The sequence below is a fragment of the Polyangiaceae bacterium genome (assembly GCA_015075635.1).
In the GTDB taxonomy this organism is placed as follows: Bacteria; Myxococcota_A; Polyangia; order Polyangiales; family Polyangiaceae; genus JADJKB01.
On the sequence record JABTUA010000003.1, the window covers coordinates 570,875 to 626,521 of the forward strand.

Below are 55,647 nucleotides of genomic sequence, written 5' to 3' on the forward strand. Positions count from 1 at the left end.
GCGGCGTGGGTGTAGCGGAGCAGCCACGAGCGCGACTGGGGGCCCGGCGGCAGCACGCGCAGGTGTGGGAGGTCTTGCCCTGGCTCGAGCTCGGGAGGTGGCGGGATCTCGCTGAAGCTCATGGCCCCTCTGCGTGGGGGTCTATCAGTAGCAGACTCGGTTCCGTCCGCCGCGCTTCGCCTCGTAGAGCTTCTCGTCGGCGCGTTGGACCAGGTCCGTGGCCGTCTTGTCGTTGGGGTTCAGCACTGCGGCGCCGATGCTCACGGTGACCGGAATGCGTTCACCCTGGAACACGAAGGTGTGCTCCGCGACCCGAGCGCGCAGGTTCTGCGCCAGCGAGACCCCGCCTTCCAGCGGGGTCTCCGGCAGCGCGATAACGAACTCCTCACCGCCGTAGCGGGCGAAGACCTCGTCCCGGCGGATGCGGCCTTGGACGACCCGGGCGAGCTCGCGCAGCACGTAGTCGCCGGCCAGGTGTCCGTACTGATCGTTGACGCGCTTGAAGAAGTCGATGTCGAACATCAAGATGCTGAGCGGCCGATCGTGGCGGCGGGCGCGCAGCACCTCGCGCTCGAGCGCCTCGTACAAGTAGCGCTTGTTGTGGATCTGCGTCAGACCATCCACGATGGTCATGCGGTAGATCTCTTCGTGGTACTTGGCCTCGGCGTCTGCGCCGGAGAGGAACTTCAGGATGGTGGGGCCGACCTTCAGCCGATCGCTGTTGTTGAGCGGCGCCTCGCGGACGATCTGCTCCTCGTTCAGATACGTGCCGTTCGTGGAGCCGTTGTCCACGATGTACCAGCGGTTGCTGCGACGCTCGATTTGCGCGTGTCGGCGCGACACGGAGTCGCCTTCGAGCACGATGACGTTGTCCGCTCCGCGCCCGATGCCGATCTTGTTCTTGTCGAGGACGAAGCGCTTACCGAGCAGACCCGGCTCCTTGGTGTAGATCACGACGACGCAGTCGTTGCTGGAGCTCTCCTCCGGCATCGGCCGCTGCACGACCTGGGTCACTCTGGTTTTTTCGTCGAACTCGCTCACGGTGAGCTAACTGCTCTAAATCACAGCATACGCTATCCGCTCGGGGGCCGGGAGCAAGGACCGACGAAAATCGGCCGGGCGAACCGCGGTCGGCCCGTCAGCCAGAGCTCTTACGCCCCGCGGCATTCGGGGCTAACAGGTGGGTCGATGAAGCCCCTGACCGGACGCATCGAGGTCCTCACCTTCAAGGACGGGATCCTGTCCAAGGTCGCTCACGACCTCTTGATCGAGCTCGGCCGCTTCGAGCTTCGGACGGACGGGACGCGCGTCGAGGGCCGGTTCGCCCTGACCTCGCTGTCGGTCGAGGGAGTCATGCACAAGGGCGTGCTCGACGCCCACGGCCTGTCCGATGGCGATCGGCACGACATCGAGGGAAACATCCAAGGCAAGATCCTCCACACAAAGGACAACCCGGAGGCGACCTTCGTGGGGCAGGCCGCGCGCGGCGAGGGCAAGCACTCCGTCGCCGGCAGTCTCACCCTCGTCGGCAAGACCCAAGAGGTCGCCTTCGAGGTCCGAGAGGCCGAAGGCCACTGGCGCGGCGAGGTCGAGCTCGTCCCGACGCGCTGGGGCATTCAGCCGTTCAAGGCACTGCTGGGAGCCATCAAGCTCCAGGACCGCGTCCTGGTGCGCTTCGACTTTCCAGTCGTCGAGCTGTGAGGCTCAGAAGGTTCCGGAAACCGAGGCCGGTCCGAGGAAGAGCTCGGGCCCGCGCGACCTGCTGCGCGCGCTCTTGATCGGCTCTGCCTCGAAGTGCGCCCAGTCGGTGAACAGCCAGTACCAGGCGGCCGTGCCCGCCGCGATCGACAAGTAGAGCGCCGAGGCGCCGAAGTAGAAGCTCTTGTCTTCGTCATCCTTGGCCAGACCGATGATCAGCGTGGTCGTGCCGCCGATGGCCGCCGGCAGGCCCAGACCGTAGAAGGTGATGGCGCCCCAGAGCGGCGCGCCGCGCTCTGGGTAGTACTTGGCGCGCGCGTTCGAGCCAGGGACGTTGCCGAGCCGATCGGGGATTTCGACCTCCTTGGCGTCCGATTGGCGGCGGAGCTTGTAGCCGCTGGCGCGCGGCACCCAGCGGGTGCACGGCACCTCGCACAGCACCTTTCCCCCTTCGTCGTAGAGGGCCCAGAGCTCGCCCTCGCGCTCGGGGAAGGTGATGTTCACGGCGTCGGCGCGTTCGACCGGCTCGGCCGTCGAAGCTGCGGTCGCCTGGCCCGCCGGTTCGCGAACCGGGGTCAAGAACACCTGGATGGGGGATGCACACTGCGGGTGCGGCGCGCTGTCGGTGGACTCGGGGCAGCGCGCGGGGTCACCCGCTTCACGCACCGTGGACTCTTCCCGGCGCGACGCTGCACCGCCGCCCACGGGGCCGACGCTGGCGCCGCCGCCGGCGCTCACGGCTCCACCTGCGAGCAGCCTGAACGAGCCCACGCTGATCGCGCGCACGATGTGCGTGACCCTCGCGCAAGACGGCTGCTTGGTGAGATCCAGCGCGGGGCTCTCCAAGAGCTGAAGCTGACCTGCTACCGTGGTCTTCACCGCCAGTCGCCCCGAGCGGGCGAGCTGCCCTTCCAGGCTCGCTGCGCCGAGCGGCAGCTTGGCGAAGAGCTCGTCGCTGTTGGCGATCTCGACCGTGTCGGTCGCGAGCGTGGTCTGCTTGAAGCCGTAGCTGCCAGCCACCTGGCACGAGTCCACGATCTTCATCTCGCAGCCGGAGTACTCGACCGCGACCACCTGTTTGGCCGTCAGCGCCTCGAAGCGCGCCTTCTCCGAGGCAGGCCACTCGGTGACCAGCGGGCTCTCCTGGCTCGCCGCCACCTTGCACTTGGCTTGCTCGGCCGGAGCGCTGGGCGCGAGCGAGCCGCTCTCGGGGAGGGTGGCGCCTCCGCAACCCATCAGGCCGAGCCCGAAGCCGACGGCAGCGACGCTAGCGCTTCGCACGGCAGAGGAGTCTACTCCAGCGGCACGTCGAGCCCCACGATCTTCATCAGGCGCAGCGCATTCCCAGCGGACACCGGACCGGGGCGCAGCTTGTAGTCGAAGGTCATCGCGTCGTCTTTGACGCTCTCCTGGAAGTGGACCTGCTCGACGTGGCTCATCAGGTTGTCGGGCAGCCGGCAGAGCTCCATGTCGTGGGTGGAGACCGCCCCGATTGCGCCCCGCGCGATCAGCTCGCCGAGCACCCAGCGGGCGCCGACCTGGCGCTCTCGCGAGTTCGTGCCGTGCAGCACTTCGTCCAAGAGGAAGAACACTGGGAGCTCCTGGCCGGTTGCGTCGAGGACGACCTTCAGCTTGCGCACCTCGGCGTAGAAGTGGCTGACGCCCTGCTCGAGGGAGTCGCTGATGCGCATGCTCGTGCGCACGGCCAGCCGGCAGAGACGCAGCTTCTTGGCCGCCACGGGCGCGCCGGCCATGGCCATCACCGCGGCGAGGCCCATGGAGCGCAGCATCGTGCTCTTCCCGCTCATGTTCGAGCCGGTCACCAGGAGGGCACGGCCCGCTCCGGGCAGGGACAAGCTGTTCTCGACCCGCACCTCCGGCCCTAGCAGCGGGTGTCCCATCTGCTCCGCTTCGAACAGCACCTCTTCCTGGCTGAGCTCGGGGAAGGTCACTTTGGCGTCGTCGTAGAGCAAGCCGGCGAAGGACGACAGAGCCTCGAGCTCGCCGAGCGCGCGGAACCAGTCGCGCGCGGCTTTCCCCGCGCTCTCCTGCCAGTTCTCGAGCAAGACGGTGCAGTGGATGTCCCAGAGCAAGAGCGCGTTGGCGAACGGATGGATCAGACCGTTGTGACGCAGGTCGTACCAGCTCACCGCGCGCCGGAACTCGGCCATGGCCACGGAAGGAGTCTTCCCGTCTCGCGTGATGCGCGCCTTCATCTCGCGAAGGAGCGAGCTCGGCAGGTCGAGCTTCTCGAGCACCTCCAACATCGCGCCGTAGCGCAGGAACGCGCCCTCCGTGCTCGACACCGCGATGAACACGCGCGCGGTGATGTCCCGCGTCGCCAGGTTCAGCACCAGCGAGACGGCGATGGGTACGCCCCAGGCGAACGAGGGCAATCCGAACGAGACGCTGCCGATGATGCCCGCGATGGACAGCACCGGCAAAAGGCGCGCCGCCCAGACGAGCGCGGGCTTCTTGTTGAGCTTCGGAGCGCTCTCCGCCCAGGCGAGCAGCGGCTCCGGGTCCGGAGCAGGGCGATGCGCGCGCTGCTTGCCGTCGGGCTCGGTCGCCGCCAGCGCCAGCGCCTCCAAGCGCTGGCGAGTCTCCTGCTCCGGCGCGAGCGCCCGCACTGCCTCTTGCCGCGCCAGGATCGCGTCGTAGGCGGCGGGCCCAGACAGGAAGCGGGCCAGCGCCTCCTGCCCGTAGCGAGTGTGCGCCACCGAGAGCCGCTGGAACAGCGAGCCCGGGCCGAACAGGTCGAGATCGCCCGCGTACGGGTGGGCGGGATCCAGGAAACGAGCGCCATTCTCCGGCAGCTCGCGCCACTTGCCGGTCACGCGGCTCTCCGCGTTCCGGTTCACTCGGGCCCAGCGCCTGGCCGTGTCCTCCGCGCCGATGATCCGCGCGTGGACGACCAGGAGCGCGACGAAACAGGCGAGGCCCGCCGCTGCCAGCGAGCCGCTGAGGTCGACGGCGCGGCCTGTCAGCGCGACGATCGCGGACACCACGGCCACCCCGAAGGAGACGCCGCGCAGGTTGGAGATCAGCCTGGACCGCGCGCCATGCTCCTCGGCTTCCTTCTCGAACCGCGCGGCGCGCGTCCGGTACTCTTCGCGTCTGTCGGTCGTCTTCACGAGCTCACGAGTCGGCTCACGCTCCGTCCGATTTGGTCCAGCGGCAAGACCTCGTCGACGACGCCCAGCTCCACGGCGGCTTTGGGCATGCCGTAGACGGTGCAGGTGGCTTTGTCTTGGGCGAAGGTTCGGCCTCCCGCGGCCTTGATGGCGGCGAGCCCCAGCGCGCCGTCACGGCCCATCCCGGTGAGCACCACGCCGACGCTGCGGGCGCCGTAGACCTGCGCGGCGCTCTTGAGCGTGACGTCGGCGGCCGGCCGCACGCCGTGCACCGGCGGCCCTTCGTTCACCGAAACGGTGCCGTCGCGCTCGAGCACGAGGTGCAAACCCCCCGGCGCGACCAGGGCTCGCCCGGCTTCGAGCGCGTCCCCCGACTTGGCCTCGCTGATGCCGAAGCCGGCGCGCTCCGCCAGTTGTTCTGCCAGCGCAGAGGTGAACCCTGCGGACATGTGCTGCACCACGACCACGGCGGCCTTCCCGAGCGAGGCGAGCTCCGGCAGGACGCGAAACAACGCCGCCGGTCCTCCAGTTGAGCTCGCGATCACCACGACCCTGAGCCCCGCGGGCATGGCCTTCTGCGGCGAGCGCGGCGCGCGCCGCGAGACCGGCGCTTCGCTCGGGCCCATTTCCACTTGGGTCATCGAGCCCCGGACGTTGGCGCCCGCCGCGGAGAGCAGCTTCTCGACCAGCTGGTCGCGAATGGCATTCAGGTTCGCGCTCACCTCGCCGTCGGGCTTCTCGACGAAGTCCACGGCCCCAGCGGCCAGGGCCTGCACCGTGGCCGCGGCGCCCTCCCGGGTGTGCGCGCTCAGCATGACGATGGGCGTGGCGTGCTTGGCCAGAATGGCCCGGGTCGCCTCCGCGCCATTCAGGCCTGGCATGTTGAAGTCCATGCTGATGACGTCGGGCCGCAGCTCGGCGGCGAGCTTCACGGCCTCTTCGCCATCCTTGGCCTGACCGGCGATCTCGAAGCGCGGATCGGCGGCGAGCACTCGGCTGATGGCGCCGCGCATGAACGCGGAGTCGTCGACGACCAGGACCCGGAGCCGTTCGTTCACCGGCACACTCTAGAGCATCCGTTGGGCCGGAGGACGTCCTATTTCCGCCGTGAGAATCCCGATACATCGACCAAACCGTTCAACTGCAGCACGGTCAAGGCGACCTTGACTCGCGGGACCGAGAGCCCCGTCGCTGCCACGAGCGAGTCCGGCAACAAACCGTGCCCTGCTTGGATCGCGGCGAGCACGCGGGTGGCATCTTCGCCGTCGCTCGCGCTGACTGCCAGCTCCAATCGTGGAGATTGCTCGCCTGAGCGCTCGCCTGAGCGCTCGCCTGAGCGCTCGGTGGCGGGGGCGCCTGACGCTGGGTGCGAGCCCGCGAGCAACGCATCGTAGGCGTCGATGCCGAGCAGTACGGCGCATATGCGGCCGCGCCGAGACAAGAACAAAGGACGCGCCTCACGCAACACACGGTCCATGGTCGCGCCGGGGCTGACCCTCAGATCGCAGAGGGGGACAATCGTGGGAGCAGTCCTGTCGGCCATGATTGCCCTTCTTCGGCGCCGCCTTCCAATCGGTTGCGCGAGATCTTCGATCTTCGAGGGAACGTCCGCCGCTGAAGTGTGCGGTTGGGCGTGCGGTTGGGCGTGCGGTTGGGCGTGCGGTTGGGCGTGCGGTTGGCGTGCAGGCGGGGTGCACGCGACTCGATGAGGCTCGACAGAGGGAGGGGTGTCCCACGAGAGCGAAGTGTGCGGTTGGGCGTGCGGTTGGGCGTGCGGTTGGGCGTGCGGTTGGGCGTGCGGTTGGGCGTGCGGTTGGGCGTGCGGTTGGGCGTGCGGTTGGGCGTGCAGGCGGGTGCACGCGACTCGATGAGGCTCGACAGAGGGAGGGGTGTCCCACGAGAGCGAAGTGTGCGGTTGGGCGTGCGGTTGGGCGTGCGGTTGGGCGTGCGGTTGGGCGTGCGGTTGGGCGTGCGGTTGGGCGTGCGGTTGGGCGTGCGGTTGGGCGTGCGGTTGGGCGTGCGGTTGGGCGTGCAGGCGGCGTGCACGCGACTCGATGAGGCTCGACAGAGGGAGGGGTGTGCCACGAGAGCGAAGTGTGCGGTTGGGCGTGCGGTTGGGCGTGCAGTTGGGCGTGCGGTTGGGCGTGCGGTTGGGCGTGCGGTTGGGCGTGCGGTTGGGCGTGCGGTTGGGCGTGCGGTTGGGCGTGCGTGGGAGTTGCGCAAGCGCGAGGCGAGGCGCGGTCGGGTACCGGACAGGGTACCGGGTACGACATCGCTGACAGTTGGGGTGAGGGTCGCCGGCGCGGGCGCGCGGAGAGGCGCGAGCCCGGCAGCGCCACTTCCTACTTCTTCAGCCGCGCGAGGCGGATCACCGCGGTGGCGCCCACCATCTGGGACTCGGGCGTGCCGACGATGCGACGATCGACCACGTGGGCGATGCAGTCGGCGGCGGCGGCGCTCATCGCGACGCGCTTCTGCACGGACACGCCCTCGGCGCGGCCGCGCGCGCTGACCAGGAATCGCACGTGGGCTTCGCCTTCGAGCTTCTCCAGGCCGCCGTGCTTGCCCACGCACTCGAGCATCTTGTCCTTGCCCAGGGCGAGCTTCTTCTCCGCCGCAGGCAGCTTGCCTTCGTCGGGCGTCACGCTGATGCCCTTGAGCGCGTAGGTCTTCAGCGGGTCCTCCGCCGGAGCCTCCGCGCTCGCCGAGGCGGAGGGTGCGACGCTCGCGCTGGGGGCCGGCGCGGCGCTCGCCGCCGCCGCTGGCTTGATGGCCTTGGTCCCCGCAGGGAGCGACGCGGACTCCTCCTGCGAGATGCAGCGCACCAGCATGCCCTTGCCGTTCGAGAGGCGTCCCCAGGGGCAGACCGGGTCGTAGGGGTAGCGGCTGGCTTCCTGCGCCACGCCGGGGCGCGCGCCGAGCAACATGCCGACGGCGGCGGCGCCGACGACGCCGAGGAGAGTGGCGGTCCTTCTCATTGCTTGAATCCCTTGAGCACGTACGCGCTCTGCGGCTCGTCGATGCCCTTGAAAGTGAGGCCGGTCATCTCCTCGACCTCCACGTAGTCCTTGATGCGCTCGTACACCGACACGCTCATCAGCACGCCGCCGAGCGGGGCCTTGCCCTCGTGACGCTGGGCGCGGTTCACCACGTCGCCGATGCAGGTATAGTCACGACGGACGTGGCGCGATCCGATGTCTCCGCGCACGATCTTCCCGCAGTTGAGGCCGATGCGCATGGTCAGGCGCTGGTCTTTGCCTTCGTTGAAACGCCCGAGCGCCTGCTGCATTCCCCAGGCGGCGCGGGCGGCGCGCAGGGCGTGCTGCTCGTCGAGCTCGGGACGGTCCTCGAACACTGCCATGATGGCGTCACCGATGAACTTGTCGATGTCGCCGCCTTGCTGCTTGATCACCACGCACAGGGCGTCGAACGACTCGTTCAGGATCGACACGACCTGGGCCGGGGTCATCTTCGAGCTCATGTTGGTGAAGCCGGAGATGTCGCTGAACAGGAGCGTGGCGTCGACCTCCTGCGCCCGGACCTCGCCGAATGTACCGGCCTCGCGGCTCATCTCCTCGGCGGCCTTGACGGCTCCTTCACTGATGTAGAGCCGCGACGCTTCCTTGTAGCGAGACAGGCGCGCCTCGGCCAGCACCCGCTCGACGATGGCGATGCACTTGTCCGTGCCGAAGGGCTTCACCAGGTAGCTGGTCAGGCCGGCGGCGCGCATCTGAGCCTGGTCGCGCTTGGTGTCCCGCGCGGTCAGCATCACGATGGGCACGTCGCGGGTCTTCGCGTCGCGCCGCAGCGCGTGCACCAGCTGGAAGCCCGTCATGCGCGGCATGTCGTAGTCGGTCAGCACCAGGTCGGGCGGGGTGGCCACGGCCTTGTCGCGGCCGTCGGCGCCGTCGACGGCGGTCTCGACGCGGAAACCTTGGCGCCGCAAGCAGTCGGCCACCAGGTGGCGGATGGCCGCCGAGTCGTCCACCACCAGCACGCGCTCCCGCGCGCTGATCATGCGCGTCGCGAGCAGCGAGTGCAGGCGGCTCACCAGCTCCTCCGGGACCACGGGCTTGACCAGGTAGTCGTCCGCCCCGGAGTCGAAGCCGCGCTCGAGATCCGCCGCCTCGCCCAGGCTCGAGCAGATCACCACCGGTAGGTCGGCCAGGGCGTCATCGTTCTTGACGGTGCGGCACAGCGTGTAGCCGTCCATCTTCGGCATCTCGACGTCGGTCAGCAGGAGATCCGGCTTTCGCGCCTTGATCATGGTCAGGGCCTCTTCCCCGTCCCAGGCCTCGCGCACGTCGTAGCCCGCCGCCGTCAGGAGCGGGACAGTGTGCTTGTGGATGAGATCGCTGTCGTCGGCCAGGAGCACCACGAGCTTGCCGCGCGCGCTGTCTTCGATGGTGGCCAGGAGCTCGTGGGTCTGGAACGGGATCGAGAGCGCCCGGAAGAACCCGGCCCGCTGCGCGTCCTCGCAGGCGGAGACGTCGAGCCCCAGGTACACGGCCCGCTCGGGTGCGACCCCCGCGGCCTGGGCTGCCGAGAGTGCGCGCGTCGCCGGCATGCCCGCGACGACTGGCGCGAACAGCACGACGTCCAGGTCGGCGGCCGCCTGTTCGAGCAGCGCCTCCAGATCCGGCGCGACCGTCAGGTCGTGTCCCGCGGGCTCGATGGCCTGCGCCACGAACTGGCCGAGCACACCGGGCGGGGTCACGAGGCCGACGTGCATGGGGTCGGGATACTAGCGCGACTGCCCTACCGAAGGAGCGTCGTGCTAGGGAGCCCTTCCGGATGACCTCCGAACACCCACGACCGGCCGACCTCGGGCTGACCCCGGCGCTTCCGGCCACCGCGGAGGCGGTGCTCACCTTCCTGGAGAGCGTGACCCGCCGCTCCGAGGCGGAGCTGTACCTGGGCCTGTTCCGGCGCCTGCCTCGGGAGAGCTTCGCCATCGTCGCGCCCGGAGCGCCGGTCATCCGTCAGGGGCAGGGTTCCTTCACCGAGCAGATTCGCTTCCTGACCGATCTCGGGCTGGCGGCGCCCATCGTGCTCGGGCTGTTCGACCCCGCGCAGGCGGCGGTCGCGCGCGAGCGCCTGGTGAAGCGGCTGGAGGCGGCCCAGATCGACTTCACGCTGCACTTCCCGCGGGAAGAAGACCTGAGCGAGACGCTCCGGGGCGAGCTCCGCGCGGGCCGCTGGCCCATCGTGCAGCTCGCGGACGACGCGAGCGACCGGCTGGCGTGGCTGGCGCGGCTGGCGGAGCGCCTAGACACCCGCAAGCTCGTGCTCCTGCGCCGGCGCGGCCCGCTGCACCTGACAAGCGAGCGCAGCCTGAGCATCGCGGAGAAGAACCTGCTCTCGGTGGACTCGCGGGGGCTCTCGCTGGTCAATCTCCGCACCGACACGGAGCTGCTCGCGGGGCAGAAGCTGCTGCGCAAGGAGGACGCGACCCTGTTCGGGCACGTTCAGAGCCTGCTGGGCTCGTGCGCGGACGAGAACCTCTTGGTCAGCATCACTTCGCCCCTGGATCTCCTGCGCGAGCTCTTCACGGTGAAGGGGGCCGGCACGCTGATCAAGCGCGGCACCGCCATCAGTCGCTTCGACTCCTACGCGGAGCTCGACCTCGGCCGGCTGGAGCTGTTGATCGAGTCGAGCTTCGGTCACGACCTGCGGGACGACTTCTTCGCCAAGCTGCCGCTCGCCGTGTACGTCGAGCAGAACTACCGCGGAGCCGCCATCGTCCACGACACGCCGGACGCGCCCTACCTCGCGAAGTTCTCGGTGGATCCGGTGGCGCAGGGCGAAGGCATGGGTCGCGATCTCTGGCAGGCCATGAGCAGGGACTTTCCCCGCCTGTTCTGGCGTACGCGCCCCGACAACCCGATCTCGAACTGGTACGCGACGGTCTGCGATGGCCTGGTGCGCCTGCCGCGCTGGCACGTCTTCTGGCGGGGCATCGAGCCGGAGCTGATCCCGAAGCTGATCGAGCACGCGCTCGAGCAGGGCGACGACTTCCAGCGCTGAGGCACCCGCATGATCGTCACCGCCATCGTCGCCTGCTCGATCGCCTCGTGCCTGACCGCGATCTTCGCCTTCCGCTTCCGGGCCTGGAAGGTCCCCCGGAGGCTCGTCGGCTACTTCTCCCTGTTCTTCCTGCTCGAGCTGGGCGCGGAGCATTTCCTGCTGCCGCCCGGGCTCCTGGGGCTGGAGGTCGCCGTCGTGTGCTTCGGCATCGCGGCGTTGTTCGTGGTCGCCATCCTCGCCACCCGGCGCTTCGAGACCGAGGAGAGCGAAGAATTCTGAGGCTCAGGCCTCAGATCTCGTCGGGCTCGAAGGTCTGCTCGTCGTCGGCTCCCGAGCCGTCGCCGCTGCCGTTCGCCGGCTCCTCGCGCTCGGCCTCGCCGGGGTCGCGCCCGTGCGAATCGGCGTAGCGCGGGGCCTGTCCGGGGCCGGAGAAATCCACCCAGTAGGCGCTGGTTTCCCGCACGTCCAGGTGGACGAAGCTCGAGTTCGGGTAGAAGCCGCAGCCCACGTTGGCCAGGGTCCGGCAGTAGTCGCGGAGCACCTTGTTGGAGACCCCCGGAATCGCGAAATCGACCGCGTGGCCGGAGTTGTGGCGGGAGTGGGGGGTGTACTGGGTGGGCGAATACGGGCGATAGCCGCTCACGACCTTGATCGGCCTGCCGCCGAAATGGTCGCTGACCTTCACCAGGATGCGGATCAGCCGGTCGTTGATCGGCTGGTGCTGCCCGGTGCGCCAAGCGGCTAGCACCTTCTCGATGCCGGTGCGGGCCGAGTCGGTGATCTTGCCCTTCTTGTAGACCTGGCCCCGCCACGAGCCGGTGTAGCTCTGGAGCACGAGCAGGCCGCCCTTGTTCTTGCCTTTGCCGAGCTTGGCGCTGACCTTCTCGGCCTTCTCGGCCTTCTCGGCCTTCTCGGCCTTCTCGGCCTTCTCGGCCTTCTCGGCCTTCTCGGCCTTTTCGACGGGCTTCGCCTCTTCGGGCGCGGGCTTGTGCAGGGAAGCTGGAACGACTTCGCCGTCTCGGGTGGGGAGCACCAGGCGCTGCTTGGGGCGAATCGGGCTCCGCCGCGTGATGCCGTTCGCCTTGCACAGGGCGTCGATGCTCACGTTGTAGCGCTTGGCGATCATCGCCAGGGTCTGGCCCGGGTAGACCACGTGCACTCGGGATCCGCCGAGCGTTCGGGGTGCGGGCGCGGCGCTGGCGCTCGCAGAGGCGAGAGCCAAGGCCGAGGCGCACACGAGGGCAGAGACCGTCCGGGTCATGCGGGGCAGCACCCCGATAGCCTTTACCGGGTCGAGGCGAAAGGCGAAAAAAAAACGGGGAGCAGGTCTGACCACACGTGCAGCTAGCCGCGCACTTACGGAAATGCCGCGCTGGGCGCCCGCCGCGGCGTCGCCCGCGACTCCGCGTTTCTTGGCGCTCTTCGTTCAGAGGTGCAACCATTTGCGCCGGGTTTCCTCGGTGAAGCCCTTCTCCTCATTCGAGGCTCCATGGGCGAAGGCAAGAATCTGGTCGGGGTCGACATCGGGACGAGCTCGATCAAGGTGGTTCAAATCAAGGAGAGCCGCCGGGGGCTGGGCCTGCAACGCCTGGGCTACGTGCCTCTGAATCCGCAGACCATAGTGGACGGTCAGGTCATGGACGCCTCCGCGGTGGTCGAGGGCCTGATGCGGGTGTTCCACGACGCGAAGATCAAACAGAAGGAGATCGCGATCAGCGTCTCCGGGCAGAGCGTGATCATCCGCAAGATCACCGTGCCGATGATGACGCGCGAGGAGCTCAACGAGCAGATCCACTGGGAAGCTGAGCAGCACATCCCGTTCGACATCAAGGACGTGCAGGTCGACTACCAGGTGCTGCGAAAGAAGCCCGAAACCAGCCAGATGGAGCTGCTCTTGGTCGCGGCGAAGCGCGACCAGATCAACGACTACGCGCAGCTCGCCCGCGACGCGAGGCTCAAGCCCGTGGTCTGCGACATCGACGCCTTCACGGTTCAGAACATGTTCGAGTACTCGCGCGGCCTGCCGCCGGACCAGACCATCGGGCTGATCAACGTCGGGGCGAGCCTCTGCTCGCTGAACATCATCGCCAACGGCGTCAGCGCGTTCACCCGCGAGATCGCCAACGGTGGCAACGTGGTGACCGACGAGATCCAGAAGGCGCTGGGAGTCCCCTACGAGCAAGCCGAAGCTTACAAGTGCGGCGGCGCCGCGGATCCGACGGACCCGCACCGCCCGGGGATGGTGCCGCAACAGGTGGTGCAGGTGATCGAGGCGGTGACGGACGCGATTGCCGCGGAAATCCAGCGCAGCCTCGACTTTTACCTGGCGACCAGCGGTGAGGGAGAGATCTCTCGCATCTACGTGACCGGCGGCACCTCGGCCATGATCCAGCTGGCGCAGGCCGTCGAGCGGCGCGCTCGCGTGCCCACCGAGGTGTGGTCCGCGGCCGAGCGTCTGCAAGTGGAGGCGAGGGAAGTGGACGGGAATCTCCTGCAGCAGAGGGCGGCTCAACTGTCCGTCGCAGCCGGTCTCGCGCTTCGGCACGAGAAGGAGTCGCGCGCGTGATCAAGATAAACCTGCTCCCGCAGAAGCGACGCGCCGAGCGTAGCGAAGGCAGCCAGCTTTGGCTGATCGGGCTGCTCGTCGCGTTCTTGCTGGAGGTCGTGGCGCTCTTCGTCTTCCACAGCATCAAGAACGAAGAGCTCAAGGACCAGACCCGCAAGAACGCCGAGCTCCAGACCCAGATCACCCGCGCCAAGCAGGCCGTCGCCAACCACAACGAGGTCAAGGAGAAGCTGGAGCAGCTGCGGGCCCGCGAGGACGCCATCTCGAAGCTTCAGAGCGCGCGGACCGGCCCGACCTCCGTCATGCTCGAGCTCGCCCGCCTGCTGACCCCGGGCCGCGGCCCGAGTGTGGACCCCGACCGCTTGCAGCAGATGCGGAAAGACAACCCACTGGCGGTCTACAACCCCGCATGGGACGCGCGCCGCCTGTGGCTCACCAAGTTCGTCGAGCAGCAGCGCAAGGTGCGCCTGGAGGGCATCGCGCGCGACGGTGAGGACGTCAGCGAGCTCGCCCGCCGCATGGGGCTCTCCAGCTTCTTCTACGAGGTGCGCCTGCTGCCGGCGAAGACCGAGAAAGACAAGGACACCGGGATGGAAGTGGTCCGCTTCGAGCTCGAAGCGAAGGTGAGGTACTGATGGCCGCAAAAGAGAGCAGCCTCGCCAAGCTCCCGCTGGTCGCGAAGATGGGCATCGGAGCAGGGCTCCTGGTCCTGGTCGCGGTGGCTTACTTCGTGGTGTTCTACGGCGACCTCGCCAGCTCGATCAAAGCCGCCCAGGGCAAAGAGCGTCAGCTGCGCGAGGAGCTGGCCGAGGCCCGCAAGAACGAGTTCGCCTACCAGAAAGACCTGGCCGAGCTCACCGAGCGCCAGCAGCGCGCCCGCGAGCTGGAGAAGATCCTGCCCAAGAGCACCGAGTACCCCTCGTTCCTGAGCTCGATCCAGGCCGTGGCGAACGTCTCGGGAGTGGCGCTCACGGCCTGGACACCCACCGAGGAGAGCGCGGACAAGTTCTACTCGCGCGTGCCGATGAGGCTCGATCTGTCCGGGAAGTTCCACCAGGTCGCGAAGTTCTTCTACGGGGTCGGGCAGCTGGACCGCATCATCAACATGGAGAACATCTCGGCGACCGAACCCACGACGAAGGACGGCACCGACGTCGTGATCAAGGTCAGCGTGCTCGCGACCGCCTTCCGCATGCTGGAAGAAGGGCAAGCCGGCGGCGGCAGCGACAAACGCGGCGGCGCGGCGACGCCGCAAGCCGGAGGCAAGAAATGACCCGCGCGGTGCTCGCGTTCATCGCCCTCGCGGGGCTCGTGGCGGCCTGCAGCAGCAAGGGGCCGACGCAAGGCGCTCCAGCCGGCTCCAGCGCACCCGTGGTCGTGGCGCTCCCGGACGCTGGGCTCGGGGACGCGCCCAGCGGGCCTCCCAAGATCGACTTCCAGGAGGCTGAGTTCGCCGAGAACGAGAAGAGCCGGGATCCCTTCCGCTCCTTCTCCACCATGTTCGTCGAAGAGGCTCGCGGCAAGGTGAAGTCGCAGCGCGAGGTGCTGCTCGACCAGTACGCCGTGGACGAGCTCAAGCTGGTGGGCATCGTGACGGGCATCGATCCGGCCAAAGCGATGCTGGTGGACCCGACGGGCAAGGGTCACGTGGTCCAGCGCGGTCAGTTCGTCGGCCGGGCGGAGGTCGTCCAGGCGAGCACCACCACGGCCCGCTCCTACGAGATCAACTGGCGCGTCGATCGCATCCGCGACGGGGACGTGGTGCTGATCCGCGAGGACCCGCAGAACCCGGACGTCCCCAGCGCGACCAAGGTGATTCCGCTCCGGCCCGAGGGCTCCGTCGTCTCCGAAAAGTGAGCCTGGCGCTCCCGCGGGAGCGGGGGCATGGTCCGGCCATGTCCAAGCGTTTCAGGGTGCTCACGGCCGTCGGCCCGGATCAGGCCGGACTGGTCAAGGAGATCTCCTCGGCGATCCATCGCGCCGGCGCGAACCTCGAGGACAGCCGGATGGCCGTGCTCGGCGGCGAGTTCGCCATGCTGGTGCTCTTCTCCGGCTCCGACGCCGAGCTGGCGCAGGCCGAAGAGCAGGGACGGGCGGCGGCCGGGCGACTGGGCCTGTTCTGCCATTTTCGCGAGACCGCCGCGCCCGGCTCGACGGGGGACGGCTTGGTCTACGACCTCCGCGTCACCGCGCTCGACCAGCCGGGCATCGTCGAGGCCGTGACCACGGTCCTGGCGGCGTGGGGGGTGAACGTGGCGTCGCTGGAGACCAGCGTCATCCACCAGCCGCTCTCGGGGACGCCGACTTTCCTCCTGGAGGCGCTCTTGCACGTGCCGGCCGGGGTGGCGCTCTCCGAGCTCCGGCACGACCTCACTCGGGTCGCGGACGAGCACAACCTCGATCTGACGCTCGAAGCGCGCGCCTGACGCCGATTCGTGCGGAAAGTGCGCTCGCAGCGCTGCTTCGCCGCAGGTTTGCCCTTCATTAAGCGCAGCAATCTTCCCCCGGAATTTGTTCGTTCGTCGAGCGCATCGCTACGATGACTGGACGGGTGATCGAGCAGGAAAAGTCCCGCTCGCTCGCACCGACCGATCGGAGCCTGATGATGAGGTCGACTTCGTTCCGTCTCGCGATGGTGATTGCAGCGGCTTTCGAGCTTTCCCTGCTCGCGGGACCTCGCGCCGCCATGGCCGCGGAAGGCCAGAGATTTGCCACCGACATCCGGGTAAACCCCGCGGATTCGGGCGGCGCACAGGTGGTGGTGAGCTTCTCGTCGCAACCGACGTACACGGCGCGCCTCGACCAGAAGGGGCGGCGCTTGATCGTGGACGTCCCCGGCGCCGACATCAAGGGCGCCCCGGCCGCCATCACGCGACGCACCGGCGTGGTGGGGGGAGTCATGGCCCAGGCGTTCAAGAACGGCGACGCCAAGACGACCCGCGTGCTGGTCACCTTGCTGGACGAGGCGAAGTACTCGGTCAAGGTGGACGGCAACCGCCTGCTCATCAGCTTCATCCCCGGCAAGTCCGGCGTCATCGACGAGCCGCGGGTCAAGCGCATCCAGAGCGAAGCCGCCCCGCCGGCGGCCGACGAGTCGGCGCGGGTGTCCGACGTGCGCTTCGAGCACACCAAGCTCGAAGACAAGGTCCTGATCGACCTCTCGCACGTCGCGAAGTATCGCCTGAGCACCGGTGAGCGCGGGCGCTCCACGCTAGTCATCGAAGGCGCGCGGCTGCCCGAGGCGTTGGTGCGCAAGCTCGACGTCTCCGCGTTCGGCGGGCTGGTGGGTGCCGTGTCGAGCTATCTGGACCCGAAGACCAAGAACGTGATCGTCGAGGTGGAGAGCGAGTCGGCCGTGGCCACGCAGGTCGCCAAGAACGGCAACACGCTGGTGTGGTCGTTCTTCAAGCCTGGCACGCTGCCGTCCACGCGCACCGGCGTTGCCCGCGACGGCGGCGCCGCGCGCAAGACGCAGACCGTCCACGTCGAGGACTCGTACGGAGACATCCCGGAGGTCCACGCTGGCTATGCCGGCGGTGGCGTCGAGCAGGCCACGGAAGCCGATCAGGCGGCAGCCGTGACGCCGAGCCTCCTCGGTCAGGCGCGTCGGGCCGGCTACACCGGTCGCCGCATCGACCTCGACCTGAAGGACGCCGACGTGCACAACGTGCTGCGCCTCTTGGCGGACGTCGGCCGCGTGAACATCATCACCGCCGACAACGTGAGCGGCAGCGTCAGCATCCGCATGCGCAACGTGCCCTGGGATCAGGCACTGGACGTGGTGCTCCAATCGAAGTCTCTGGGCATGGTGCGACAGGGCAACATGATCCGCGTCGCGCCCCTGGCCGATCTGGAGAAGGAGCGCGAGATGGCCATCGCGCGGCGCAAGCAGGAGATGCAGCTCGCGCCGCTCGAGACCCGGCTCATCCCGGTGAGCTACGCCGAGGCGCAGGAGATCCAGGCGCGCGCCAAGGACCTCTTGAGCGAACGCGGCTCCATCGCCGTCGACGAGCGCACCAACGTGATGATTGTCCGCGACGTCGCCGGCAACCTGAACCAGATCGAGGAGCTGACGCGCTCCCTGGACACGCAGACCCCGCAGGTGCTGGTCGAGGCGCGCATCGTGGAGGCCACGAGCCGCTACCTACGCGACGTCGGCATCCAGTGGGGCGGTGACGCCTCCTTCAGCGGTGCAACCGGCAACCCGACCGGGCTGGCCTTCCCGAACTCGGTGGGCGTCGTCGGTGGCGCCAGCGACGCGAACACCCCGACCGCGGGTCTCTCGCCCTTCAGCAACACCGTCGCGAACCCGAACTTCGCCGTCAACCTCCCGGCCACGGTCGGTACCGGTCAAGGCGGCGCGATCGGGCTCTCGTTCGGCTCCATCGACAACACCATCAACCTGGCGGTGCGCCTCTCGGCGGCGGAGTCGAGCGGCATGCTCAGAATCCTGTCCAGCCCGCGCATCTTGACGCTGGACAACCAGCAGGCGCGCATCTCGCAGGGCACGTTGATCCCGTTCAGCCAGATCAGCGCGCAGGGCGTGCAGACGACCTTCCAGGAGGCCAAGCTCCAGCTGCTCGTCAAGCCGCACGTGACCGCTGACGGCAGCATCAGCATGAAGGTCAAGATCAACCGCGACGAGCCCGACTTCAACCAGACCTCGGCCCGTGGCGATCCGACCATCTTGAAGCGCGAGGCCGAGACCAGCCTCTTGGTCATGGACGGCCACACCGCGGTGATCGGCGGCATCTTCACCCGCAACACCGGCCGCAATCTCGATCAGGTGCCGTTCTTCGGCGACATCCCGCTGCTCGGCCTCTTGTTCCAGCGCCGCCGCGCCAGCGACACGCGTGGCGAGCTGGTGATCTTCCTCACGCCTCGCATCGTGAACCGCGCGGAAGCTCTGGGTCGCTGAGAGCGGGACAATTTCCAGGCCTGTCGAGCGTTCCGGCTCCGGGTGGGCGCATCCGCGCCGGTCTGTTACACTGACCCTCGGAGGTGACATGCGGATCCTGGCAGCTCTGTTCCTGGGCGGGTTGGCGGCGATGGCGGCCTGCGGGTCCGACACCGGCGGCACGGTCGGCAACAACCCCGGGACCGGCGGCGGCGCTGGCGATGCCGCGGTCGGCGGCACGGGCGGCGGCGGCACCGGGGGCACCACGCTCACCTGCATCGTAGGCAGCGGCCAGTGCAACGGGCTCATCCCGCAGACCTGCCAGATTGGCGGGATCTGGGCGAACGACCCCGAGTGCCCCTACGCCTGCTCGTCCGGCGCGTGCTTCGGCTCGTGCAAGCCCGGCACGACCCAGTGCAAGTACGGCAAGGCGCAGACCTGCGGGACCAACGCCGAGTGGGACCCCGCCACCCCGTGCGAGTTCGGCTGCGAGAACGGCGCCTGCCGCACCGGCTGCCTAGCCGGCGAGTTCAACTGCTACGGCAACGAGATCCAGCAGTGCGACCCGGGACCGCCCTCGAAGTGGGTGCCCAAGCCGGGGGCGACGGCCTGCGCGGCGGCGTCGGGCATGAAGTGCGACAAGGCGACCGGCGCGTGCGTCGCCGTGCCCACGGTGGGCACCACCACGCCCACCGGCAAGTACTACCAGTTCGCCACCTTCAAGACCGGGGAGACGGCGTTCCTGGGCGGCTACGACGTCACCAGCCACGGCGACTACGTCTACGTGAACCGCACCTCGCAGAACCTGGATGTGTACAAGATCACGCTCCTGGACAGCGACGGAGATGGCGAGCTCGAGGCGAACCAGCACCCGGACAACCCGGACAACCCGGGGCCGGTGGAGCAGCGCACCATCGAGCTGGTGAAGACCTACACCAAGGCCGCCGATCAGGTCCCGCTCGGCCCGGCCAGCCAGGCGTCGCTCTACGCGATGGACAACGACAAGATCTTCATGCTCGGGCCCACGCACAACGGCATCATCTCGGAGTACGTGTTCGCCTCGAAGGGCGTCAGCGTGCCGGTGCAGCCCGCGGCGACCACGCCGTACATGTCCTTCCTGGGCTATGGAAAGGCCGAGGCGCTGTGGTACTCCGGCAACGAAGGCGCGCGGCGCGTCTACTCGTACCACGAGCCCACCAAGGCCTGGGTCGCGGAGTTCGGCTATCCCAACCTGGCCGGCAGCCACATGGACGGCCTCGACGCGGTCGTGTCGCCCAAGACCGGCGAGCAGTACGTCTACGTCTCCGACATGACCTCGGACTTCATCGGCCAGTACCGGCGCGATGAGGTCCAGGGCTGGGTGCAGGAACACCTGTTCGAGTACAACGACGCGACCTCGTCAGCGATCGAGGGCTTCGGCTTCGGCACGCTGAACCACTTCTGGGGCACTGGCGGGCAGTACCTGTACGAGCTCGGCGGCGGCGACATCCAGAAGGATCTCGAGCCCTGCGCCAACGGCAAGCCCGCCTGCGGGGCGAACCTGCCGGAGTGCCCCGCCGGGCAGTACTGCAAGTCTGGGTGCTGCGCGAAGGGCGTGCGTTAGGCGCTCACGGCAGCTCGGTACAAACGGACACCGAGGAGTAGTCTCGCCCTTGCCGGGCCTCCGCCACGTAGTGGCGCTGGTTCGCCTCGCAGGAGACCTGCGTGTCGAAGCACTCCCAGTGCGGCTCGCGGTGGAGCTCGTAGGTCGTGCAGAACGCGGTCTTCGGCCGCGCGCAGGCGGGCTCCGGAGCGAAGCCCGTGCTGTCGGGTGGGCCGGGCAGGCCTCGGCACGCGCGGTCGCAGCGTCCGGTCCAGCACTGCCACCCGGCGCCCTTCGGGACGCGCTCGTCGCGGAACGGGCCGGTGGGGCGCCGGCAGGCGGAGAGCAGCGCGAGCGCGCCGAGCAGAACGAAGAGCCGGGAAGGTGCCACGCTCAGCCCGGCGAGAGCCGCTCCGCCAGGTACCTGAGCGCCAAAGGGTAGCGGTACTCGATGGCCTTGTGGGTTGCGTCGAAGAGCTCGAAGAAGAAGTCTTTCACGCCGGCAGCCTCCAGCTCGCGCTTGAACGCGAGGGCGCCGAGGTCCAGGTAGAACTCGTCGCTCTTGCCGGCGTCCACATAGACGGCGCGCATCGAGCGGAGCGCGTCGACGTGCTGCTTGGCCAGCCGCACCGGGTCCCACTCGAGCCAGCGCGCCCAGATCTCGGGGACCAGCTCGCCCGTGGTGGTGTCGTAGGGTAGGCGCACGGTGCCGTCGGCGTCCGCCGAGTAGCAGGCGGCCATGCACCAGTCGTTCAGGAGCGCGCCCTCTTCCGGTTTCGCCAGAGCGGGGCCCTCGTAGAGCTTCTGCCAGAACAGGTCGAAGGAGCCCTGGTAGCGGTCCCTGAGCAGCCGCACGGACTCCCGGAAGGCGGGTAGGTAGCAGGTCTCGAACAGCGCGTCGCCCGCGTGGGTGGCAAGGCCGCCGAAGACGTCGGGGCGGAGCATGGGTACGACCATGGCGCCGTAGCCGCCGCTCGACTTGCCGGTGAGGCCGCGGTGGTTGCGATCCGGCAGCGTGCGGTAGCGCGCGTCCACGAACGGCACGACCTCGTCGCACAGGTAGCTCATGTAGGAGCCGGTGCCTGGGGAGTCCACGAACTGGCTGCCGCCGTAGCGCGTCCAGCAGTCCACGAACACGACCACGGCCGGCGGAGTGCTGCCGTCGGAGAACAGGCGGTCCACCAGCTCGGGCACGCTGGGCCGGAACGGCATTCGGTTCTTCCACATGTCGATCTGCCCGGTGAGCCCCTGGATCAGGTACAGGCTCGGGTAGCGGCGCGAGGCGTCCGCGTCGTAGCCGGGCGGCGTGTAGACCCAGACAGGACGCCGGTGCGGGTCGCCCAGGGGGTTGCCTCTGAGCAGGCTGCTCTCGAGCTCGAGCTCGTCGATGCGACCAGCGAATTCGCGGGACCAGGGGTGCATGCTGGGCACTTGCCACGGCTGGCGCCGAGCGTCAGCCCCGTGCTCTGATTCGGGGATGGCGAGTCCGTTCGAGCTGTCCGAACGCTACGTCGAGGAGAGCGCCGACCTCGACCCGCTGCACGCGACGTCGTTGGGCTTGCCCGGGCGCGACCACCTGTGGGGCGACGCGCTCGGGCTCGAGGGGCAAGCGGCTCGGATGGACCTGGTGCGACGCTACCGCGCGGCCTTCGCCGAGCACGCCGCGCACCCCGACGACAAGGAGCGACTCGCCGCTCGCGTGATGCTCGGCGCGCTGGACGAGGAGCTCGCGGCGGACGCGGCCGGGGAGCACTTCCGCGATCTGTCGCACCTGGCCTCGAGCTTCCAGCGCATCCGCTCGACCTTCGATCTGATGAAGACGGAGTCGGAGGAAGACTGGCGGGCGGTTTGCGCGCGCCTGGAGGGCATCGCCGCGCCGTACGCCCAACTCCGCCAGCGGCTCAGCGTGGGCCGCGAGCGTGGGCACCACGTCGCGGCGCGCCAGGTCGCGTCCGTGGCTCGGCAGGCGCGCCGGCTCGCCGCGGCGGACTCGGCCTTCGATCGGCTGGCGGCGGAGGGGGCGCGCGCGCACCCGGCGCTGGCGTCGCGGCTGGCGGAGGGCGTCGCCCGCGCGAAGGCCGCGGTGACGGAGTTTGCCGAGCACCTGGAGCGTGACGTGCTGCCGTCGGCGCCGGAGAGCGACGGCGTCGGCGCCGAGCGCTACCGCCCCGCGCTCGACCGGGCCATGGGCCTCGACGTCGATCCGCGCGAGGCCTACGCCTGGGGCTGGGAGGAGCTCCGGCGCCTGCTCTCGGAGATGCGCCGCGCCGCCGAGCAGATCGCGCCCGGCGCCTCCCTCGAGGAGGTCACGCGCCTGCTCGAGACCGACCCGGCGCGCTCGGCGTCGTCGCCCGAGGCGTTCCTCGACTTCGTTGCCGCGCGGCTCAGCGAGGCACGCGAGCGCCTGTCCGGCGTGCACTTCGACGTGGACCCGCGCATCGTCCCGCTGAGCGTCGAGCTGGCGCCCGTCGGCTCGCCTCTCGGCGCGTATTACCAGCCGCCCTCCGAGGACTTCTCCCGCCCCGGCGGCATCCGCTACGCCATCGGCGAGCAGGCGACGTTCCCGCTCTACCACCAGGTCTCGACGGCGTACCACGAGGGCTTCCCCGGTCATCACCTTCAGATCGGCACCGCCATGACCCGAGCCGATCGGCTGTGCCGCGCGCACCGCCTGACGGTCTGGTACTCTGGCTACGGCGAGGGCTGGGCCATGTACACCGAGCGCCTGATGGGCGAGCTCGGCTACTTCGAGAAGCCCGACTACGAGCTGGGCATGCTGGCCAAGCAACTCTACCGTGCGGCGCGCGTGGTCGTGGACATCGGGCTTCACCTGGGGCTCGAGCTGGATCGCGACTCGCCGTTCGAGCCGGGAGCGCCCTGGACCTACGAGCGAGCCATCGAATTCATGCGGCTCTACGGGCACCGCACGCCGGCGCAGGCGGAGAGCGAGGTCATGCGCTACCTGGGCTGGCCCGGGCAGGCCCCCACCTACAAGCTGGGCGAGCGCGAGATCGCCAAGCTTCGCGACGAGGCTTGGGCGCGTTTCGGCGAGCGCATGACCCTCAAGGAGTTCCACGAGCGCGTGATCGGAAACGGCGCGATGCGCCTGGATCTGCTGCGGGAGCTGGTGCTGGCCTGACGACTCCGGTGGAGACGATCGTCGGACCGCTCGCTGCCGGGAAGATCTGCGCGCGCTGGCAAGCCCGCGATCTCCTCGATATGCTCGACGCGTGCAGGTCGCCCAGGGGCTCCCTTGGCTGGCGCCAATCGTGGCGGGGGTCGGTCTCTGTCTGATCACGGCAGCCGGCGCCGCCGCCGCCTGGCATGACGCTCGGCCCGTTCGGGTGATCACCAGCGCGCCGCGTGCCTCGCTCGCGGCCCCGGTGCCGACGCCCGCCGTGTACCGGGGCCGGCTCTTCGCGAAGAACGCGCGCGCCACGCCGCGCGGCACGCGGGGATCGGTGGTGTGGTGGTGGGTCGGCAGTACGTACCGCGGCAAGAGCCGCACGGCTTGCAGCAAGCTCGAGAGCGGGGACTTGGTGCTGAAGGAGGGCGCGCACCAGGCCTTCGTGGACATGTTCGATGACCTTCGCGGGCCTGCACTCGTCGCGGACGGGCGCAGCGAGCCGCTCCGCCCGCTCACCATCGACTTGGGCCCGATCCCGCTCCACGAGGGAGACCTTCCATCTGCCGCGCCCTGCCAGAGCTCGGAGTATCAGGAGCGGGTGCTCGCCGACGGAGCCGAGGTCGAGATCCTCGGCTGTCATTCGGACGGCGAGCTCCGGCGGTGCCCCGGTGAGCTCTCCGGCGTGCTCGGCGTTCCGAGCGTGGCCAAGCACGCCTTTCGCCGGAGCCAGGAGGCTCGACCAGTGGTGCGGGTCGCCGCGGCGCTCGGGATGCTGAGCCTGATTGGGCTCTCCCTCTGGGCTCGCCGGTTGGCCGCGCAGCGGCTTTCCACCGAGCTTCGCCAGGAGCTCGACGCGTGACCCGCGGGAAGGAGGAGGTGCCCTGATGGAGCTCTTCGAGCCGGCGATTTTCGTGGTACTGGTGCTCTTTGGCTTCGTGGAGCTCGGTTCCGCGTTCGCGGCGGCCCGCGTGCCGCTGCGCATCCTGGGGCTGCCGCAGAAGAAGGCGGGCGAGCTCGCGGAGGGGAGCGCTCGTGTCGAAGGCGAGCTCGTGGCGGTGTCGGCAATGCCGACTACGCTGGACGGCGTCCCGGCGGTCGCCATCGACTCGCGGCTGCTCCGAGCCAACACCTGGCACGGCTGGCGTTCGGCGCAGGTCTGGGCGGACGTGGCGGTCGCGGACTCGACGGGCCGGTGTGCCGTCGACCTCGACGGTGTGATCATGCTGGGCGAGGGCACGCGCCGCACGGTTCCGGCCGAGGCCGTCGCTACCCATTGCCCCACGCTCTGGCAGAAGTGCAACGACAGTGAGCGGGCTCGGGCCCAGCTCCACATCGAGCAGCGGTTTCTGCGTGCCGGAGGCGGCTTCGTCGCGGGCGAAGTGGCGCCCGGTCGTCGCGCCGCGGGCCAGGGCTACCGCGACGGCCCGCGCCAGGAGCTCGTCATCGGGAGCGGCGTGAGTCTGCCCCTCGTGGTCGCGAGCTCCGGCAAGGGCGCGGTCATGCGCCACCTGCTCGGCCCGGCGTTTCTTCACGCGGCGACCGGGCTGCTCGCGTTCTTCCTCGCCGCGTGCGTGCTCGCCGTCGATCGCTTCATCAACTTCGTAGCCGGCGTCGAAGGCTTCTGGCTCTGAAGCAGCAGTCCGGGAGCCTCCCCGGCCGGCCCGCCGAGCGCGGAGCCGGGGGACGTCGCCAGGTGAGCCGTCCCGGACACCGGCACGCCGTCGGTCGGCGTCGTCGCTGCGGTTGCCTCGAGGAACACGCTGGCCCTCTTCCAAACGGCGCGATGCGCCTGCTGCGGGAGCTGGTGCTGGCCTGAGGGTACCCCTTCCGTTCGAGCGGCAGCGTCCTATCCTCCGTGCGTGGGAAGCGTCGAGCTCGAGCCGCTGGAGAGCGATCGCGTTGCGGCCCGGGTCGCGGCTGCCACGGTCCTCGGTATCGACGGGTCGCGGCTGCGGGTGCGGGAGCTGTGGCGCGACGCACCCACGGTGACGACCTTCCTACGCCACTACGGCTGCCTGTTCTGTCACGAGATGGTCGCCGAGGTCATCCGCGCAACGCCGGAGCTGATCGAGCGGGGCGCGCGGGTGGTCCTGGTCGGGAACGGCTCGGTGGAGCAAGCCCATCGCTTCTTCACCGCCAAGGGTCTGCCGCGGGAGGGCTGCACGGTCGTCACCGACCCGGAGCGGTCGTCGTATCAGGCGGCCGAGCTCGAACGCGGCTTCGCGAAGACCTTCTTGAACGCTGGCAGCCAGCGCGCGTTCCGTCGCGCGCGGCAAGACGGGCACGGCATTTCCGGCTGGCTCGGCGACCTGACGCAGCTCGGCGGCACGCTGGTGACGCGGCCGCCGGCCCGCTTGGAGTACTTCCACCGCTCGGATTTCGCGGGGGACCACCCGGACATGTCGCAGGTCGCGCGCGCGGTGGACGCCGCGGTGCGCGCGCACGGCACTCTCGCCAGCTTCAGCGCCGGCTCAGGGTGACGCCGGCGCCTCGGTGAAGGGGGGCGCGAGCGCCAGCGTTCGCCTGGCGATCCCATCCCCGAGTGGCCGTCGCCTCTGCTCTCACGAGTACTGCTGGAGGGCGCGGCGCCTTTGCGGGCGACCCTCGGCGATGAGATAGTGGACGCATGCGACGGACGGCCACGCTCGGCTTCGCCGCGCTGCTCCTCGCGTTGCTGGCATGTGACTCCGACGGGATGCACGGTGGCCCGAACGGCGACGCGACGCGCTTCTGCCAGGAATCCCTCGGTCGCATCGACGCGGGCCCGACCCAGCTCGCCGAAGCCTGCAAGAGCTGCTGCACCCAAGAAGTACGGTACGAAGGCCGGATCGACGACGGCAAGTGCGTCTGCCATTGAGAGACGACCATTCGCGCAGCAGCTGCGTCGACCCTCGGCAACGCGTGGACCTTTCGCGCGCGGGCGCGCCGTGGATGCGCAACGGAGAGATGTCGCAATCTTTGCCGTCGCGCTCGGGTTGACCGTCCCGGAGCGGAGGCCCACTAGTCAAGCGGCGCTACGCGCCGAGAGTAGGAAGCCTGGACGGACGGTCCGGAGCGACGGCGCGTGCAAGGAGAAGTCCCCATGGCACTTCGCACCCCGTTCGGGCTGGTCTTGGCGTCCTCGATTCTCGCTCTGTCGTGCTCGAGCAGCAGCACGAGCGACGGAGGAGGAGGCACGGGCGGGGCGGGAGGCCTCTCGGTTCCGGAGGGTCCTCCGGGCAGCGTGGGCAATCACTGCAACCCCGGCGCCGTGTGCGATCCGCAGCTGTCCTGCAACCAATACGACTACTGCCAACCGAGCCTCAGCAACCTGCCCTCGGAGGTCAAACAGGCCGTGCCTCCCCCTGACAGCGTGAAAGTGCCCGCCAACAGCCCGATCTTGCTGTTCACGACGGGGACCTTCGCGAACGTGGGCTTCAAGCTGGAGAGCCACACCGAGGACGGCAAGACCGACCTGTCGAGCGCGCTGACCGTCACGAAGCTCAGCAGCTCCAAAGCGAAAGACATCTTCGTACTGACGCTGAAACAGGCCATGCCGATGGGAGCCAGCATGGTGCTGACTCTCGACGGCGACATCGCCGGCAATCTGACGTTCAACGTCGACCACCAGGTGGCGCCCGGCGCGGACGATCACCTGGGGATCGAGGCGATCGGCGACGAGGGCTGCCCCTACGAGCCGCTCCCGGATGGCTGGCGAGGCTTCGGCGACGCCGCGCGCATCGGAGCGACCGGCAGCTTGGTCCCCAGCCAAGGCTCCAAGATGCTGGCGCTGAGCAGCGGCGAAGCGCTGTGCGGCGAGGCCTTCGGCGGTACGACTTCGGTGGTCGTCAGCGGTCCCATCACGATCGGCGACGCGCCCGGCGTCAGCTTCGACTACAACTTCCAGTCCAGCGAGTTCGACGACTACTGTGACAGCGAATACGACGACACCTTCCTGGCCGTCCTGAGCGGACCCGGCGGAGCGGTCGCCCAGATCGTCAACTCGGTGAACAAAGTGTGCGCCGGCGGACAGCAACAGCCCGGAACCTTCCCGGGCCAGCCCGACGGCGGCGACGCCGACTACAAGGAAACGGGCAAGCTCCCCTTCACGCTGACCGGAACGGTCGGCAGCCCTGCCCACCTCACCTTCGTGGTCACGGACGTGGGCGACGCCATCCTGTCCACGGTGGTGGGGATCGACGACATCGTCGTCGGGCCGTGATCTGGCCGAAAAGTCAGTACCGGGAGCGCGCTCGTAGCGCGCCGAACGCCGGCCTTGCCGACTCAGGACCCAGGCCCACGCTCAACGTGAGAGCGCCTGCAAGTGCGCTTCGAGCTTGTCCATCGTGGTGTTGCCGATCTCGACGGCGCCGAACGCGACAGTGGCATCGCGGCGTGCCTTGCTCGGGTGGAGCTGGCGCAGCGTGACGACGGTCTTGCCGTTGCTCTGCGCGTCGAAGGTGACGGTCACGCGGAACTTGTTCGGATCGTCATCGGTGTCGTCGCCGTGATCGAACACGAGCAGCTCGGGCGCCTTCATCTGCAGAAAGGTCATGCGGTTCGGGTAGCGCGTGCCGTCGGGCGCGAACATGTCGAACCGCCACATGCCGCCGACGCGCATGTCGATGGTGTGCGTGGTGCAGCTGAAACCCTTCGGGCTGAACCAACGCTGGATGTGCTCCGGATCGGTCCACGCGCGGTACACGAGCTCGCGCGGCGCGTCGAACACGCGACTGAGTACGGTCTCGCGATCGAGGGACCAGGTGGGTTCAGCGTCTCGTGCGTCGGTCACGGCGGTTCTCCTTCGTGGTCGAGTGCGTGTTCGTTCCGTTTGCTCGAGCCTTCATCTGCTCGAGGTAAGCGTCGAGGCGGTCGAACCGCTGTTCCCACGCGCGCTTGGTGTGCTCGGCCCACCGCGAGACCTCTGCGAGTGCCTCGCCGCGCAGCCGGCACGGCCGGCGCTGGGCGTCGCGACCCCGCTCGATCAGCCCCGCCCGCTCGAGCACCTTCAGGTGGCGCGAGATCGCGGGCAGGCTGACGTCGAACGGCTCGGCGAGCTCGAGCACCGTGGCCTCACCGCTCGCGAGCCGCGCTACGATCGCGCGCCGCGTCGGGTCGGCCAGCGCCGCAAACGTGGCGTCGAGCTCGGCGGAGCTGGGGAGGCGCGCATTCATTGGTTTTGCCCGGTACTTCGAGGGTGGAACGATTATTTAACCGATGTGTTAAATAAAGTCAAGGGCCCGGGTGTTCGGGCTTGCGCCAGCGCGAGCTCCCAGCACGGAGAAGCGGTGGTTAGACCTTCCCGATGCGGTCCAGCGTCGAACGAAGCACGGGGAGAACAGCGAGGTCCTTTGGCCGTCCTGCCTTCTCCTTGATCTCGATCAGGCGGCGCAGGGACAGCACCCTCAGCGGCATGCCGTCGATGTCGATCGTGACCGCGTCCGGGAGCAGATCCGAATACTCGAGCCCTTCATCGAGCGTGCCGAGGACGTCCAGATCGCCGAGCGCGGTCTCGAGGAGCTTGTGCCCCCGCGATTCGAGGTGGGACGCGTTCGGCGGGATCCGCCGCGGATCACCGCGAAAGACAGCGCGGAGCTCCGCGAGCGCCGTGCTGAGGCGCTCGATGTTGTCGGGCACGCGCGAGTAGAGGATGTCCAGGTCGAGCGTGATGACGGGCGCGCCCTGCATCACGCCCGCAGTCATCCCCACGACGATGAGGTCCACGCGATGACGATGGAGCGTCCGCAACAAGGCGACCGAGTCAGTCGCGGTACGCATCGCCGGCGAGCTCCAGGATCGTGCGGCGGCCCGCGTCCAGGGACTCGAGGCGTTCCCGAGGCGAGAGGGCCAGCATGCGCTCGATCTGAGTCACGTCCACGCCTCGCTCGTCGTAGGCCGCGTCGAACGCCGAGGCGATGGTGGTCTCGGTCTCGCGACGGATGCGCTCCTCGGTCTCGGCCCACTCCGTCTCCGTCAGCTCGCCCACGCGCTCCACGAGCCCGCCACCCCGCCACTTGGCAGAGGCGAAGACGCGTCCATCGCGAAACAACTCGACGCGACTTCCGTTCCAGACGAGCTCCATGGTGCAGGCAGAGAGTAGCACGGCACGCCCGCACCCCTCACCCGTGCCAGTGCCCGCGCCGGCTCACGGCGTCGCGCCCTCTTCCGGCGCCGGCTTCGGCGCGGCCTTCTTCTTCTTGCCGACGTCGGGCGAGACGTCCCACAAGGTCGGCTTGGTGCTCTTCTCGGATCCCTCGGCCTTCCAGCGGAAGGCGTGGGGCAGCATCGGGCGGCCGACGGCGTAGAGCACGCTGGTCTCGTAGCTGGCCAGTGGGGGGGTCTCCGAGCCCGCGCGGTGCACGAAGGCGGGGTGCTGCGAACCGCGATCGATCTCGACCACGCGCGTGCAGCCGATCTTGAGCAGCGCCGCGGCCAGCGAGTCGCTGGAGTCGTGCCGCGCCGTGGCCACGAGCACGCGCCCGCTCGGCAGCGCGCAGAGGGCGCCGCGCAGGCGCAGGGGTCCATGAGCGAGGGCCGCGTCGGTCAGCTTGCCGTTTTCGGCGAGGAGCGGCAGCTGTACGGACTCGTCGTCTTTGTCGAGCTTCGCTACCTCGCCGGGCGCCAAGATCGCCAGCGGCTTGCCCGGTGACACCACCAGCGTGGCGTACGCCGCCTTCGGGTCGAGGGCCTGCGTGCCCGCGAACGCGATGCCCAGGCGCATGGCGTCCGTGGTGTGCCCGAGGCCGATGGCCGCGACCACGCGTTGGCTATCCTCGCCCGTGAGCTCGACGTGCCCCGCCATGTTGCTCTGCCTGGGCTCCTTCGAACCGGCGCGCACGCGGTAGCCGACACGCCCGGGCTCGAAGCTCGCGAGCTCGACCTCGAGGTTGCCGACCTTGAGCTTGCCCTTGAAGACGCCCGGCAACCACTGCGGCGGCGGTTGCAGGCCGCCGTCCGGCGACCAGCGCACGCCCGACGGATCCGTCGGCACCGGGTCGCGCACCATCACGTAGAAGAAGTCCTTCGCGCTCCAGCGCACGAACTTCCCCGGGTCGAGGTTCATCGCGTCGTGCGCCTTCTTCAGGTTGAACTCCTTGGCGCGATAATCGACGATGTCGGTGTAGACGAAGCCGCAGTGGCCGGGGTTCATGTCCAGGTGGACGCCGTAGGAGCAGCCCGCCTGGGCCAAGGCTTTGCCGAGCGTCGGGCCGTCGATCTCGGGAGCGAAGGCGTAATAGAGGTGCCCCGCTGCCGTCACGCACAGCGCCGTGCGCTGAGTCATCACACTGGTCCCGGAGAGCTGCCAGCCCCAGATGTAGCGGCCCGTCGGATTGGCCACGCCGTCTTCGACCAGCGGATCGAGGTTCTGGCGAAAAGAACGGATCTCGTCCGGGATCTCCTCGCTCTTCGGCCAGCTGCCGAGGCCCACCGAGCCGTCCTTGGTGACCATCACCGTGGCGCCGCCCGCGACCGGCGGGATCAGCACGCGGTCGTCCACCTTCATGCCGTAGCGGCCGTGAGTGGTCTTGAACGCGCCGTTGAAGGTGCCGACGATGCGATCGAGCACGGCCTTGTCGCGGGGCAAGCGGCCGTCACCGGGTGGTCCGGTGAGCGGCTTCGGATCTTCGAAGCCCGCCTGCATGCCCAGCTCCAGCTGGCGCATGTCCATCGCGATCAACATCACCTCCGAGTAGGGGCGGGCCGCGTCGGGGCGGAAGAAGGTCTTGTAGAAGTAGGCCGGCGCCTTGCCGTGCTTCTCGTCCGTGCCCGGCATCGGCTTCAAGAACGGCAGCGCCACGGGTTGCCACTCGCCTTCGCCGGGCTTGTTCTCCTTCCAGATGCTGGGGATGGCCGGCGGGGGCCAGCTCTCGCCTTCCTTCAGCTTGCTGGCGTCGAGCACCGTGGCGCGGACCTTCTCCGTCTGAGCCTCGTCCTTCAAGGTGTTCGAAGCGCCGGACGACGCGAACATCTGGAAGGTCGTGCGCTTGAACTTGTCCCGCGCGCCGAAGACCTTGTCCTCGAGCCAGGCGATGGGCGCGGGGCCGACCTCGGCCCGCACCGTGTCCACGCCCCAGAGGATCAGCGGCTTTTCCATCTGACGGTGCACGTCGGCGTGGGCGGCGTAGGGCTGCCCGCCGTCCGCGCTCTTCAGCTCGCGGAGCGCCGCGTCGTAGACGAGAGTGCGCGCCGCGTCGCCGAGCTCCACCCGAAGCCCGGCGCCGTCGAGCAGCAGGCGCGCTTCCCGCGCCGGCATCTCCAGCACGATGTCCGTGCGTCCCATGTCCGCGAAGCTGCCGCGCTCCTGGAACGCGGTGATCGCCTGCAAGATGCGGTGGAACCGGCTCTCGGGTTTGTCCTCGCGGCGCATGCCGCCGAGGTCCAGCACGGTGATGCCTTGGATGCTGCCGTAGGCGACGGTCGCGTAGACCGCCCGCGTGCCGCGCACCTCGAGCCCGGTGTCGTCGCCGAGCGGAGTGTCGGTGAGGTTGCGGATCTGCGTGACCGAGATCGGCTTGCCGTCGAGGGTCACGCGCACTCGGGCCCGGTACACGTCGCGCGGGGCGCCGGCCTTCTCCGCGCCAAGGAACACCAGACGGCGGCCGAGGAAGGTCTCGGCCAAGAGCCCGGGGCTCGGCTCCCAGGCGATGTCCGTCGGGGCGACGACGGAGCGCGATGCCTGTCCCAACATCGACGCGAGCCCCTCCAGCGAGCGCGGGGGCGGACGCGCCGACGAGCAGTGCACGCCCAGGCCGAGGCCCAGGGCGACCGCCAGGAGGCGGACGCGCGCGGTGAGAAAGGAGGACAGCTCCATGCCGGCCCGAGCCGGCATACCGACGGGGCAGATTCGGCGCAAGTTTAGGCAGCCGCACCTGCGAGCCGCCAACTCGAAGTTGGCGCACCCGCGCCCCGGGTCGGGCAAACCAGCGGGCTTTTCCAGGAATCCCCTTTGGCCCGACTCGTGCTCCAGACCCGGGGATGGTTCGGCTGGCCGCTCTCGTCCGGGTCTCCCTCACCCTGCTCCTCTGCCTGGTCGCCGGCTGCGTCGCCGAGAGCGGCGACCACCCCGACCACTTCGACCACGACGAGAGCGACGAGGACATCGGGGTCGTCAGCGAGGAGCTGTCGACCCTCTCGTGCAGCATGTCCACCGCGACCGGCTACAAGAACGGCTCGGCCTTCACCATTCAGGTCGTCACCGTGGACGGCAAGAAGGTCGAGTGGAAGACCGCCAACGCCTACATGAAGATGGCCAAGGCGGCGTCTGCGGCCGGCGTGGAGCTCCGCGTGGTGAGCGGCTTCCGCACCATGGACCAGCAGAAGTACCTGTACGCCTGCTACACGAGCTGTAGCTGTAACAACTGCAACCTGGCGGCGAAGCCCGGCTACAGCAACCACCAGAGCGGCCACGCCCTGGATCTGAACGCCTCGGCCCCGGGCGTGTACTCGTGGCTGAGCAAGCACGCGGGCACGTATGGCTTCAAGCGCACCGTGCCCAGCGAGAACTGGCACTGGGAGTGGTGGGGCACCGATCCAGGGACCGGCCCCTGCAACGATCAGGACAAGGACGACGACGGCGTCACGGACGCGAAGGACAACTGCCCGAGCACGAAGAACGCCAGCCAGACCGACACCGACAAGGACGGCAAGGGCAACGCCTGCGACGGTGATGACGACGGCGACGGCGTCGCAGACGCGAAGGACAACTGCCCGCTGGTGAAGAACGCGGCGCAGACGGACACGGACAAGGACGGCAAGGGCGATGCCTGCGACACCGACGACGACGGTGACAAGGTGCTCGACACCAAGGACAACTGTCCGCTGGTGAAGAACGCGGCGCAGACGGACACGGACAAGGACGGCAAGGGCGACGCTTGCGACACGGACGACGACGGCGACGGCGTGGCGGACGGAAAGGACAACTGCCCGCTGGTGAAGAACGCGGCGCAGACGGACACGGACAAGGACGGCAAGGGCGACGCCTGCGAGGCCGACGACGACGGCGACGGCGTCGACGACGCGAAGGACGTGTGTCCCACCACCCCCGACCCGGACCAGCTCGACACCGACGCTGATGGCAAAGGCGACGCCTGCGACGACGACGACGACGGCGACGGCGTGGCCGACGCGAGCGACGTCTGCCCGCTGAATGCGGATCCGGGTCAGGCCGACCAGGACGACGACGGTATCGGCGACGCCTGCGACACCGACAACGACAACGACGGCATCGACGACGCGGACGACGTCTGCCCGGAGCTGGCGGATCCCGCGCAGACCGACACGGATGGCGACGGCCTGGGCGACGCCTGCGACGACGACGACGACGGCGACGGCGTGAACGACGCGCTGGACCGCTGCCCCGGAGCGGATGACACCGACCTCGACGTGTGCGGCGACGACAGCGAGAGCGACGCGCCGCCGGAGACCGCCACGGGCGGCACGGTCGAAGCGGAGACGGCAGGTTGCAGCGTCGGCGGCGCGCGCGGCTCGGCGACGGTCGGCTGGCTCGGTGTTTTCGGCACGATCTTTCTGCTGGGCCGCCGCCGCCGCGCTAAGACCAACCGGTGACGGCGTTCACGGGGAAGGTGGCGGCGGCGGGGGAGCTCCTCGTCTCCGCGCTTGGTCAGCGGCCGTGCGTGTACTGGGACGTGCGCGACGGGCTGGACGACGCGCCGCGCCGGGTCGGCAAGTCGGACTTCTGGCTCGAGGACGCCGAAGGTCGAGTCCTGGTGGTGACCGAGCACCTGCGTGTGGAGCTCCGCGCCGAGCGTGCCAAGCAACTGGTGGCGGTCGCGGAGGCGGACCTCGCCGAGCTCTCCGCCCGGCTGCGGGAGCTGAAGGCGCTGCTTCGGGCCGAGCAGGGCGCCGCCGCCTCCAAGCTGCGCAGGGAGCGAGCGCACCTGGCGAAGGTCGCCACGTTTCTCCACGCCACTCGCGCTCACGCCCGCGGCAAGGTCCACGTGGGAGGCACGGCGCGGGGTCAGGAGCGCTGGCTGCGCGAGCACGGACGCGGCGCATCCGGCAGCCCCGGCGAGGCCACGGCGATGATGCTCAGCGAGACCTGGGAGGTCGTGGTCGAGGTCGGCCAGCGCGTGACGCTCGAGGGCGAGTGCGCGATCGAGGCCGTGGCCTCGGAGCTGTTGCCGAGCCAGGGCTACCGCACGCGCGCCACCGCGCGGGTGCTGCGCGGTTCGGCTGCCTCGCCGCTGGTCTTGATCGGCACCGGTGACCGGGCGCCGCGCGCTGCCGCCGCAAAGCCCGTCGTCCGGGTACAAGAGCTGTCGCGCGCGACGCGGCAGAAGCTCGCGCTCGCCCTCGCGCTCGCCGTCGCCATCGCGGCCTTCGCCCTCTTCGCCGCGCGCTGAGCCGGCAAACTTCGCGCAGGCGGTCGATCCCCCGCCGCGGGACACTCCCGGCCAACACGGGAGGCGGACCATGCACGTCGTACTGGTGGGCGCGGAGTTCGAGGAGAACTTGGCGGTGCGGTACCTGCGCGGAGCGCTGGAGCACGAGGGACACCCGGTCACGAGCCTGGTCTTCAACGAGGCGAGCGAGATCGAGCGCGTGGCGCGGGAGATCGTCGCCGCGGACGCGCCCCTGACCGGATTGTCGATGGTGTTCACCTACCGCGCGCGAGAGTTCGCGCGCCTGGCGACGCGCGCGCGGCAGCTCGGCTACGCCGGTCACCTGGTCGCCGGAGGGCACTTCGCGGCCATGCACGCCGAGCTGCTCCTGACGGACGTCCCGGCGCTCGACTCGGTCGCGACCAGCGAGGGCGAGCCCATCCTGTGCGAGCTGGTGCGAGCGCTGCCCGAGCCCGCCAGCGTCGCCGGCCTGGTGTGGCGCAAGGGAGGGCAGCTGGTGAGGAACCCGGCTGCACAGAAGCCGCCGGATCTGGACGTGCTGCCGTTCCCGCCGCGCAAGCAGCCCTTCGACGACTACCTGGGGATCCCGATCACCAACATCCTGTCGTCCCGCGGCTGCACCCACAACTGCGCGTTCTGCTCCATCGCGGCCTGGCACCGGCTGTGCGGCGGCGAGCGGCTTCGCCTGCGCGCTCCAGCGCGCCTCGCCGAGGAGATGGCGCTGCTCTACCGGCAAGGCGTGCGCGTGTTCAACTTCCACGACGACAACTTCGTGCTCGACGACAAGGTCGCGATGCTGGAGCGCCTGCGCCAGCTCGACCAAGCGCTGCGCGAACGCGGCGTCACGACCCCGATCGCGTTCGCGATCAAGAGCCGGCCGGACACGGTGGACGAGGAGGTCTTCGCGCGCCTCCGGGACATGGGCATGTTCCGCGTGTTCCTGGGCATCGAGGCCGGGACGCCGGAGTCGCTGCGCCGTCTGGGTCGCGGCCAGACTGTGGAGGACAACATCAGGGCGCTCGACATCCTTGGGCGGCTCGACGTCCACACCTGCTTCAACCTGCTGGTCTTGAACCCCGAGTCCACGCTGGAAGACCTGGCCGGCAACGTCGCGTTCTTGCGGGAGCACCCCGAGCACGCGATGAACTTCTGCCGAACCGAGATCTACGCCGGCACCCCGCTGGAGCGGCGCCTGCGCAAGGAGCGCCGCCTGCTCGGTGACTACTGGGGCTACGACTACCAGATCGCCGATCCGCGGGCGCAGGCCGCCTTCGAGATCATCTATCCGGCCTTCGAAGCGCGGAACTACGGCGACGAGGGCCTGCACCACCTGACCATGCAGATCGACTACGAGCAGCAGCTGCTCGGTCGGTTCTTCGGGCGGCACGACGCGCTCCGCCGGCGGGTGAAGCAGCAGATCGTCGAGGTGAACCTGAACACCTGCCAGCACCTCGAGGCGGTGATCGCGGCCATTCCGCAGCTTCGCACGAGCGAAGACGTCGAGCGCTTCACCGCCGAGACGAAGGCGCGCGTCCACGCGGACAACGCAAGGCTCGGGCGCAAGGTGAAGGAGCTCCTCGACGAGATCCGCTGTACTCCGCTTCGGCCTGCCCGCCGGCATCTGTCCAAGAGCTTCATCCAGGCGGCCGCCGGCGCGGGGCTCGTCGCGTCTCTGGCCGCGGCGGGCTGCAAGGAGAAGAGCCACCCGACGGAGATGGTCGCGATCCCGACGACCACCGCGTCCGGTCCGCCGCTCGACGCCGCAGCGCCAGCGGAGGACGCGACGCTTCCCAGCGGGCCGGCGGCTCTGGTCAAACCCATCCTCGGCGCGGAGCTCCTGCCGCTCCTGTCGCGCCACGTCGTGCCACCCCGGGAGGTCGAGCTCGAGCTCTGGATCGCGACGGACGGCAGCGTCTCCAGGCTGGTCATGCTCCACCCCGCGCTCCAGCCGGAGGCGGAGAAGGAGATCGTGCGGGCAGCGAGCAGGCTGACCTTCGACCAGAGCGCGCGCGGCCAGCGCTTCGTGGTGCAGTTCAGCGACCACGAGCTCACCAGCGCCTCGGCCGACGCCGCCGCTCCGCCGCCCAAGGATCCGACCCACATGAAGGAGCGCGTCCCGCGCCCCGAGATGGCGCCGCGTCCGCCGCCCCCGCGGCCGGAGATGGCGCCGCGGCCGGAGATGGCGCCGCGCCCGCCGCCGCCACGCCCGGAGATGGCACCACGCCCGGAGATGGCGCCGCGCCCGCCTCCCAAGCCGGACAAGTCGGGGCCGTTCTGAGCCTGCGTCAGGCGAGGGGTCGCGCCGGGAGGATCTCCAGCTCGCCTCTGATAGGCGGCGCGCCGTCCCCTTCCGCGACGACGCGGCTGCGGCCGGCTCGGTTGGTTCCGCTATCATCCGCGCATGAAGCCTCTCCATCTGGCCGTCGTCGCCGTCGTGAGCGCCTGCGGGGGCGCGCAGGCCCCGGCGCCTGGACCGGCTCAGCCGAAGGTGGTCGTCGCGGAGTCTCAGGAGGACGACGAGCCGGGTCAGGCGCCGCCGGCGTGCAGCGCGCCCGAGCGTCCGCGCCCCATCGCACCGAAGCTCCCGAACGGGTACGAGGAGATGACCGTGGGGGCGGTGGTGCCGACGGCCGGCGGCGGCAGCGTGGTGTTGGTCGACGCGCGGGGAAAGACGGGGATCCCGATCTTCGTGGGTGGCAGCGAGACCACCAGCATCCAGCACCGCCTGGCCGGTGAGAAGTTCGTGCGCCCGCTCACGCACGACCTGCTCGACGCGATGCTGGCCAAGCTGGACGGCCGCTTGGTCAGCGCGCGGGTGGACTCGCTGGAGAACAACACCTTCATCGGCACCGTCGTGATGCAGAAGGGCTCCGAGCTGGTCGAGCTCGATGCGCGCGCCTCCGACGCCATCGCCCTCGCCCTGGGTGCCCGCGCGCCCATCTACGTCGCGCGGAACGTGATCGCCCAGACCGGCGTGAGCACCTCGGAGCTCGGAGTGGGCGCGACCCCGGCCGCGCCTTGAGCTGCGACGAGCTCGGGCCGCACGCGACTCCGCCGAGCGCCCGCCGAACGCCGCGAGGGCCGCTCGCGTGCGAGAAGGTGAGGGCCCCGGCCAGGCCTGCGCTATGATCGCGCGGTGACCAGCGCGACCAGGGACATCGAGGCGATCCTGCGGCGCCACCTGAGTGAGGAGGGGGGTATCCGACTCGCGCTGCTGTTCGGCTCGGCCGCGCGCGGTCGGCTTCGTCCCGACAGCGATCTCGACGTCGGGATCTGGCCCGTGGATCCGGAGATGCCCCTGAGTGACGAGCTGGCGCTGGCCGCCACGCTCGGCCGCGCGACCGGTCGCGAGATCGACATCGTTCGCCTGGACCGTGCATCCGCCCTCGTGCGGTTCGAAGTCGCGAAGCGACATACCGTGCTCCGCGCCGAACCGGCCGAGAGTCTGCCCCGCTTTCTCGCGTCGGCAGCCCTCGAGCACGCCGAGCTCGGCCCGTTGTGGGAGGATGCCCGGCGTCGCCTGGCCAAGCGACTCGCGAGGGCCGGTTCATGACGGTCGCGGACGAGGGATGGGGGATGCCCGGTTCGTATGCCGAAGCCTTCACCATCCTCGCCGACCATGGGGTGCTTCCAAAGGATCTGGTAGAGCCCCTCGAAGCAATGGCGCGGCTCCGGAATCGGATCGCCCACGGGTATGCATCGGTCGACGCCGACCGCATTTGGCACGAGCTGCCCGCTGGTTTCGCGGCGTTCGAGCGCTTCGTGGTCGCGATCGCGAAGCAGCTCGAGGAACGAGACGCGCCGGCGTAAGTCGCGGCCCTCACTCCGCCAGCTGCGCTCGCCGCGCGCGCTCGTTGAGCCCCAGTTTGTCGAGGCGCCGGTACAGCGTCGCCAGCGGCACGCGGAGCAGGCGGGCGGCCTCGCGCCGGTCGCCGCTCACGCGCTCCAGCGTGGCGGAGAGCAGCGCGCGCTCGAAGTCGTCCATCGACCCGCGGTAGCCGCCCTGCGAAGCGGTGCTGGCGCCGACCAGCTCCGGCGGCAGATCGGCGAGGCCGATGCTCTGGGCGGCGCACACCACGACCGCGCGCTCGATCACGTTCGACAGCTCGCGCACGTTCCCGGGCCAGGGGTAGGTGAGCAAGCGGGTCATGGCGTCGGCGTCGATGCCCATGACGGGGCGCTGGTGTGTGCCGGCGTGCAGCGAGACGAAGTGGTGGGCGAGGGAGGGGATGTCCTCGCTGCGCTCCCGCAGCGGTGGGACCTCGATGCGGATGGCGCTCAGCCGGTAGTACAGATCGCTGCGGAAGCGCTTGTCGCGGACCAAGGTCTGGAGGTCGGCGTTGGTGGCGGCCACGATCCGGCAGTCCACTCGGACCGGGCGCGAGCTCCCCACCGGGACGACCTCCTTGGACTCGATGGCCCTGAGCAGCTTGGCCTGCTGCGAGAGCGGCAGATCGCCGATCTCGTCGAGGAAGAGCGTCCCGCCTTCGGCGGCGCGGAACAGCCCGGCGCGCGGCGAGTCCGCGCCGGTGAAGGCGCCGCGCTCGTGGCCGAAGAGCTGGCTCTCCGCGAGGGCCTCGGGGATGGCGGTCATGTTCACCGCCACGAACGGGCCGCTGCTCCGCGGAGAGCCGTCGTGGATCGCGCGGGCCAAGAGCTCCTTGCCCGAGCCGCTCTCGCCCTGCACCAGCACGGTGCAGGGCGACGGCGCGATCTGCTGCGCCAGAGCCAGCGCGTTGGTCATGGCGCGGCTCTGCCCGATGATGCCGTCAGCGCTCCCCGGCTCGGCGAGCATGCGCCGGAGCCGCGCGTTCTCCTTGATCACGCGGCGGTGCTCGCACATGCGCGCCACCCGCGCGGCGACCTCCCGGAGGCGCAGCGGCTTGACCACGTAGCCGTGGATCCCGGCGTGCAGCGCCTCGACCGCCGAGTCGATGCTGCCGTACGCCGTCATGACGATTACGAGCACGTCGCGCTGCGCGAGCTCCATGGCGAGCGTCAGCCCGTCGGCGCCGGGCAAGCGGATGTCCACCAGCGCGACGTCCGCCTCGAGGGAGGCGCCGGCGGCGAGGACCTCCTCGGCGGAGCTCATGGCCAAGACGTCGTAGCCTTCTCGGCTCAGGTAGCGCTGCAGGTTGTCCCGCAACGTGTCCTCGTCCTCCACGATCAGGATGCGGTCGCTCATGGCTCTCCTTCGGCGCGCAAGATCACGGCGCTAGGGAAGCGCAGCCGGACCGTGGTCCCGCACTCCAGCGCGGTTTCGAGCTCGATGGTGCCGCTCGCGGCGCGCATGGTGGCGGCGGTCACGGTGAGCCCGAGGCCCGTCCCGTGCCCGCGCGGCTTGGTGGTGAAGAGCGGCTCGAGCGCGCGCTCGGCGACCTCGGGGGTCATGCCGCTGCCCGTGTCGGCGACCTCGACGTCCACGCCTTGCTCCGTCTCGCGCGCGCTGACCACGATGCTGCCGCCGCTCGGCATGGCGTCCAGGGCGTTGATCAGCAGGTTGACCAGCATCATCACCAGCTGGTCTTCGATCAGGCGCAAGTGCGGCAGCCGCTCGGGCACGTCCAGCTCGAAGCGGACGCGGCGCGCGCGCGGGTCGTGCCGGACCATGCGCAGCGCGTCCTCGACGGCCTCCTGGATGCAGACGTCCGCGTGCTCGTCGCCCCGGCGCCGTGCGAAATCCGTCATCTCGCGCAGGGTGCGCCCGATGCGGTCCAGGTGTCGCTGCAGGACGCCCACCGAGCGGCGCACCACCTCGGCGTCTTTCTCGTTTTCGAGAAGCTCCAGCTCGCTCGACATGGACGCGAGCGGGTTGGCGATGTCGTGGGCGATGCCCGCGGCCAGGACCCCGAGCGCGGCGAGCTTCTCCTGCGCCAGGAGCTGCGCCTCCAGGCGCTTGGCTTCGGTGATGTCACGGGCCACCTCCAGCGCGACCTCTTCGCCGGTCTCGGGATCGAGCAGCGGGTAGGCGTCGATGCTGAAGATGCGCCCGGAGGCGTCGGCTCGAACGTCACCCAGCACCGGCGCGCCCTCGGCCAGGGCGCGCTGCCCCACGCAGCCCGAAGCGCGGCACTCCTTGCCCTTCATCCGGCAGGGGCGCCCGACCTCCCCGTCGCCGACGACCGCTCGCGCGACCTGGTTCGCCTTCAGGACGCGCCCCTTGCGGTCCAGCACCACGAGGCGATCGCGGAGCGCGTCGAAGAGCCGCTCCGAGAACTGCTGCGCCCGCCCGAGAGCGTGGGTGCGCTGCTCGAAGGCTCCGCTGAGATCAAAGTACGCTCGCGCGAAGGCCCCCTCGTAGCGGCGGCGCATGGAGCGGATGTTGAAGAAGGCCCAGGTGCCGATCACCACCGAGGTGCCGATCCCGCGGGCCATGTGCAGCCGGTGGATGTCGGTCGAGTCGAGCCGGTCGAGCAGCCAGGCCCGCTCGACGATCTCGTAGGCGAGGAAGATGAGCAGGATGATCGCGGTGCCCACGCCGGCGGTCAGCAGGTAGGTCCTGACCCAGGACCGATCGACGCCGCCGTCCGTCGCCTCGATCGGCGCGAGCTCCCGGCGGAAGGTTCCGACCGGATCGACCGCGACGTTGCCGGAGTCCATGCCTCGCAGGATGACGCCCGTCCCCATTCTCGGAAATGAGAAGCGTCAGCCCCGGGCCGCTGCGACTTTCTCACCCGTGACGACGCTGGAGGCGCCGGCGTTCTCGAATTCGAGAACGCCCCGGTGGCGCTGCCCGAGAAAAGCCGCGCGATCGCCGCTGGCTCGCCGCTTGCTCTGGCGCCTTGGCGCCGCGGCAGTGTCGCGCGCGCACGAGCGGGAAGGTTCCGGAATGAAACGCCAGCAAGCCCTGGGTCGCCGATCGTTCTTGCAGCTCTTCGCGGCGAGCGCCGGCGCCGCGCTCGCGAGCAGCGCCGACAAGGCGTGGGCCTTCAACTTCCTCGAGCCCGTGCACGTGGAGAACCCTCTGGCGGCGTATCCCAACCGCTCCTGGGAGGGGATCTACCGCGACCTCTACGCCTACGACTCGACCTTCACCTTCACCTGCGCGCCGAACGACACGCACAACTGCCTGCTGACCGCCTACGTGCGCTCGGGTACGGTGGTGCGTCTCGGTCCGACCTTCCGCTACGGCGAGGCGTCGGACATCGGCGGGCCCGGACCCTCGCACCGCTGGGATCCTCGCTGCTGCCAGAAGGGGCTGGCGCTGGTCCGGCGCTTCTACGGCGATCGGCGCTGCAAGTACCCGCTGGTGCGCAAGGGCTGGCTCGAGTGGGTCAAGGCGGGGACGCCGCGTGACCCGGCGACGGGCAAGGTCGATCCGAAGTACCTGAACCGGGGCAAGGACCCGTTCGTGCGCGTGAGCTGGGAGGACGCCTTCGAGCTCGTGGCCCAGGGCCTCTCGTCGGTCGCGGCGGCCTACAACGGCGAGCAAGGCAAGAAGTGGCTGACCGCCCAGGGCTTCGACCCGGCGATGGTCGATGCCACCAAGGGCGCCGGGACGCAGGTCATCAAGATGCGTGGCGGCATGCCGCTGCTCGGCGTCACGCGCATCTTCGCCCAGTACCGCTTCGCCAACGGCCTGGCCCTCCTCGACGCGCACACGCGCAAGGTCGATCCGAAGGACGCGCTCGGCTCCCGCGGCTGGGACAACTACACCTGGCACACCGACTTGCCCCCCGGGCATCCGATGGTCAGCGGACAGCAGACCTTCGACTGGGATCTCTCGCTGGCAGAGCACAGCAACCTGCTCGTGTGCTGGGGCATCAACTGGATCACCACCAAGATGCCGGACGCCCACTGGCTGACCGAGGCGCGCATCAAGGGCACCAAGGTCGCGGTCATCGCCTGCGAGTACTCGGCAACGATGAACAAGTCGGACCTAGCCCTGGTGGTGCGGCCGGGCACCACGCCCGCGCTGGCCCTCGGCTTCGCCCACGTGATCCTGCGCGACAAGCTCTTCGACGTGGACTTCGTCAAGAACTTCACCGACCTGCCGGCGCTGGTCCGGATGGACACCCTCGAGCTCCTGCGCGCGGCGGACGTGTCGGGCCTGGGCGGCGAGGGAGGCCTCGCGGCGGAGGTGCTGGCGGAGGGCGCGAAGCCGCCGTCGCCTCCCGAGCAGAAGACGACCTACGTGCCGGACGCCATCAAGGACAAGCTCGCGCCGTTCGTGATCTGGGACGAGAAGGCCAAGAAGGCGAGCAAGGTCGCCCGCGCGGACTACGGTAAGAAGGCCAAGGGCAAGAGCGGCGGCGCCGCGCTGACCGGCTCGTACCAGGTCGAGCTCGCGAGCGGCGAGACCGTGGAGTGCCGGCCCGTGTTCGACCTGATCCAGTCCTACGTGATGGAGAACTTCGACCCGGCCTCGGTGGAGCGCATCACCTGGGCGCCGGCCGCCGGAGTGGAGGCCATCGCCAAGGAGATCGCCCAGAACCCGGAGAAGACGCTGTTCGCCTGCGGCATGGGGCCGAACCAGTTCTTCAACAACGACCTGAAGGACCGCGCCATCCTGCTGGTAGCCGCGCTGACCCGCAACCTCGGCTTCCCGGGCGGCAACGTCGGCTCCTACGCCGGGAACTACCGCGGGGCCTACTTCAACGGCCTGCCGCAGTGGGCCATGGAGAACCCCTTCGACCTCGAGCTCGACGCGCAGAAGCCCGCGCGACCCAAGACCTACTTCAAGTTCGAGAGCGTCCACTACTGGAACCACGGCGACAAGCCGCTCCGCATGGGCAAGGAGCTGGTGACCGGCAAGGGCCACATCCCGACGCCCACCAAGGCCATCTGGGTCTCGAACAGCAACTCGCTGATCGGCAACGCCAAGGGCCACTACGAGTCGGTGGTCAACACGCTGCCCAAGAGCGACATGGTCGTGGTCAACGAGTGGTGGTGGACGGCCTCTTGCGAGTACGCCGACGTGGTCTTCCCGGTGGACTCGTGGTGCGAGTTCAAGCACCCGGACGTGACGGCCAGCGTCACCAACCCGTTCATCAGCGTCTTCCCGCGCACGCCCCTCGATCGCATCTACAACACCAAGAGCGACATCGAGGTGTCGGCCGGGGTGGCTAAGGCGCTGGGCAAGCTGACGGGAGACGCGCGCTTCTCGGAGGCCTGGAAGTTCGTGGAGGAGGGTCGCGTGGACGTCTACCTCCAGCGCATCTTCGACGCCTCGAACATGGCGCGCGGCATCGACTTCCTGGAGGCCGAGCGCCAGGCCCAGGCCGGCGTCCCCACGGTCATCCAGTCGCGGACCTATCCGAAGACGGTGGGCTGGGAGAACTCCAACGAGGACAAGCCCTGGTACACGCGCACCGGGCGGCTCGAGTTCTTCCGCCAGGAGATCGAGTGGCGGGACTCCGGTGAGAGCATCCCCGTGCACCGCGAGCCCATCGACTCGACCTTCTACGAGCCGAACGTCATCGTCGCCAAGCCACACCCGGCCATCCGCCCCAAGGGGCCCGAGGCCTACGGCGTGCCCAAGGCCCAGCTCGACAGCGAGGTGCGCCAGGCCCGCCACGTCGTCAAGCCCTGGGCCGAGGTCGAGAAGACGCGGCACCCGCTGACCGCCCACGACGAGAGCTACAAGTTCATCTTCCACACGCCCAAGTACCGCCACGGCGCGCACACGACCCCGGTGGACACCGACATCGTGGCGACGTGGTTCGGTCCCTATGGCGACATGCTGCGCCACGACCCGCGGACGCCGTTCGTGACCGAGAACTACGTGGACCTGCACCCCGACGACGCCAAGGCGTTGGGCATCGAGGACGGCGACTACGTGTACATCGACGCCGACCCCGAGGACCGCCCGTTCCACGGCTGGAAGAACAAGCCCGATGACTACAAGGTCGCGCGCCTGCTCTGTCGCCTGCGCTACTACCCGGGGACGCCGCGGGGAGTCGCGCGCATGTGGCACAACATGTACGGCTCCACCTACGGTTCCGTGCGCGGCACGGAGGTCAACGCCAACAAGCTCGCGAAGAACCCCGACACCGGCTACCAGTCGCTGTTCCGCACCGGCAGCCACCAGTCGTGCACGCGCGGCTACATCAAGCCGACGCACATGACGGACTCGCTGGTCCGAAAGGACATGATGGGTCAGACGCTGGGTGCGGGCTTCGCGGCCGACGTCCACTGCCCCACGGGCGCGCCGCGCGAGGCGATGACCCGCATCACGCGCGCCGAGGCCGGCGGCCTGGGCGGCAAGGGTTTGTGGAAGCCGGCGGAGAAGGGCCTTACCCCGCGCCACGAGAGCGACGCGCTGAAGAAGTTCATCGCCGGCAAGTACGTCTCCGTCAAGTGAGGGCCATCCGATGTCCAAAGTGAAGAACTGGCAGCTGGGTCGCGAGATGGACTACCCGTACGACGACGCGCGCCCGAAGCGGCAGCTCGCGTACATCTTCGATACCAACAAGTGCATCGCCTGCCAGACCTGCTCGGTGGCGTGCAAGACCACCTGGACCAGCGGCAAGGGGCAGGAGCAGATCTTCTACAACAACGTCGAGACAAAGCCCTACGGCTTCTACCCGCAGGCCTGGGACGTGAAGCTCCTGGACCAGCTCGGGAGCGCAGAGTGGAACGGCGAGAAATACGCCGGCAAGACCATCTTCGAGGCCGCCCCTACGGGAGAGCGCGCCCTGGGCTACCTGCCGGACGAGGACGAATACGCCTCGCCGAACATCGGCGAAGACGTGGTCGCCGGCGAGGTGCAGAAGGGCGCCTTCTTCCAGGGCGTCCACCAGGTCTGGCAGTTCTACCTGGCGCGCATCTGCAACCACTGCACCTATCCCGGCTGCCTGAGCGCGTGCCCGCGCAAGGCCATCTACAAGCGCGAGGAAGACGGCATCGTGCTCGTGGACCAGTCGCGCTGCCGCGGATATCGGGAGTGCGTGAAGGCCTGCCCCTACAAGAAGGTCTTCTACAACATGATCACGCGCGTCAGCGAGAAGTGCATCGGCTGCTTCCCGCTGATCGAGAAGGGCGAGCAGCCTCAGTGCGTGAAGACCTGCATCGGCAAGATCCGGCTGCAAGGCTTCATCAGCAAACCGGGCGAGGAGAAGGAGGACAACCCCATCGACTACCTGGTGCGGATCCGCAAGGTAGCGAAGCCCCTCTACCCGCAGTACGGAACCGAGCCGAACGTCTACTACATCCCGCCCGTCCATGTGCCACGCGACTTCCTGGGGCAGCTCTTCGGCCCGGGGGTGGAGCAGGCCATTGAGACCTACCGCAGCGCGCCGCAGGACAAGAAGCTCCTCGCCGCGCTGCTCATGTTCGGCAACACGCCGCGCACGCTGCACCGCTTTGCGGAGCAGAAGGACCACGCCGTCGGCTTCGACGCGGACGACAAGGAAGTGATCCGCGTGCCGTACACCGAGCCCTTCTACAAGCGCGACTTCTTCGATCAGAAGCGGAAGGTCTACCGGCTCAACGTCACCTGAGACCGCGAGGACGCGTCATCATGCGTAAATCCCGATTTTTCATCACCGTATCGCTGCTCGTCGGCGCTTCGGCCGCGCTGGGCGGCGGCTGCTCGGGCAAGAAGGCCCCGGGCGAGAGCGGCGGTGCCAGCGAGCTCAGCGCCATCAAGGTGGACAAGGCGCCGCTCGAGGCCGCGAGCGACCTCTGGGAGCAGTCGCCCGAGATGATCCTGGAGCTGTTGCCTCAGGGCGTGGCGTTCCCGATGCTCCAGTCGCCGAACGTCTCCAAGCTGAAGGTGCGCGCCCTGCGCGACGGCGAGTGGCTGGCGCTCCGCCTACAGTGGGAGGACAAGACCCGGAGCGATCAGCTCGAGGTCGACAAGTTCACGGACGCGGTGGCCGTGGAGCTGCCGCTGGGTGAGCCGAGCAAGGCCAACCCGATGATGGGCGCGAAGGGCAACCCCGTTTACATCGCGCACTGGAAGGCGGTCTGGCAGCGGGACGTGGACAAGGGGCGCGCCGACGTGCAGGACTACCACCCGAACTTCTGGGCGGACACCTACCCGTTCGTCTCGCTGGGCCACCCCTATCCGGTGACCGAGGCGTTCCAGTCGGCGAACCAGAGGCGCTACCTGCCGGGTCTCGCCGCCGGCAACCCGGTCTCCAGCCTGCACCGGCGCGAGCCGGTGGAGGAGCTGCAAGCGGAGGGCTTCAGCACGCTGGCCGATCACCGCTATCAGGACGCGCGCGCGAAGGGCGTCCACAAGGACGGGACGTGGCACGTCGTGATCGCCGTCCCGCTGCGCGTCGCCGATCCCGCGAACCCGGTGCTCCAGCCGGGCGTCGCGACGCAGGTGGCCTTTGCGGTCTGGGACGGGGGCGCCGCCAACGTGGCTGGGAGGAAGCAATGGTACTCGTTCGTGACGCTGAAGCTGCCGTGAACAGCGCGCTCCTGCGCGCCGAGGGCTACCGCTTGCTGGGCCTCGCGCTCGCTTACCCGGCGGACCCCGAGGAGCTCCGCGCCGAGCTCGCGGCGGCCCCGGCCGAGCTCGACGCGATCGCCGGCCGGCTCCTGCCCTGGCTGGACGACGAGCTCCCCGGCGAGCACGCTCGGCTGTTCTCCCAGACCACGCCCGTGAGCCCCTGCGAGGGACACTACTTCGCCAGCGACAAGGGCGTGCTGATGGGGCAGCTCGCCAAGCTGTACGAGCTGTTCGGCGCGCGCGTGGGCGGAAGCGAGCGCGAGAGCGCCGACCACGTCGGCGTCGAGGTCGAGTTCGCGGCGCTGCTCTCGGTGAAGGAGGCGCTGGCCCTCGACGCGGGCGCCGAGGCCGAGGAGTCCCTGGCGGTCACGCGGCGCGCGCGGCAGGTGTTCATGCAGGAGCACCTCGGACGCTTCACGGACGAGCTCGGCGCGCGCCTGTCGGAGAGCTCGCGCCATCCCTTCTACGCGGTGCTCGGCGAGGTGCTCGCGCGCTGGGTGGCGGCGGATCTCGCCGCGAGCGGCTTCTGTGTCGAGCGCAAGGCCGACGCCGCTCGCCGCTCGCTGCCCGTCGTCGCGCCCGAGCCCGACGAGCTGACGTGCGGGATGGGTGGGGTGCCATCGAGCTCGCTCGGCTAGCGAGAGAGGGGGCGCGGGCAGCGGCAGGGGGCCGCGGGAGAGCGTCGAGCGAGGAGGGGAGAGCGTCGAGCGAGGAGGGGAGAGCGTCGAGCGAGGAGGGGAGAGCGTCCAGCGAGGAGGGGAGAGCGTCCAGCGAGGAGGGGAGAGCGTCCAGCGAGGAGGGGAGAGCGTCGAGCGAGGAGGGGAGAGCGTCGAGCGAGGAGGGGAGAGCGGGACCTCACCCCGTGAACGTGAACCTCTCCCCGTCGAGCCCCACCTTGATGCTCGTGCCCTCCGCGTACTTGTTGCCGAGCAGCGACTCCGCCAGCGGATCTTGCACCTGCTTCAAGATCGCGCGGCGGAGAGGGAGTTCGACGCGCTCCGGATCGAACGCACCGCGAGCGGCGCCGTGCGGATCGAAGCGCCGCCCGAGGCCGCCGAGCAGCTCGTGGCGCTCTTCCAGGGCATGGCGAAGCTCCTCGGTGCGTCCGCCGCCGCTCGACCCTGAGCCGGCTCCAGCGCCACGCGATCGAGGGCGCGAGCGCAGCGAGCAGCGGGCAGCGCGAGAGTGTCGCGCGGCGCGGGGAGAGCGGGAGCGTGGAGGAACGAGCGGGGGCGCCCTGCGCCCGCCCTCCGCGCCCGCCCTCCGCCCCTCGCTCACCGCGCTGCCCCTGCCCACTGCCCCCTGCACCCGCGCACCTCTGGTTCAGTGGGCGCATGCGCGGCTCTCGCGCCGCACCTCGCCGAACAGGGCGGGCACCTCGCCGCGCTCCGCCGCGCTGCGCGCAAGGTTCAGTGGTGCGAACCCACTGCTGCCGCTGCTGCTGCCGCCTTCGCGAAGTCCAGCCCGGAGACGATGCCCACGAGGTGCTTCCCCTCCATGACCAGCACGTGCCGCGCGCGGGTGGCGGCGGCCTGGGCGGCGGCGTGGTGCAGCGCGGTGATCTCGTGCACGGTGATGAAGCGCGAGCTCATCATCACGTCCACGGGCAGGTGGTCGGCGTGAGCGGTGCTCTCGAGCGCCTCGCGCTGGGTGAACATGCCGACGGGCCGCTCCTCCGGGCCGGTCACGACCACGAGCCCGGTCACGCCGGTCGAGCGCAGCCGCTGGGTCGCCTCCGCGAGCGGAGTCCGTGCGTCCACGGTGCCGACCGGCGCCGACATCAGCGCGGCGACGGGCGTCGTCACCCGCGCGTCCACCAGCGCGCGCATCACCTCGACGGTGCCGACGACGCCGAACAGGGTGTGGGGCTTGCGCACGAACAAGCGGTGCACCGAGCGCTCGGCCATCTCGCGCGCGGCGCTGACCATGTCGGCCTCCGGCCCCAACGTGAACACCGGTGCGTGCATGTAGTCACGAACCTTTTGCGCCGGGAGCACCAGCTTCGACGCGCCTTCTGCGCCGCGGACGATGCGCGCGACGCGCAGGAGATCCGTGCGCGAGATCACGGCGGCCAGAGGCTCCGCCCCGTCGGAGACACCGAGACACGAGACATTCTGCGTCTCCAGCCGATGACGCGCGGTCTCCAGGTCGGTGTCGGCCGCGATGATGAAGACCGGGCTCTTCATGTAGTGGGTGACGGGGTGGCCGAGCATGCTCGGCACGAAGCCAGAAGCGTGCCACGGCCCCCTACGCGAGCGGTCCTGTCCCAGACCCCTGTCCGCGAGCACCCCGCAAGGTCCTCCGCGCTCGCCACTCTTCGCTCCCGCTCATCCCCCTTCGCGCCCCGCCCTGCCCCTGCCCACTGCCCCGTGCACCCGCGCACTCCGGCGGGCGTGCGCAGCGGGCAGGGGGCAACGGGAGTGCGTCGGGCGAGGAGGGGAGAGCGGGGGCGGGGAGCGACCACGGTCGGTTGACCGCTCTGCCGCAGTATGACAAATTCATACCGTGGTTGAAAAGCTCGCCATCAGCTTGGACCGCGAGCTCTTGCGCAGAGCCGAGCAGCTTCGCCGCGCGACGGGGGAGTCGCGGAGCGCGCTGGTCGCTCGGGCCCTGCGGCAACTGCTGCGCGCGCAGGAGGTGGAGCAGCTGGCGCGGGACTACGTCGCGGCCTACCGCCGGGTGCCCGAGACCCCGCTGGAGGTCCGTGCGGCGCGGGCGCTCGCGAAGAAGTCACTGGCGCGTGTCGAGTGGGACGATGCGTGACGCAAGGTCATGAAGCGCGGTGAGGTCTGGTGGGCGCGCCTGGACAAGAGGCGCCCGGTGGTGCTGGTCTCTCGCGAGGAGGCCTACGCGGTGCGGGCGATGGTCATTGCCGCCCCGGTGTCCACCACGATTCGGGGGTTCGCGGTCGAGGTGAAGGTCGGCCGAAGCGAAGGCCTTCCGCGAGCCGGCGTCGTCAACTGCGACTGGCTGGTCACCGTGCCCAAGGCGGACTTGATCGAGCGCGCCGGGCGCCTGGCTCCCGCCAAGGTCCGGCTGTTGGACGACGCCCTGCGCTTCGCCCTGGGCCTCGAGGACTGACACCGGCAGGCCGGCAATCACAGCACGACGGTGGCGTCGTCGATCGGGGTTCGCGCCGCTGCAACGGTCGAGCAGGATACGTGGACGTAGCGGGCGGTGCTGCGAGGGCTCCCGTGCCCGAGCAGCTGCTGAATCACGGGGAGCTCCGTGCCCCGCTCGAGCGAGTGGGTGGCGAAGGTGTGCCGGAGCACGTACAGAGTGACGCGTGGGAACGATCTTCGAAAAGCGCCGCGAGGCGCCGGGCTTGCCTGCTCTCGAGCTCACCGCGGCAGCTCGCAGCATGCAACCAAGCCGCGCGCGTTCGAGCAAGCTGCGCACACGCGCAGGATTCACCCTGCGCGCTCGACCAGGCGACCGAGGGTACCGATGATGCGGTTGAAGCTCGCTAGGCGAGCTCGAGCTTGCCCACTCGAACGAAGTGCCGGAAGTCGGGGTCCCGCGTGACGAGCGGCACATGATGATCGATGCAGGTCTGTGCGATCAAGGTGTCCGCGAGCCGTGCGCGCAGGCCGCGGGCCAGGACCTTCGCACGCAACACGCCGGAACGCTCCCAAAAGCCATCCAACAAGTCGAGCTGGGGCAGAGCCAGGAACAGCTTGGCGGTCGAAGCGGGCAACTTTGGATTGCTCAACAGCTCGCACAGTACCGGAGGTGGAAGAACGGCGTGCCCGTGCTCGAGCGCAAGCTCGACCTTTTCGACATCAGCGCCAGAGTGGTCCGCCAGATACGCGCCCCACGAGCTGGTGTCGATCGCGATCACGTGCGGTCTTCCCGGAGCTCGTCGAGGTCGAGCTCGAGATCGATCTTGCCGCGGAGTCGCTTCAGCCCGTCGTAAGCCTGCCGGGCCGCGACGAGCTCGAGCCCTCTCCGCACGGTCGGCGCAAGCCCGAGACCGGTCGCGCGCTTGGCTCGCCGCACGAGCTCATCCGGAACGACGACCGTGATCTTCCGGGCTGCCTTCATACCAGCATGGATACCAGCACCCATGCTGGCATGCAACGCACCCACCCCTGGGACTGCGCACGCCCGCCGGAGTGCGCGGGTGCAGCGGGCAGTGGGCAGTGGGCAGGGGCAGGGCGGAGGCCGTGGAGCTGGCGCGCGCGGCCAGCGGGGACCGGGCCTCGAGGACTGACGCCAACCGGCGGGCATCACAGCGCGAAGGTGGCGTCGTCGATCGGGGTTCGCGCTGCTGCCACGGTCGAGCAGGATACGTGGACGTAGCGGGCGGTGCTGCGAGGGCTCTTGTGTCCGAGCAGCTGCTGAATCACGGGGAGCTCCGTGCCCTGCTCGAGCGAGTGGGTGGCGAAGGTGTGCCGGAGCACGTGCGGCGTGACGCGCTTCGGGATGCCCGCGTCCTGGGCCGCGCGGGCGAGCGCTCGCCGCGCGACCTCGGCGTGAACTGGACGCCCGCGACGGGACGCGAACAACCACGGTGGCGCTGGTCTCACGACGCACGCGTAGGCGCGGAGCACGCCGGCGAGGCGAGCGCCAAGCGTCACCAGCCGCTCGTGCCCGCCCTTCGCGCCGGTCACGCGGATCACGCCGCGCTCGACGTCCACGTCCTCCATCTTCAGCGCGCACGCCTCCGACAGGCGCAGGCCGGTGGCGTACATGGTCAGGAACATCGTCCGAAAGACGGGCGAGCGCAGCGCGCCCAGGAGCCTCATCACCTCGCCCGTGCTCAGCACGACCGGCAAGCGCCGGGGCCCGGCGCGGCGAGACAGGAACGCGACCGCCTCCGGCCGGCCCAGCGTCCTCCGGAACAGGAAGCGGACGGCGGCGTACTGCTGGCGCACGCGGCCCGCGCTGGTGTCACGGGCCGCCGTCTCACGAGCCCAGGCGCGCAGGCGCGCCGGAGTCAGCTCGCTCACGCTGGCCGACTCGAGCAGCTTGCCCACCGCCGCCAGGTGCGCGCGCCGCGTGTGTGGCGAGTAGCCGGCGAGGTCCTCCGCCCCCCCCTCGTCCCACTTCGCGCCCCGCTCTGCCCCTGCCCGTTGCCCCCTGCACCCGCGCTCCCAGCGGGCAGCGCGCCAGCTTGCCGGCCGGAGGCCATGGGGCTATTCTGGTCAGGGTGACCAGAACGAGGAAAGCGCCCGAAACCAAGCCGAAGCCGCGAGCACGCGGGGGTCGCATCCGGGCCAACCGTTGGGCCCTTCAAGATGCAAAGGCGCGCTTCAGCGAGCTAGTGCGGCGAGCATCGAGCGAAGGGCCGCAGCACGTGACCGTACACGGGCACGAACAGGTGGTGGTCGTGGCCGCCGACGAGTACCAGCGCCTCGCCGGCAGCCGAACGGGTGCGGAGCTGGTGGCCGCGCTCCAGGCGTCACCTCATCGGGACGTCGACATCGAGCCGCCGCGCCTTCCGCTCCCCGTGCGCGCCGTGGATTTGCCGTGAGTGGCTGGCTGCTCGACACGAACGTGCTCTCGGAGCTTCGGCGCGCTCGTCCGGCGCAGCGAGTGGTTGCCTTCGTCGCCTCCCAGCCGCTGGCGTCGCTCTTCGTCAGCACCGTCACGCTGGCGGAGATCAGGTTTGGGATCGAGCGCCTCGATGACGCCGTGCGCCGCCGCGAGCTGGGCGCGTGGCTCGAACACCGCGTGCGGCCGATGTTCGAGCAGCGCGTGCTTCAGGTGAGCGAGGACGTCATGCTCGAGTGGCGCGTGCTCGTCGAGCAGGGGCGGAAGACCGGCTACACGTACTCGCAGCCGGACCTGATCATCGCGGCCACGGCTCGCCTGCATGGCATGACCGTGGTCTCTCGCTATCACAAGGAGTACGACCGCGCGCAAGTTCCGGTGGTGAACCCCTGGTCCGACAGCTGACCCGCTCCCCTCCGCCCTCCGCCCCCCCCCCCCCTCGTCCCACTTCGCGCCCCGCCCTGCCGCTGCCCTCTGCCCCCTGCACCCGCGCACTCTGGAGGATGCGGCGAGCGCAGCGGGCCACTGCCCCCTGTACTCGCGCTCCGTTCGCCTGCGGGGGCAGCAACGGACGGGTATACTTCGCAGCGATGGTCCAGCGCGCTCCCGCTCCCGGCTTCGACGCGCTCTGGGAGCACCTCGCCGAGTTACCCGACGACGTGGTGGGAGAGATCGTGGCCGGGGAGATCCGCACGACGCCTCGGCCTGATCCACCTCACCTTCGCGCCGCAGCGGGTGTCGGGGTGTTCCTGGGCGGAGCGTTCGGGATGGGGATCGGCGGGCCCGGCGGCTGGGTGATCCTCGCAGAGCCGCGCATCCGCTTCGAGGACGAGCTTCGAGTCCCCGACATCGCGGGATGGCGGGGCGAGCGCTACGCGGAGCCGGAGCGGGGTCCGTACACGCTGCCCCCCGACTGGATCTGCGAAATCCTCTCGCCCTCGACGGCGGCAGTGGGCTGCGGGGAGAAGCAGCCGCTCTACGCGCGCTCCCGAGTCGGCCACCTCTGGCTCATGGACCCGATCGCGAGGACCTTGGAGGTGCTGCGCCTTCAGGGCGACCTGTGGGTCGTCGCGGCGGTATTCACCGGGGAGGCGGTCGTGCGCGCGGAGCCCTTCGACGCCATCGAGCTGGATCTCGGAAAGATCTGGCGCGGTCGAGCCTAGCCCGCTCACCCCGCGCGCTCGACCAGCCTGACCAGGGTACCGATGATGCGGTTGAAGCTGGCGCGCATGTCCTGGTCGATGGGCGCGGTGTACCCGAAGGCCTCGGCGAGCTCCAAGCAGGCCAGCATCTCCCGCGCGGACCCGAGCGCGACGTGGTACTTCGCGGCGCGATTGCGTCCGCGGGAGTACATGCCCTCGCCCAAGTTTTGCCCCACGCTGGCGGAGCACCTTCGAAGCTGGCGGCCGAGGTCGCGGTCCTTGCGATCGATGACGGCCATGGTTGGTCGAAGCTGGCGGATGAGGTGGAGGACGACCGGATAGATACGGAGCATTCGGTCTTTCTCTCTTTCTGCTCGCGAGAGCGAGAGCTCGCCGCCGCCGCGCGAGCCCCTTGGGAATCCCCGGAGGGGGAGAGACCGGGTCAAGGCTCGCGCGAGCGAGAGCGAGCGCGACCGCGGCGTTAGCCGCGGCTTGGCCTTGACGCGGGCACGGCTGACCCGCCCCGCCCCCCTCCGCCCCCGCCCACCGCTCCACGCCCTCCGCCCTGCCCCTGCCCACTGCCCACTGCACTCGCGCCCCTCTGGTTCAGTGGGCGCATGCGCGGCTCTCGCGCCGCCCCTCGCCGCCCATGGCGGGCCCTCTGACGCCCTCCGCCGCGCAGCGCGCAAGGTTCAGTGGTGCGAACCTCCGCCTGGCCTTAGCTTCGAGCAGTCCATGGACTTCCGCCCCCAGGTCCCGCCCGAGCACTACGACCTCGACTACGACAGCAAGATCCGCTTCATCTCGTACTGGACGCAGATCCACGAGGTCGTGAGGCTGCGCCCGAAGAGCGTCCTGGAGGTCGGCATCGGCAACGGCTTCGTGCACCGCTACCTGCGCCAGCGCGGCTACGCGGTACACACCGTGGACGCCGACGCGCGGCTCGGGCCCGACACGGTCGCGTCGGTGGAGTCGCTGCCGTTCCGGGAGCGCGAGTTCGAGTTGGTGTGCTGCTTCGAGACGCTGGAGCACCTGCCCTTTGAGCGCTTCCGCGCGGCGGCGGAGGAGCTCCGCCGGGTCGCGGACCGCTGGGTGCTGATCAGCGTGCCGGACGTGACGCCCTACCTGCGCTTCCACCTGGAGTGGGGCTTCCCGAAGCTGATCCTGGAGAAGCTCCTGGAGCTGCCGGCGCGGCGACCGCCGGTGCACGAGTTCGACGGCGAGCACTACTGGGAGATCGGCAAGCGGGGCTATCCGCTCTCGCGGGTGCGCGCGGAGCTCGAGTCCGCGGGCCTGGCCGTGGAGGGAACGCCGCGCATCGCGGAGGAGCCGTGGCATCGCTTCTTCCGCTGCCGCGTGCGACCCTGAGCGCGGCATGAACGAAGGCCGGGTCGGGCGCGCGCTGGTCACCGGGGCCGTCTGGGTCACCCTGGCGGAGGTGCTGGCGGGCCTGGGCGCGCTCGCGACCAACGTGGTGGGCGCGCGCGTGCTCTCGCCGGCCGACTTCGGCCTGATGGGCATCGTGGGCCTCGCCATCGCGGTGCTGGAGGCGCTGACCACCAGCGGGTTCACGCAGGCGCTGGTGCAGAAGGACGAGCAGGTCGAGCCGCTGCTCGACGTCGCCTGGACCTGGCACGTGCTCCGGGGTCTGGGTATCGCGCTGATCTTGTGCGCGGCGGCGCCGCTGGTCGCGCGCTTCTACGCGGAGCCCCGGCTGACCTTGCTCCTGATGGTCTCGTCGCTGGCCATCGTGCTCGGCGGCCTCTCGAACATCGGCACCGTGTTCTTCGACCGGAAGCTCGATTTCCGCACCCAGTTCCTGATCAAGTTGGGGCAGACGGCGCTCGCCCTGGCGGTCTACCTGCCGGTGGTGCTGGTGCTGCGGAACGTCTGGGCGCTGGCCATCGCCTACGTGGGCGGGAGCCTGGCGAACCTGATCATCTCCTACGTGGCGCAGCCGTACCGCCCACGGTTCTCCTGGGACGCGCGGAAGCTCCGCGCTCTGATGCGCTTCGGGCGCTGGATCACCGGCATGACCATCGTCGGCTTCGTGATCCTGAAGGGCGACGATCTGTTCGTCAGCAAGTACCTCGGTCTGACGGCGCTGGGTTACTACCAGATGGCGTACCTGGTGGCGATGCTGCCCGCGACCCAGGTCACGCACGTGATCTCGCGGGTGAGCTTCCCGGCCTACGCGCGGCTCCAGCACGACAGGGCCGAGCTCGCCCGGGCC

General features: G+C 69.6%; 58 protein-coding genes and 1 pseudogene (2 of these 59 only partly in view). 34 read left to right on the forward strand and 25 right to left on the reverse strand.

Translation table 11 applies throughout. From position 1 onward, the window contains the following. Positions 1–122, reverse strand: the 5' portion of a protein-coding gene (locus HS104_33220) for an aminotransferase class III-fold pyridoxal phosphate-dependent enzyme (GenBank protein ID MBE7484815.1). 1,228 nt of this gene lie to the left of the window's left edge; the window shows 122 of its 1,350 coding nt (coding positions 1–122); its start codon is at positions 120–122; the stop codon falls past the left edge of the window. A gap of 22 nt (positions 123–144) precedes the next feature. After that, positions 145–1,041 (reverse strand): GGDEF domain-containing protein, encoded by an 897-nt coding sequence (locus HS104_33225; protein ID MBE7484816.1) that lies wholly within the window; start codon positions 1,039–1,041, stop codon positions 145–147. Positions 1,042–1,188: 147 nt separating this feature from the next. Between HS104_33225 and HS104_33230 the strand changes: the two genes are divergently transcribed. Further along, positions 1,189–1,701: a YceI family protein gene (locus HS104_33230; protein MBE7484817.1), complete on the forward strand. Its 513-nt coding sequence runs from the start codon at positions 1,189–1,191 to the stop codon at positions 1,699–1,701. A 3-nt stretch (positions 1,702–1,704) separates the two neighbouring features. Here HS104_33230 and HS104_33235 read toward each other — a convergent pair whose 3' ends face one another. The 7 genes and pseudogenes from HS104_33235 to HS104_33265 form a co-directional block, all read right to left on the reverse strand. After that, positions 1,705–2,979 carry a hypothetical protein gene (locus HS104_33235; protein MBE7484818.1) on the reverse strand — a complete coding sequence of 425 codons (1,275 nt, stop codon included), beginning with the start codon at positions 2,977–2,979 and terminating at the stop codon, positions 1,705–1,707. A gap of 11 nt (positions 2,980–2,990) precedes the next feature. Then, positions 2,991–4,832 (reverse strand): DNA mismatch repair protein MutS, encoded by a 1,842-nt coding sequence (locus tag HS104_33240; GenBank protein ID MBE7484819.1) that lies wholly within the window; start codon positions 4,830–4,832, stop codon positions 2,991–2,993. Further along, positions 4,829–5,845 carry a chemotaxis-specific protein-glutamate methyltransferase CheB gene (cheB, locus tag HS104_33245; protein MBE7484820.1) on the reverse strand — a complete coding sequence of 339 codons (1,017 nt, stop codon included), beginning with the start codon at positions 5,843–5,845 and terminating at the stop codon, positions 4,829–4,831. The genes HS104_33240 and cheB overlap by 4 nt, the downstream gene beginning before the upstream one ends. A gap of 83 nt (positions 5,846–5,928) precedes the next feature. Next, a complete protein-coding gene (locus tag HS104_33250; protein MBE7484821.1) occupies positions 5,929–6,375 on the reverse strand; it encodes a type II toxin-antitoxin system Phd/YefM family antitoxin in 447 nt (148 codons plus the stop codon). Continuing rightward, positions 6,290–6,730, reverse strand: coding sequence for a PT domain-containing protein (locus HS104_33255; protein MBE7484822.1), 441 nt, complete (start codon positions 6,728–6,730; stop codon positions 6,290–6,292). Before HS104_33255 ends, HS104_33250 begins: the two co-directional genes overlap by 86 nt. Before the next feature lie 78 nt (positions 6,731–6,808). Next, positions 6,809–7,352 (reverse strand): annotated as a pseudogene (locus tag HS104_33260) (PT domain-containing protein). 454 nt (positions 7,353–7,806) lie between these two features. Then, entirely contained in the window at positions 7,807–9,564 is a 1,758-nt protein-coding gene (locus tag HS104_33265; GenBank protein MBE7484823.1) for a response regulator, read from the reverse strand. A 62-nt stretch (positions 9,565–9,626) separates the two neighbouring features. On the opposite strand from HS104_33265, the gene HS104_33270 reads away from it, so the two are divergent. Together HS104_33270 and HS104_33275 are read left to right on the forward strand one after the other, a co-directional pair. After that, positions 9,627–10,859 (forward strand): hypothetical protein, encoded by a 1,233-nt coding sequence (locus HS104_33270; protein ID MBE7484824.1) that lies wholly within the window; start codon positions 9,627–9,629, stop codon positions 10,857–10,859. 9 nt (positions 10,860–10,868) lie between these two features. After that, the gene (locus HS104_33275) at positions 10,869–11,138 is read left to right on the forward strand and encodes a hypothetical protein (GenBank protein MBE7484825.1); all 270 of its coding nucleotides are present in this window, start codon (positions 10,869–10,871) and stop codon (positions 11,136–11,138) included. Between the two features lie 10 nt (positions 11,139–11,148). Here HS104_33275 and HS104_33280 read toward each other — a convergent pair whose 3' ends face one another. Further along, positions 11,149–12,120, reverse strand: coding sequence for a DUF882 domain-containing protein (locus HS104_33280; protein MBE7484826.1), 972 nt, complete (start codon positions 12,118–12,120; stop codon positions 11,149–11,151). A gap of 228 nt (positions 12,121–12,348) precedes the next feature. Between HS104_33280 and pilM the strand changes: the two genes are divergently transcribed. From pilM to HS104_33315, 7 genes are all read left to right on the forward strand, one after another. Continuing rightward, positions 12,349–13,425: a type IV pilus assembly protein PilM gene (pilM, locus tag HS104_33285; GenBank protein MBE7484827.1), complete on the forward strand. Its 1,077-nt coding sequence runs from the start codon at positions 12,349–12,351 to the stop codon at positions 13,423–13,425. Beyond that, positions 13,422–14,060 (forward strand): PilN domain-containing protein, encoded by a 639-nt coding sequence (locus tag HS104_33290; GenBank protein MBE7484828.1) that lies wholly within the window; start codon positions 13,422–13,424, stop codon positions 14,058–14,060. Before pilM ends, HS104_33290 begins: the two co-directional genes overlap by 4 nt. Further along, positions 14,060–14,698: a type 4a pilus biogenesis protein PilO gene (gene pilO / locus HS104_33295; GenBank protein MBE7484829.1), complete on the forward strand. Its 639-nt coding sequence runs from the start codon at positions 14,060–14,062 to the stop codon at positions 14,696–14,698. The genes HS104_33290 and pilO overlap by 1 nt, the downstream gene beginning before the upstream one ends. Continuing rightward, on the forward strand, positions 14,695–15,282 hold the full coding sequence (locus tag HS104_33300; protein MBE7484830.1) for a pilus assembly protein PilP: 588 nt from the start codon (positions 14,695–14,697) through the stop codon (positions 15,280–15,282). Before pilO ends, HS104_33300 begins: the two co-directional genes overlap by 4 nt. A gap of 38 nt (positions 15,283–15,320) precedes the next feature. After that, a complete protein-coding gene (locus HS104_33305) occupies positions 15,321–15,851 on the forward strand; it encodes a transcriptional regulator (GenBank protein ID MBE7484831.1) in 531 nt (176 codons plus the stop codon). A gap of 260 nt (positions 15,852–16,111) precedes the next feature. Further along, the gene (gene pilQ, locus HS104_33310) at positions 16,112–18,343 is read left to right on the forward strand and encodes a type IV pilus secretin PilQ (protein ID MBE7484832.1); all 2,232 of its coding nucleotides are present in this window, start codon (positions 16,112–16,114) and stop codon (positions 18,341–18,343) included. 88 nt (positions 18,344–18,431) lie between these two features. Beyond that, positions 18,432–19,925 (forward strand): hypothetical protein, encoded by a 1,494-nt coding sequence (locus HS104_33315; GenBank protein MBE7484833.1) that lies wholly within the window; start codon positions 18,432–18,434, stop codon positions 19,923–19,925. Positions 19,926–19,929: 4 nt separating this feature from the next. On the opposite strand, the gene HS104_33320 is transcribed toward HS104_33315, so the two are convergent. Next, on the reverse strand, positions 19,930–20,295 hold the full coding sequence (locus HS104_33320) for a hypothetical protein (GenBank protein MBE7484834.1): 366 nt from the start codon (positions 20,293–20,295) through the stop codon (positions 19,930–19,932). Positions 20,296–20,297: 2 nt separating this feature from the next. After that, positions 20,298–21,326 (reverse strand): enterochelin esterase, encoded by a 1,029-nt coding sequence (locus tag HS104_33325; protein ID MBE7484835.1) that lies wholly within the window; start codon positions 21,324–21,326, stop codon positions 20,298–20,300. Between the two features lie 55 nt (positions 21,327–21,381). Here HS104_33325 and HS104_33330 point away from each other — a divergent pair, with 55 nt between their 5' ends. The 6 genes from HS104_33330 (at position 21,382) to HS104_33355 (ending at position 27,232) form a co-directional block, all read left to right on the forward strand. Continuing rightward, positions 21,382–23,043: a DUF885 domain-containing protein gene (locus HS104_33330; protein ID MBE7484836.1), complete on the forward strand. Its 1,662-nt coding sequence runs from the start codon at positions 21,382–21,384 to the stop codon at positions 23,041–23,043. 91 nt (positions 23,044–23,134) lie between these two features. Further along, positions 23,135–23,890: a hypothetical protein gene (locus HS104_33335; protein MBE7484837.1), complete on the forward strand. Its 756-nt coding sequence runs from the start codon at positions 23,135–23,137 to the stop codon at positions 23,888–23,890. Positions 23,891–23,915: 25 nt separating this feature from the next. Further along, positions 23,916–24,662 carry a hypothetical protein gene (locus HS104_33340; protein MBE7484838.1) on the forward strand — a complete coding sequence of 249 codons (747 nt, stop codon included), beginning with the start codon at positions 23,916–23,918 and terminating at the stop codon, positions 24,660–24,662. 228 nt (positions 24,663–24,890) lie between these two features. Beyond that, positions 24,891–25,511 carry an AhpC/TSA family protein gene (locus HS104_33345; protein ID MBE7484839.1) on the forward strand — a complete coding sequence of 207 codons (621 nt, stop codon included), beginning with the start codon at positions 24,891–24,893 and terminating at the stop codon, positions 25,509–25,511. 146 nt (positions 25,512–25,657) lie between these two features. Then, entirely contained in the window at positions 25,658–25,888 is a 231-nt protein-coding gene (locus tag HS104_33350; protein ID MBE7484840.1) for a hypothetical protein, read from the forward strand. 225 nt (positions 25,889–26,113) lie between these two features. Next, on the forward strand, positions 26,114–27,232 hold the full coding sequence (locus HS104_33355) for a hypothetical protein (GenBank protein ID MBE7484841.1): 1,119 nt from the start codon (positions 26,114–26,116) through the stop codon (positions 27,230–27,232). Positions 27,233–27,313: 81 nt separating this feature from the next. Here HS104_33355 and HS104_33360 read toward each other — a convergent pair whose 3' ends face one another. From HS104_33360 to HS104_33380, 5 genes are all read right to left on the reverse strand, one after another. After that, on the reverse strand, positions 27,314–27,802 hold the full coding sequence (locus tag HS104_33360) for an SRPBCC domain-containing protein (GenBank protein MBE7484842.1): 489 nt from the start codon (positions 27,800–27,802) through the stop codon (positions 27,314–27,316). Beyond that, a complete protein-coding gene (locus HS104_33365) occupies positions 27,780–28,184 on the reverse strand; it encodes a winged helix-turn-helix transcriptional regulator (protein ID MBE7484843.1) in 405 nt (134 codons plus the stop codon). Before HS104_33365 ends, HS104_33360 begins: the two co-directional genes overlap by 23 nt. Positions 28,185–28,302: 118 nt before the next feature. Next, positions 28,303–28,788, reverse strand: a complete 486-nt coding sequence (locus tag HS104_33370; GenBank protein ID MBE7484844.1) for a hypothetical protein — start codon at positions 28,786–28,788, stop codon at positions 28,303–28,305. Beyond that, complete coding sequence (locus tag HS104_33375; protein MBE7484845.1) at positions 28,772–29,092, reverse strand: hypothetical protein; 321 nt, start codon at positions 29,090–29,092, stop codon at positions 28,772–28,774. The genes HS104_33370 and HS104_33375 overlap by 17 nt, the downstream gene beginning before the upstream one ends. Before the next feature lie 63 nt (positions 29,093–29,155). Next, entirely contained in the window at positions 29,156–31,822 is a 2,667-nt protein-coding gene (locus HS104_33380) for a hypothetical protein (GenBank protein ID MBE7484846.1), read from the reverse strand. A 599-nt stretch (positions 31,823–32,421) separates the two neighbouring features. On the opposite strand from HS104_33380, the gene HS104_33385 reads away from it, so the two are divergent. From HS104_33385 to HS104_33410, 6 genes are all read left to right on the forward strand, one after another. Next, positions 32,422–33,576 carry a thrombospondin type 3 repeat-containing protein gene (locus HS104_33385; GenBank protein MBE7484847.1) on the forward strand — a complete coding sequence of 385 codons (1,155 nt, stop codon included), beginning with the start codon at positions 32,422–32,424 and terminating at the stop codon, positions 33,574–33,576. Beyond that, on the forward strand, positions 33,573–34,373 hold the full coding sequence (locus HS104_33390) for a hypothetical protein (GenBank protein ID MBE7484848.1): 801 nt from the start codon (positions 33,573–33,575) through the stop codon (positions 34,371–34,373). Before HS104_33385 ends, HS104_33390 begins: the two co-directional genes overlap by 4 nt. 70 nt (positions 34,374–34,443) lie before the next feature. After that, positions 34,444–36,651, forward strand: a complete 2,208-nt coding sequence (locus tag HS104_33395; GenBank protein MBE7484849.1) for a B12-binding domain-containing radical SAM protein — start codon at positions 34,444–34,446, stop codon at positions 36,649–36,651. Positions 36,652–36,774: 123 nt separating this feature from the next. Further along, positions 36,775–37,395, forward strand: coding sequence for a bifunctional nuclease family protein (locus tag HS104_33400; GenBank protein MBE7484850.1), 621 nt, complete (start codon positions 36,775–36,777; stop codon positions 37,393–37,395). 114 nt (positions 37,396–37,509) lie between these two features. After that, positions 37,510–37,926: a nucleotidyltransferase domain-containing protein gene (locus tag HS104_33405; GenBank protein MBE7484851.1), complete on the forward strand. Its 417-nt coding sequence runs from the start codon at positions 37,510–37,512 to the stop codon at positions 37,924–37,926. Beyond that, entirely contained in the window at positions 37,923–38,183 is a 261-nt protein-coding gene (locus HS104_33410; GenBank protein ID MBE7484852.1) for a DUF86 domain-containing protein, read from the forward strand. The genes HS104_33405 and HS104_33410 overlap by 4 nt, the downstream gene beginning before the upstream one ends. A gap of 10 nt (positions 38,184–38,193) precedes the next feature. Here HS104_33410 and HS104_33415 read toward each other — a convergent pair whose 3' ends face one another. Continuing rightward, positions 38,194–39,558 carry a sigma-54-dependent Fis family transcriptional regulator gene (locus HS104_33415; protein MBE7484853.1) on the reverse strand — a complete coding sequence of 455 codons (1,365 nt, stop codon included), beginning with the start codon at positions 39,556–39,558 and terminating at the stop codon, positions 38,194–38,196. After that, positions 39,555–41,000, reverse strand: coding sequence for a PAS domain-containing protein (locus HS104_33420; protein MBE7484854.1), 1,446 nt, complete (start codon positions 40,998–41,000; stop codon positions 39,555–39,557). The genes HS104_33415 and HS104_33420 overlap by 4 nt, the downstream gene beginning before the upstream one ends. 202 nt (positions 41,001–41,202) lie before the next feature. Between HS104_33420 and HS104_33425 the strand changes: the two genes are divergently transcribed. The 5 genes from HS104_33425 to HS104_33445 all read left to right on the forward strand — a co-directional run bounded on the left by HS104_33425 (position 41,203) and on the right by HS104_33445 (position 47,901). Further along, positions 41,203–44,676: a molybdopterin-dependent oxidoreductase gene (locus HS104_33425; GenBank protein ID MBE7484855.1), complete on the forward strand. Its 3,474-nt coding sequence runs from the start codon at positions 41,203–41,205 to the stop codon at positions 44,674–44,676. 10 nt (positions 44,677–44,686) lie between these two features. Continuing rightward, entirely contained in the window at positions 44,687–45,814 is a 1,128-nt protein-coding gene (locus HS104_33430) for a dehydrogenase (GenBank protein ID MBE7484856.1), read from the forward strand. A 20-nt stretch (positions 45,815–45,834) separates the two neighbouring features. Continuing rightward, positions 45,835–46,734 (forward strand): hypothetical protein, encoded by a 900-nt coding sequence (locus HS104_33435; GenBank protein ID MBE7484857.1) that lies wholly within the window; start codon positions 45,835–45,837, stop codon positions 46,732–46,734. Then, positions 46,731–47,414, forward strand: a complete 684-nt coding sequence (locus HS104_33440) for a molecular chaperone TorD family protein (GenBank protein ID MBE7484858.1) — start codon at positions 46,731–46,733, stop codon at positions 47,412–47,414. Before HS104_33435 ends, HS104_33440 begins: the two co-directional genes overlap by 4 nt. A gap of 313 nt (positions 47,415–47,727) precedes the next feature. Then, positions 47,728–47,901 carry a hypothetical protein gene (locus HS104_33445; protein ID MBE7484859.1) on the forward strand — a complete coding sequence of 58 codons (174 nt, stop codon included), beginning with the start codon at positions 47,728–47,730 and terminating at the stop codon, positions 47,899–47,901. Between the two features lie 284 nt (positions 47,902–48,185). On the opposite strand, the gene HS104_33450 is transcribed toward HS104_33445, so the two are convergent. Beyond that, positions 48,186–48,989: a CBS domain-containing protein gene (locus HS104_33450; protein ID MBE7484860.1), complete on the reverse strand. Its 804-nt coding sequence runs from the start codon at positions 48,987–48,989 to the stop codon at positions 48,186–48,188. Between the two features lie 292 nt (positions 48,990–49,281). Between HS104_33450 and HS104_33455 the strand changes: the two genes are divergently transcribed. Both HS104_33455 and HS104_33460 read left to right on the forward strand, forming a co-directional pair. Further along, entirely contained in the window at positions 49,282–49,539 is a 258-nt protein-coding gene (locus HS104_33455) for a ribbon-helix-helix protein, CopG family (GenBank protein ID MBE7484861.1), read from the forward strand. A gap of 9 nt (positions 49,540–49,548) precedes the next feature. Beyond that, entirely contained in the window at positions 49,549–49,857 is a 309-nt protein-coding gene (locus HS104_33460) for a type II toxin-antitoxin system PemK/MazF family toxin (protein ID MBE7484862.1), read from the forward strand. Between the two features lie 17 nt (positions 49,858–49,874). Here the strand turns inward: HS104_33460 and HS104_33465 are convergent, their stop codons facing one another. From HS104_33465 to HS104_33480, 4 genes are all read right to left on the reverse strand, one after another. Beyond that, positions 49,875–50,054, reverse strand: coding sequence for a tyrosine-type recombinase/integrase (locus tag HS104_33465; GenBank protein ID MBE7484863.1), 180 nt, complete (start codon positions 50,052–50,054; stop codon positions 49,875–49,877). Between the two features lie 188 nt (positions 50,055–50,242). Further along, the gene (locus HS104_33470) at positions 50,243–50,617 is read right to left on the reverse strand and encodes a PIN domain-containing protein (GenBank protein MBE7484864.1); all 375 of its coding nucleotides are present in this window, start codon (positions 50,615–50,617) and stop codon (positions 50,243–50,245) included. Further along, the gene (locus HS104_33475) at positions 50,614–50,820 is read right to left on the reverse strand and encodes a hypothetical protein (GenBank protein ID MBE7484865.1); all 207 of its coding nucleotides are present in this window, start codon (positions 50,818–50,820) and stop codon (positions 50,614–50,616) included. Before HS104_33475 ends, HS104_33470 begins: the two co-directional genes overlap by 4 nt. 185 nt (positions 50,821–51,005) lie before the next feature. Further along, positions 51,006–51,755 carry a tyrosine-type recombinase/integrase gene (locus HS104_33480; protein MBE7484866.1) on the reverse strand — a complete coding sequence of 250 codons (750 nt, stop codon included), beginning with the start codon at positions 51,753–51,755 and terminating at the stop codon, positions 51,006–51,008. Between the two features lie 233 nt (positions 51,756–51,988). Between HS104_33480 and HS104_33485 the strand changes: the two genes are divergently transcribed. The 3 genes from HS104_33485 to HS104_33495 all read left to right on the forward strand — a co-directional run bounded on the left by HS104_33485 (position 51,989) and on the right by HS104_33495 (position 53,435). Then, positions 51,989–52,252 (forward strand): type II toxin-antitoxin system prevent-host-death family antitoxin, encoded by a 264-nt coding sequence (locus tag HS104_33485; protein MBE7484867.1) that lies wholly within the window; start codon positions 51,989–51,991, stop codon positions 52,250–52,252. Continuing rightward, positions 52,249–52,677, forward strand: coding sequence for a type II toxin-antitoxin system VapC family toxin (locus HS104_33490; protein ID MBE7484868.1), 429 nt, complete (start codon positions 52,249–52,251; stop codon positions 52,675–52,677). Before HS104_33485 ends, HS104_33490 begins: the two co-directional genes overlap by 4 nt. 185 nt (positions 52,678–52,862) lie before the next feature. Continuing rightward, entirely contained in the window at positions 52,863–53,435 is a 573-nt protein-coding gene (locus HS104_33495; protein ID MBE7484869.1) for a Uma2 family endonuclease, read from the forward strand. 5 nt (positions 53,436–53,440) lie between these two features. On the opposite strand, the gene HS104_33500 is transcribed toward HS104_33495, so the two are convergent. Continuing rightward, on the reverse strand, positions 53,441–53,767 hold the full coding sequence (locus HS104_33500; GenBank protein ID MBE7484870.1) for a four helix bundle protein: 327 nt from the start codon (positions 53,765–53,767) through the stop codon (positions 53,441–53,443). A gap of 382 nt (positions 53,768–54,149) precedes the next feature. On the opposite strand from HS104_33500, the gene HS104_33505 reads away from it, so the two are divergent. Further along, positions 54,150–54,782 carry a class I SAM-dependent methyltransferase gene (locus tag HS104_33505; GenBank protein ID MBE7484871.1) on the forward strand — a complete coding sequence of 211 codons (633 nt, stop codon included), beginning with the start codon at positions 54,150–54,152 and terminating at the stop codon, positions 54,780–54,782. Between the two features lie 7 nt (positions 54,783–54,789). Next, positions 54,790–55,647, forward strand: the 5' portion of a protein-coding gene (locus HS104_33510; protein ID MBE7484872.1) for a lipopolysaccharide biosynthesis protein. It continues 456 nt past the right edge of the window; 858 of the gene's 1,314 nt are visible here — the first part of the coding sequence; the start codon lies at positions 54,790–54,792; its stop codon lies beyond the right edge, outside the window.

Bases quoted from the DNA above. Each gene is read 5' to 3' on its own strand.
- HS104_33420 (MBE7484854.1), bottom strand. From the start codon at position 41,000: ATGGGGACGGGCGTCATCCTGCGAGGCATGGACTCCGGCAACGTCGCG.
- HS104_33495 (MBE7484869.1), top strand. From the start codon at position 52,863: ATGGTCCAGCGCGCTCCCGCTCCCGGCTTCGACGCGCTCTGGGAGCAC.
- HS104_33505 (MBE7484871.1), top strand. From the start codon at position 54,150: ATGGACTTCCGCCCCCAGGTCCCGCCCGAGCACTACGACCTCGACTAC.
- HS104_33415 (MBE7484853.1), bottom strand. From the start codon at position 39,558: ATGAGCGACCGCATCCTGATCGTGGAGGACGAGGACACGTTGCGGGAC.
- HS104_33460 (MBE7484862.1), top strand. From the start codon at position 49,549: ATGAAGCGCGGTGAGGTCTGGTGGGCGCGCCTGGACAAGAGGCGCCCG.
- HS104_33325 (MBE7484835.1), bottom strand. From the start codon at position 21,326: ATGCACCCCTGGTCCCGCGAATTCGCTGGTCGCATCGACGAGCTCGAG.
- pilO (MBE7484829.1), top strand. From the start codon at position 14,060: ATGGCCGCAAAAGAGAGCAGCCTCGCCAAGCTCCCGCTGGTCGCGAAG.
- pilQ (MBE7484832.1), top strand. From the start codon at position 16,112: ATGGCCGCGGAAGGCCAGAGATTTGCCACCGACATCCGGGTAAACCCC.
- HS104_33300 (MBE7484830.1), top strand. From the start codon at position 14,695: ATGACCCGCGCGGTGCTCGCGTTCATCGCCCTCGCGGGGCTCGTGGCG.
- HS104_33380 (MBE7484846.1), bottom strand. From the start codon at position 31,822: ATGGAGCTGTCCTCCTTTCTCACCGCGCGCGTCCGCCTCCTGGCGGTC.
- HS104_33375 (MBE7484845.1), bottom strand. From the start codon at position 29,092: ATGGAGCTCGTCTGGAACGGAAGTCGCGTCGAGTTGTTTCGCGATGGA.
- HS104_33230 (MBE7484817.1), top strand. From the start codon at position 1,189: ATGAAGCCCCTGACCGGACGCATCGAGGTCCTCACCTTCAAGGACGGG.
- HS104_33280 (MBE7484826.1), bottom strand. From the start codon at position 12,120: ATGACCCGGACGGTCTCTGCCCTCGTGTGCGCCTCGGCCTTGGCTCTC.
- HS104_33355 (MBE7484841.1), top strand. From the start codon at position 26,114: ATGGCACTTCGCACCCCGTTCGGGCTGGTCTTGGCGTCCTCGATTCTC.
- HS104_33410 (MBE7484852.1), top strand. From the start codon at position 37,923: ATGACGGTCGCGGACGAGGGATGGGGGATGCCCGGTTCGTATGCCGAA.
- HS104_33315 (MBE7484833.1), top strand. From the start codon at position 18,432: ATGCGGATCCTGGCAGCTCTGTTCCTGGGCGGGTTGGCGGCGATGGCG.
- HS104_33330 (MBE7484836.1), top strand. From the start codon at position 21,382: ATGGCGAGTCCGTTCGAGCTGTCCGAACGCTACGTCGAGGAGAGCGCC.
- HS104_33270 (MBE7484824.1), top strand. From the start codon at position 9,627: ATGACCTCCGAACACCCACGACCGGCCGACCTCGGGCTGACCCCGGCG.
- HS104_33425 (MBE7484855.1), top strand. From the start codon at position 41,203: ATGAAACGCCAGCAAGCCCTGGGTCGCCGATCGTTCTTGCAGCTCTTC.
- HS104_33430 (MBE7484856.1), top strand. From the start codon at position 44,687: ATGTCCAAAGTGAAGAACTGGCAGCTGGGTCGCGAGATGGACTACCCG.
- HS104_33275 (MBE7484825.1), top strand. From the start codon at position 10,869: ATGATCGTCACCGCCATCGTCGCCTGCTCGATCGCCTCGTGCCTGACC.
- pilM (MBE7484827.1), top strand. From the start codon at position 12,349: ATGGGCGAAGGCAAGAATCTGGTCGGGGTCGACATCGGGACGAGCTCG.
- HS104_33365 (MBE7484843.1), bottom strand. From the start codon at position 28,184: ATGAATGCGCGCCTCCCCAGCTCCGCCGAGCTCGACGCCACGTTTGCG.
- HS104_33250 (MBE7484821.1), bottom strand. From the start codon at position 6,375: ATGGCCGACAGGACTGCTCCCACGATTGTCCCCCTCTGCGATCTGAGG.
- cheB (MBE7484820.1), bottom strand. From the start codon at position 5,845: ATGCGCGGCGCCATCAGCCGAGTGCTCGCCGCCGATCCGCGCTTCGAG.
- HS104_33400 (MBE7484850.1), top strand. From the start codon at position 36,775: ATGAAGCCTCTCCATCTGGCCGTCGTCGCCGTCGTGAGCGCCTGCGGG.
- HS104_33370 (MBE7484844.1), bottom strand. From the start codon at position 28,788: ATGCGTACCGCGACTGACTCGGTCGCCTTGTTGCGGACGCTCCATCGT.
- HS104_33435 (MBE7484857.1), top strand. From the start codon at position 45,835: ATGCGTAAATCCCGATTTTTCATCACCGTATCGCTGCTCGTCGGCGCT.
- HS104_33265 (MBE7484823.1), bottom strand. From the start codon at position 9,564: ATGCACGTCGGCCTCGTGACCCCGCCCGGTGTGCTCGGCCAGTTCGTG.
- HS104_33340 (MBE7484838.1), top strand. From the start codon at position 23,916: ATGGAGCTCTTCGAGCCGGCGATTTTCGTGGTACTGGTGCTCTTTGGC.
- HS104_33500 (MBE7484870.1), bottom strand. From the start codon at position 53,767: ATGCTCCGTATCTATCCGGTCGTCCTCCACCTCATCCGCCAGCTTCGA.
- HS104_33450 (MBE7484860.1), bottom strand. From the start codon at position 48,989: ATGCTCGGCCACCCCGTCACCCACTACATGAAGAGCCCGGTCTTCATC.
- HS104_33475 (MBE7484865.1), bottom strand. From the start codon at position 50,820: ATGAAGGCAGCCCGGAAGATCACGGTCGTCGTTCCGGATGAGCTCGTG.
- HS104_33395 (MBE7484849.1), top strand. From the start codon at position 34,444: ATGCACGTCGTACTGGTGGGCGCGGAGTTCGAGGAGAACTTGGCGGTG.
- HS104_33350 (MBE7484840.1), top strand. From the start codon at position 25,658: ATGCGACGGACGGCCACGCTCGGCTTCGCCGCGCTGCTCCTCGCGTTG.
- HS104_33305 (MBE7484831.1), top strand. From the start codon at position 15,321: ATGTCCAAGCGTTTCAGGGTGCTCACGGCCGTCGGCCCGGATCAGGCC.